Annotated in this window: 57 protein-coding genes (2 of these 57 cut by a window edge); 39 read left to right on the plus strand and 18 right to left on the minus strand. The window is 71.0% G+C overall.

Going from position 1 to position 57671, the window contains the following annotated elements:
- Positions 1-527 carry the final stretch of a ricin-type beta-trefoil lectin domain protein gene (locus tag NIE111_RS29535; RefSeq protein WP_238687529.1) on the plus strand. The gene continues 1075 nt to the left of window position 1, outside the view, so the window shows 527 of its 1602 coding nt (coding positions 1076-1602); its start codon lies off the left edge, out of view; the stop codon is at positions 525-527.
- 39 nt (positions 528-566) lie between these two features.
- On the opposite strand, the gene NIE111_RS29540 is transcribed toward NIE111_RS29535, so the two are convergent.
- The 5 genes from NIE111_RS29540 to NIE111_RS29560 form a co-directional block, all read right to left on the minus strand.
- Complete coding sequence (locus NIE111_RS29540; protein WP_238687530.1) at positions 567-1166, minus strand: hypothetical protein; 600 nt, start codon at positions 1164-1166, stop codon at positions 567-569.
- Between the two features lie 56 nt (positions 1167-1222).
- Positions 1223-2689: a sensor histidine kinase gene (locus NIE111_RS29545; RefSeq protein ID WP_238687531.1), complete on the minus strand. Its 1467-nt coding sequence runs from the start codon at positions 2687-2689 to the stop codon at positions 1223-1225.
- A complete protein-coding gene (locus tag NIE111_RS29550) occupies positions 2682-3374 on the minus strand; it encodes a response regulator transcription factor (protein WP_238687532.1) in 693 nt (230 codons plus the stop codon). Before NIE111_RS29550 ends, NIE111_RS29545 begins: the two co-directional genes overlap by 8 nt.
- Before the next feature lie 88 nt (positions 3375-3462).
- Positions 3463-3969, minus strand: coding sequence for a hypothetical protein (locus NIE111_RS29555; RefSeq protein WP_238687533.1), 507 nt, complete (start codon positions 3967-3969; stop codon positions 3463-3465).
- A gap of 111 nt (positions 3970-4080) precedes the next feature.
- On the minus strand, positions 4081-5088 hold the full coding sequence (locus NIE111_RS29560; protein WP_238687534.1) for a phosphotransferase: 1008 nt from the start codon (positions 5086-5088) through the stop codon (positions 4081-4083).
- A 192-nt stretch (positions 5089-5280) separates the two neighbouring features.
- Here NIE111_RS29560 and NIE111_RS29565 point away from each other — a divergent pair, with 192 nt between their 5' ends.
- Together NIE111_RS29565 and NIE111_RS29570 are read left to right on the plus strand one after the other, a co-directional pair.
- A complete protein-coding gene (locus NIE111_RS29565) occupies positions 5281-6219 on the plus strand; it encodes a hypothetical protein (protein WP_238687535.1) in 939 nt (312 codons plus the stop codon).
- A 74-nt stretch (positions 6220-6293) separates the two neighbouring features.
- On the plus strand, positions 6294-7184 hold the full coding sequence (locus NIE111_RS29570) for a maleylpyruvate isomerase N-terminal domain-containing protein (protein WP_238687536.1): 891 nt from the start codon (positions 6294-6296) through the stop codon (positions 7182-7184).
- Positions 7185-7215: 31 nt separating this feature from the next.
- Here NIE111_RS29570 and NIE111_RS29575 read toward each other — a convergent pair whose 3' ends face one another.
- Positions 7216-8388 carry a thiolase family protein gene (locus NIE111_RS29575; RefSeq protein ID WP_238687537.1) on the minus strand — a complete coding sequence of 391 codons (1173 nt, stop codon included), beginning with the start codon at positions 8386-8388 and terminating at the stop codon, positions 7216-7218.
- A 112-nt stretch (positions 8389-8500) separates the two neighbouring features.
- Here NIE111_RS29575 and NIE111_RS29580 point away from each other — a divergent pair, with 112 nt between their 5' ends.
- Positions 8501-8929, plus strand: a complete 429-nt coding sequence (locus tag NIE111_RS29580) for a PH domain-containing protein (RefSeq protein ID WP_238687538.1) — start codon at positions 8501-8503, stop codon at positions 8927-8929.
- On the opposite strand, the gene NIE111_RS29585 is transcribed toward NIE111_RS29580, so the two are convergent.
- Both NIE111_RS29585 and NIE111_RS29590 read right to left on the minus strand, forming a co-directional pair.
- Positions 8922-9833 (minus strand): rhomboid family intramembrane serine protease, encoded by a 912-nt coding sequence (locus NIE111_RS29585; RefSeq protein WP_238687539.1) that lies wholly within the window; start codon positions 9831-9833, stop codon positions 8922-8924. The genes NIE111_RS29580 and NIE111_RS29585 overlap by 8 nt on opposite strands.
- A 94-nt stretch (positions 9834-9927) precedes the next feature.
- Positions 9928-10458: a peptidylprolyl isomerase gene (locus tag NIE111_RS29590; RefSeq protein WP_238687540.1), complete on the minus strand. Its 531-nt coding sequence runs from the start codon at positions 10456-10458 to the stop codon at positions 9928-9930.
- Between the two features lie 84 nt (positions 10459-10542).
- Between NIE111_RS29590 and NIE111_RS29595 the strand changes: the two genes are divergently transcribed.
- Positions 10543-11319 (plus strand): hypothetical protein, encoded by a 777-nt coding sequence (locus NIE111_RS29595; protein ID WP_238687541.1) that lies wholly within the window; start codon positions 10543-10545, stop codon positions 11317-11319.
- 81 nt (positions 11320-11400) lie between these two features.
- Here NIE111_RS29595 and corA read toward each other — a convergent pair whose 3' ends face one another.
- The 4 genes from corA to NIE111_RS29615 all read right to left on the minus strand — a co-directional run bounded on the left by corA (position 11401) and on the right by NIE111_RS29615 (position 15014).
- Entirely contained in the window at positions 11401-12555 is a 1155-nt protein-coding gene (gene corA / locus NIE111_RS29600; RefSeq protein WP_238687542.1) for a magnesium/cobalt transporter CorA, read from the minus strand.
- A 323-nt stretch (positions 12556-12878) separates the two neighbouring features.
- Positions 12879-13973, minus strand: coding sequence for an aminotransferase-like domain-containing protein (locus tag NIE111_RS29605; RefSeq protein ID WP_238687543.1), 1095 nt, complete (start codon positions 13971-13973; stop codon positions 12879-12881).
- Positions 13974-14079: 106 nt separating this feature from the next.
- On the minus strand, positions 14080-14538 hold the full coding sequence (locus NIE111_RS29610) for an ester cyclase (protein WP_238687544.1): 459 nt from the start codon (positions 14536-14538) through the stop codon (positions 14080-14082).
- Positions 14539-14621: 83 nt separating this feature from the next.
- The gene (locus tag NIE111_RS29615) at positions 14622-15014 is read right to left on the minus strand and encodes a CBS domain-containing protein (protein WP_030487774.1); all 393 of its coding nucleotides are present in this window, start codon (positions 15012-15014) and stop codon (positions 14622-14624) included.
- A gap of 109 nt (positions 15015-15123) precedes the next feature.
- Here NIE111_RS29615 and NIE111_RS29620 point away from each other — a divergent pair, with 109 nt between their 5' ends.
- The 5 genes from NIE111_RS29620 to NIE111_RS29640 all read left to right on the plus strand — a co-directional run bounded on the left by NIE111_RS29620 (position 15124) and on the right by NIE111_RS29640 (position 18902).
- Positions 15124-15576: an NUDIX domain-containing protein gene (locus NIE111_RS29620; protein WP_238687545.1), complete on the plus strand. Its 453-nt coding sequence runs from the start codon at positions 15124-15126 to the stop codon at positions 15574-15576.
- A complete protein-coding gene (locus tag NIE111_RS29625; protein WP_238687546.1) occupies positions 15573-16340 on the plus strand; it encodes a hypothetical protein in 768 nt (255 codons plus the stop codon). The genes NIE111_RS29620 and NIE111_RS29625 overlap by 4 nt, the downstream gene beginning before the upstream one ends.
- Positions 16341-16418: 78 nt before the next feature.
- Positions 16419-17150: a phosphocholine cytidylyltransferase family protein gene (locus tag NIE111_RS29630; protein ID WP_238687547.1), complete on the plus strand. Its 732-nt coding sequence runs from the start codon at positions 16419-16421 to the stop codon at positions 17148-17150.
- Positions 17138-18205 carry an iron-containing alcohol dehydrogenase family protein gene (locus NIE111_RS29635; protein ID WP_196929021.1) on the plus strand — a complete coding sequence of 356 codons (1068 nt, stop codon included), beginning with the start codon at positions 17138-17140 and terminating at the stop codon, positions 18203-18205. The genes NIE111_RS29630 and NIE111_RS29635 overlap by 13 nt, the downstream gene beginning before the upstream one ends.
- Entirely contained in the window at positions 18180-18902 is a 723-nt protein-coding gene (locus tag NIE111_RS29640; protein ID WP_091396866.1) for a CDP-alcohol phosphatidyltransferase family protein, read from the plus strand. The genes NIE111_RS29635 and NIE111_RS29640 overlap by 26 nt, the downstream gene beginning before the upstream one ends.
- Positions 18903-19117: 215 nt before the next feature.
- On the opposite strand, the gene NIE111_RS29645 is transcribed toward NIE111_RS29640, so the two are convergent.
- Positions 19118-20128, minus strand: a complete 1011-nt coding sequence (locus tag NIE111_RS29645; RefSeq protein ID WP_238687548.1) for a tetratricopeptide repeat protein — start codon at positions 20126-20128, stop codon at positions 19118-19120.
- 280 nt (positions 20129-20408) lie between these two features.
- On the opposite strand from NIE111_RS29645, the gene NIE111_RS29650 reads away from it, so the two are divergent.
- The 3 genes from NIE111_RS29650 to NIE111_RS29660 are packed head-to-tail and all read left to right on the plus strand — an operon-like array spanning position 20409 to position 24341.
- Complete coding sequence (locus NIE111_RS29650) at positions 20409-20738, plus strand: effector-associated constant component EACC1 (protein WP_238687549.1); 330 nt, start codon at positions 20409-20411, stop codon at positions 20736-20738.
- Positions 20739-20764: 26 nt separating this feature from the next.
- Positions 20765-23023, plus strand: a complete 2259-nt coding sequence (locus NIE111_RS29655) for a CHAT domain-containing protein (RefSeq protein ID WP_238687550.1) — start codon at positions 20765-20767, stop codon at positions 23021-23023.
- Positions 23013-24341: a tetratricopeptide repeat protein gene (locus tag NIE111_RS29660; RefSeq protein ID WP_238687551.1), complete on the plus strand. Its 1329-nt coding sequence runs from the start codon at positions 23013-23015 to the stop codon at positions 24339-24341. The genes NIE111_RS29655 and NIE111_RS29660 overlap by 11 nt, the downstream gene beginning before the upstream one ends.
- Here NIE111_RS29660 and NIE111_RS29665 read toward each other — a convergent pair.
- A complete protein-coding gene (locus NIE111_RS29665; protein WP_238687552.1) occupies positions 24335-25609 on the minus strand; it encodes a glycosyltransferase in 1275 nt (424 codons plus the stop codon). The two genes, NIE111_RS29660 and NIE111_RS29665, sit on opposite strands and share 7 nt — an antisense overlap.
- Positions 25610-25689: 80 nt before the next feature.
- Between NIE111_RS29665 and NIE111_RS29670 the strand changes: the two genes are divergently transcribed.
- The 11 genes from NIE111_RS29670 (at position 25690) to NIE111_RS29720 (ending at position 39135) form a co-directional block, all read left to right on the plus strand.
- Positions 25690-26550 (plus strand): Fpg/Nei family DNA glycosylase, encoded by an 861-nt coding sequence (locus tag NIE111_RS29670; protein ID WP_238687553.1) that lies wholly within the window; start codon positions 25690-25692, stop codon positions 26548-26550.
- A gap of 264 nt (positions 26551-26814) precedes the next feature.
- Positions 26815-28386 (plus strand): sugar transferase, encoded by a 1572-nt coding sequence (locus tag NIE111_RS29675; protein WP_238687694.1) that lies wholly within the window; start codon positions 26815-26817, stop codon positions 28384-28386.
- A gap of 39 nt (positions 28387-28425) precedes the next feature.
- Positions 28426-29652 (plus strand): sensor histidine kinase, encoded by a 1227-nt coding sequence (locus NIE111_RS29680; protein WP_238687554.1) that lies wholly within the window; start codon positions 28426-28428, stop codon positions 29650-29652.
- Positions 29653-29675: 23 nt separating this feature from the next.
- A complete protein-coding gene (locus NIE111_RS29685; protein ID WP_238687695.1) occupies positions 29676-30437 on the plus strand; it encodes a LytR/AlgR family response regulator transcription factor in 762 nt (253 codons plus the stop codon).
- Positions 30438-30504: 67 nt separating this feature from the next.
- Positions 30505-31167: a DUF5701 family protein gene (locus NIE111_RS29690; RefSeq protein ID WP_238687555.1), complete on the plus strand. Its 663-nt coding sequence runs from the start codon at positions 30505-30507 to the stop codon at positions 31165-31167.
- Positions 31168-31365: 198 nt separating this feature from the next.
- Positions 31366-33396: a carboxypeptidase regulatory-like domain-containing protein gene (locus tag NIE111_RS29695; protein ID WP_238687556.1), complete on the plus strand. Its 2031-nt coding sequence runs from the start codon at positions 31366-31368 to the stop codon at positions 33394-33396.
- 192 nt (positions 33397-33588) lie between these two features.
- Complete coding sequence (locus NIE111_RS29700) at positions 33589-34269, plus strand: response regulator transcription factor (protein ID WP_238687557.1); 681 nt, start codon at positions 33589-33591, stop codon at positions 34267-34269.
- Positions 34266-35348: a sensor histidine kinase gene (locus NIE111_RS29705; RefSeq protein WP_238687558.1), complete on the plus strand. Its 1083-nt coding sequence runs from the start codon at positions 34266-34268 to the stop codon at positions 35346-35348. Before NIE111_RS29700 ends, NIE111_RS29705 begins: the two co-directional genes overlap by 4 nt.
- Before the next feature lie 185 nt (positions 35349-35533).
- Positions 35534-37039, plus strand: a complete 1506-nt coding sequence (locus NIE111_RS29710; RefSeq protein ID WP_238687559.1) for a DUF4153 domain-containing protein — start codon at positions 35534-35536, stop codon at positions 37037-37039.
- A 38-nt stretch (positions 37040-37077) separates the two neighbouring features.
- A complete protein-coding gene (locus NIE111_RS29715; protein ID WP_238687560.1) occupies positions 37078-37491 on the plus strand; it encodes a DUF485 domain-containing protein in 414 nt (137 codons plus the stop codon).
- Entirely contained in the window at positions 37492-39135 is a 1644-nt protein-coding gene (locus NIE111_RS29720) for a sodium/solute symporter (protein ID WP_091396835.1), read from the plus strand.
- Between the two features lie 19 nt (positions 39136-39154).
- Here NIE111_RS29720 and NIE111_RS29725 read toward each other — a convergent pair whose 3' ends face one another.
- On the minus strand, positions 39155-40012 hold the full coding sequence (locus NIE111_RS29725) for a hypothetical protein (protein ID WP_238687561.1): 858 nt from the start codon (positions 40010-40012) through the stop codon (positions 39155-39157).
- Positions 40005-40505, minus strand: a complete 501-nt coding sequence (locus tag NIE111_RS29730) for a SigE family RNA polymerase sigma factor (RefSeq protein ID WP_238687562.1) — start codon at positions 40503-40505, stop codon at positions 40005-40007. The genes NIE111_RS29725 and NIE111_RS29730 overlap by 8 nt, the downstream gene beginning before the upstream one ends.
- Positions 40506-40761: 256 nt before the next feature.
- Here NIE111_RS29730 and NIE111_RS29735 point away from each other — a divergent pair, with 256 nt between their 5' ends.
- Complete coding sequence (locus tag NIE111_RS29735) at positions 40762-41526, plus strand: ABC transporter ATP-binding protein (RefSeq protein ID WP_151497138.1); 765 nt, start codon at positions 40762-40764, stop codon at positions 41524-41526.
- Positions 41511-43214, plus strand: coding sequence for an ABC transporter permease (locus tag NIE111_RS29740; RefSeq protein WP_372488431.1), 1704 nt, complete (start codon positions 41511-41513; stop codon positions 43212-43214). The genes NIE111_RS29735 and NIE111_RS29740 overlap by 16 nt, the downstream gene beginning before the upstream one ends.
- Here the strand turns inward: NIE111_RS29740 and NIE111_RS29745 are convergent.
- Complete coding sequence (locus NIE111_RS29745; RefSeq protein WP_238687563.1) at positions 43211-43417, minus strand: DUF397 domain-containing protein; 207 nt, start codon at positions 43415-43417, stop codon at positions 43211-43213. The two genes, NIE111_RS29740 and NIE111_RS29745, sit on opposite strands and share 4 nt — an antisense overlap.
- A 472-nt stretch (positions 43418-43889) precedes the next feature.
- On the opposite strand from NIE111_RS29745, the gene NIE111_RS29750 reads away from it, so the two are divergent.
- The 12 genes from NIE111_RS29750 to NIE111_RS29805 all read left to right on the plus strand — a co-directional run bounded on the left by NIE111_RS29750 (position 43890) and on the right by NIE111_RS29805 (position 55801).
- Complete coding sequence (locus tag NIE111_RS29750) at positions 43890-44522, plus strand: flavin reductase family protein (protein WP_238687564.1); 633 nt, start codon at positions 43890-43892, stop codon at positions 44520-44522.
- A 175-nt stretch (positions 44523-44697) separates the two neighbouring features.
- Entirely contained in the window at positions 44698-45063 is a 366-nt protein-coding gene (locus NIE111_RS29755; protein WP_088950720.1) for a DUF485 domain-containing protein, read from the plus strand.
- Entirely contained in the window at positions 45041-46732 is a 1692-nt protein-coding gene (locus tag NIE111_RS29760) for a monocarboxylic acid transporter (RefSeq protein WP_238687565.1), read from the plus strand. The genes NIE111_RS29755 and NIE111_RS29760 overlap by 23 nt, the downstream gene beginning before the upstream one ends.
- Positions 46733-46821: 89 nt before the next feature.
- A complete protein-coding gene (locus NIE111_RS29765; RefSeq protein WP_238687566.1) occupies positions 46822-47799 on the plus strand; it encodes an NAD-dependent epimerase/dehydratase family protein in 978 nt (325 codons plus the stop codon).
- A gap of 76 nt (positions 47800-47875) precedes the next feature.
- Positions 47876-49102 (plus strand): LCP family protein, encoded by a 1227-nt coding sequence (locus NIE111_RS29770; RefSeq protein WP_238687567.1) that lies wholly within the window; start codon positions 47876-47878, stop codon positions 49100-49102.
- 399 nt (positions 49103-49501) lie between these two features.
- A complete protein-coding gene (locus tag NIE111_RS29775; protein ID WP_238687697.1) occupies positions 49502-50533 on the plus strand; it encodes an LCP family protein in 1032 nt (343 codons plus the stop codon).
- 220 nt (positions 50534-50753) lie between these two features.
- Entirely contained in the window at positions 50754-51671 is a 918-nt protein-coding gene (locus NIE111_RS29780) for an LCP family protein (RefSeq protein WP_238687568.1), read from the plus strand.
- Between the two features lie 58 nt (positions 51672-51729).
- Entirely contained in the window at positions 51730-52065 is a 336-nt protein-coding gene (locus NIE111_RS29785) for a rhodanese-like domain-containing protein (protein WP_030487745.1), read from the plus strand.
- Between the two features lie 10 nt (positions 52066-52075).
- Complete coding sequence (locus NIE111_RS29790) at positions 52076-52864, plus strand: glycerophosphodiester phosphodiesterase (protein ID WP_238687569.1); 789 nt, start codon at positions 52076-52078, stop codon at positions 52862-52864.
- Positions 52865-52918: 54 nt separating this feature from the next.
- Complete coding sequence (locus NIE111_RS29795) at positions 52919-54373, plus strand: PAS domain-containing sensor histidine kinase (RefSeq protein ID WP_238687570.1); 1455 nt, start codon at positions 52919-52921, stop codon at positions 54371-54373.
- Positions 54374-54434: 61 nt separating this feature from the next.
- Complete coding sequence (locus NIE111_RS29800; RefSeq protein WP_238687571.1) at positions 54435-54854, plus strand: ATP-binding protein; 420 nt, start codon at positions 54435-54437, stop codon at positions 54852-54854.
- Between the two features lie 59 nt (positions 54855-54913).
- Positions 54914-55801 (plus strand): DUF5926 family protein, encoded by an 888-nt coding sequence (locus tag NIE111_RS29805; protein WP_238687572.1) that lies wholly within the window; start codon positions 54914-54916, stop codon positions 55799-55801.
- Positions 55802-55899: 98 nt separating this feature from the next.
- Here NIE111_RS29805 and NIE111_RS29810 read toward each other — a convergent pair whose 3' ends face one another.
- Complete coding sequence (locus NIE111_RS29810) at positions 55900-57117, minus strand: arginine deiminase (RefSeq protein ID WP_238687573.1); 1218 nt, start codon at positions 57115-57117, stop codon at positions 55900-55902.
- Positions 57118-57280: 163 nt separating this feature from the next.
- Here NIE111_RS29810 and NIE111_RS29815 point away from each other — a divergent pair, with 163 nt between their 5' ends.
- On the plus strand, positions 57281-57671 hold the 5' portion of the coding sequence (locus NIE111_RS29815; RefSeq protein WP_112583868.1) for a hypothetical protein. Its footprint extends 347 nt past the window's final position; only the first 391 of its 738 coding nucleotides appear in the window; it begins with the start codon at positions 57281-57283; its stop codon lies beyond the right edge, outside the window.

A 57671-nucleotide genomic window follows, 5' to 3' on the forward strand; every position in this document is an offset into this window, starting at 1 on the left:
CGGGGCAGACGCGGGCCAGTTGCGTCGACCCGGCCAGCACCGGCGGTGGCGTGCTCTACGCGGGTCTGCTGGAGTTCAAGCAACTGCGCAACCTGGCCACCGGCAGCTGTGTCGACGGCAAGGGGTACGACTCCCGCAACGGCACCGCGCAGCAGCCGTACTCCTGCCACGGCGGGCGCAACCAGGGCTTCTGGTACGACTCGGCCCGACGGTCGCTGCACTCGGAGCTGTCCCACGACCGGTGCCTGGACGTCGCCAACAGCTCGATGACCGCCGGCACCGCTGTCAACATCTACGACTGCAACGGCACCGGCGCGCAGCAGTTCGTCTTCGTGGGCAACCAGATCAGGCCGGCGAGCGCCAACAACCTCTGCGTGGCGTTCGACAACCCGCTGCTGGGCAGCTCTCGGCTGCGGTTGGCGAACTGCTCCACCAGCACCCGGCAGCAGTGGTCGTTCGAGGCCCGTACCGCCGCCAACCCGGTCGGCTACGGTCACGACGACTTCATCGGCTCCCGCGTCTACTGAGCAGGGAAGGGGCCCTGGCGTCGGCCAGGGCCCCTTCGCTCACGTGGCGCGGGGAAGGAGGACGAGGCGGGCCACACCCTTGTCGCCGTCCTTCGCGCCGGCGACGCCGACCGTCGCGCCGACAGTCACCTCGCTCGGCTGCACTGTGGCCCGATGCTCGACGACCCGCAGGTCCTCGCCGAAGGTCCAGGTCATGGTGAAGCCGTCGGTGGACTTGACGGTCATCGAGTCGCCGTCGATCGCTGTCACCTCGCCGCGCTGCACGGCGACGGTCTGCGTACCGCCGTCCTTGGTCTTCACCACCGCCTCGCCGTGCAGTGTGTTCTTGCGCAGCAGCACGCGGGCCTGGCGACGTTTGCGCCACTCCTCACCGCGCTTCTCCCGGGCCTTCTCCTGGGCGCTGGGGGACGCACCCGGCGTCGGCGTGGCCGGTGCGGCAACGGTCCGCACGTCCAGGTCGTCGGCGTCGAAGCCCATCGCGGTCAGCGCCTGACCCTCGACGCCCATGGCGGCGGCGACCTCGACGGCGACATCCCGGGCAGGCTGGCTGGCCACCTCGGCCGCGCCGCACCCGCTGACGCCGAGCGCGACCGCCGCGAGCAGTGCCGTGGTGCCGGTGGCGATACCCCAACGTGGCATGACTCTCCCTCTCGTCAGTGGAGCCCCCAGCCTTCCCGGGAACGACGAGCGGAGCGTCAGGCCGATGTTCGGGTCAGGTAAGGATCACCCGGCAGCCGGACGCTGAAGGCGGCACCGCCCTCCGGCGCGTGCCCCGCGGCGATCTCCCCACCCAACCGGCGGACCAGCCCGGCGGCCAGCGCCAACCCCAGTCCGCTGCCCACCTTGCGCACCCCCCGGTAACGCTCGTGCAGCGCACCGCGTTCGAAGGCCACCGCCAGGTCGTCGTCGGTGAAGCCGGGCCCGCCGTCGCGAACCTCCAACACGCCGCCGTGCGCCGGGTCCGCGCCGGCCGGCCGGACCGCGAGCACCACCGGCGACCCCGGGGGTACGACCCGCAGCGCGTTCTCCAGCAGCCCGTCCAGCACCTGCCGGATCCTCCCCGGATCGGTGTACGCGGGCACCGGCTGACCGGGCGTCTCCACCCGGAACGGCACGCCCACCGCCGCGCACCGACCGGACCAGGTCGGTTCCGCGTCCACTGCCAGTTGGGTCAGGTCCACCGGCACCGGTTCCAGGGGGAAGTCGGCAGCCTCCAGCCGGGCCAGTGCCAACAGGTCGCCGATCAGACGGTCCAGGTGTTGGGCCTCGGCCAGCATCGTCCGACCGGTGTCCACCGTGTCGTCCGCGCCGAGCACCCCGTCGGCGAGCGCCTCGGCGTACCCCCGGATCGCTGTCAGCGGGGTGCGCAGCTCGTGCGAGACGGAGAGCAGGAACTCCCGCTGTCGGCCCTCGCTGGTCGCCAGCGCGGTAGCCAGACCGTTCAACGCCTCGGCCAGGTCGGCGACCTCGTCCGGCGACTCGACCGGCACCCGGACGGCGCGGTCACCCGCGCGCAGCCGGGCGGCGGCGGTGGCCGCGACCCGGATCGGCCGGGCCAGCCGACGGGCCAGCAGCAACCCGGCCACCACACCGGCGGTCAACCCGGCCAGCAGCGGTAACCAGAGACTGAGCAGCACCTGGGCCCACAGCCCGTTGGCCAGCGGACGGGAGAGCACCACCCCGTTGCCGCCGGGCAGGGCCCGGCCTTCGACCAGGGCCCGCCCACCGTTTACCGAACGGCGGGCCGACACGTTGCGGCCCTGCCCGATCCGCTGCACCACCCGGGGTGGCAGACCCGCCCGGTCGACAGCCCCACGGCGGATCAGGTACGCGTCGATGCCCTGGTCGCGCAGTTGCTGGATGAGCCGTTCCTCGTCGGCGCTGCGACCCCGGTCGAGGCGGGTCCGCAGCACCTCGGCGGCGAGTCGGGCCTGGGCGGCGAGCGCCTCCTGCTCGCTGCGCTCCGCGCCACGGATCGCCAATGGCACCGCGACGATGGCGGTGACCAGCACCGACACCAGCGCTACCGCGCAGGTGACGAGCACCGCGCGGGCGGTCAGCGTACGGCCGAGTCGCCCTCGTCGGGGTGCGGTGGGTGGGGCGGCGCCGACCACCGGCAGTGCCATGGTCGGCGACTCGACGTGCCCGGGGTGGTCAGGCATCGACCGCGTACCCGACGCCGCGATGCGTCCGGATCACACTCACCGCGCCGAGCTTCGCCCGCACCTGGGCGACGTGCACGTCCACCGTCCGGGTGCCGGCGTGCGCCGCGTAGCCCCAGACTCCGGCCAGCAGCTCCTCCCGGGTGAAGACCCGACCGGGCCGGGCCATCAGGTGGGCCAGCAGGTCGAACTCGGTGGAGGTGAGCTGCACCGGGGCACCGGCGGCGGTGACCGTGCGGCGGGCCGGGTCGAGCGTCACCGGGCCGACGACACGTGGCCGATCAGCGCCCTCCGGGCCACCGGCGGATCGGCGCAGCACCGCCCGGACCCGGGCAACCAGCTCTCTGGGGCTGAACGGCTTGGTGACGTAGTCGTCGGCGCCCAACTCCAGCCCGACGATCCGGTCCACCTCGTCGTCCCGGGCGGTGAGGAAGATGACCGGGGTCCAGTCGCCGGCCTCGCGCAGCCGGCGGCAGATCTCGGTGCCGGGCAGACCCGGCAGCGCGATGTCCAGGACGCAGGCCACCGGGCGCAACCGGCGGGCCGCGCTCAGACCGGCGTCGCCGTCACGTTCCAGGTGGACGCCGAACCCGTCCCGGGTCAGGTAGAGCCGGACCAGGTCGGCGATGGCCGGCTCGTCCTCCACGACGAGGACGAGCCCGCGATGCGGTGGTTCGACTGTCACCGGCCCATGATTGCCGACTGGGAAGGCTCGGCGCGATCGGTGTGTGTTCGAGTTCGGTAAAGGCGGGGCGACGCCGGTCGGGGTCAGCTCACCAGGACGGAGCGAAGATCCCGGGCCGGGCGGCGGCCGGTGCGTCGCCGATGCTGGCGACGACCCGCGCGCCGGGCGGCCGCAGGCGGGTCCGGAACGCCTGGTTGAGCAACGCGTCGAGCTGCCAGACCTGCTTCGGGTGACTGGTCCGGATCAGGAACCGCTCACGGATCCCGTCGATAGCGGTGGCCGCCATCTCCACCGACTGCAGCCGCGGGTCCGGGCTCCAGGTGACGTTGCTCAGCTCGCGCAACTCGGTGTTGAGGTGCAGGCGCAGCCGGTGCAGGAGCCGGGTCTGCTGGGTCACCACCAGGCGGCGGTGGGTGAGTAGCAACAGGTAGTCGCCGGTGACCGGGCGGTCGGGGCGGCTGCAACGGGTGACCAGGATGGTGGCGTCACCGGAGCCGACGCAGCGCCGGAAGACCGGCATGTGCCGGCTCACCGTCTGCACGGCCAGGCCAGCCTCAGCGGCGGCCGGGAGGAACGTTCGGGAGAAGACGTCCATGACCTGCCCAACGACGCCCCCAGCAGGGTGACGTGGGTCACGCGGGATTTTTGGAAGTTCCACGCCGCCTGTCGCACTGCCTGTCCGACTTCCGACTCGGACGGATCATGGTCAGGAGTTCGGCTGAAGTGGACTGGCGGCGAACAGCTCCTCCAGCCAGCCCGGAACCGCCTCGGCGTACTCGGCGCGGGACTCCTCGTGGGTGTCCAGTGCCCGACGCCAGGAGAGCGACCGGCTCACCGGCCCCAGGGCGATCGCGAGGTCGGCCGCCTCCACGAGGGTCCGCCGGTCGTACCGGTCGGTCCACACCTCCAGGTACGCGTCGCGCAACCGCACGAGTTGGGCGTCGTCGGCGGCGAGGTTCCCGGCGTGCCCGATGGAGCGAAGGGTCACCAGCAGCGTGCCGAACGGGTGCGCCACGGAGGCGTCGCCCCAGTCGAAGTACCGGTACCCGGCCGCGCCGGCGAAGACGTTGCCGTCGTGCAGGTCGTCGTGCTGCACGGTGGCCGGGATGCCGAATTCGGCGAGCCGACGGCACCGCTCGGCGTACGACGGCACCTCCGCCCGCAGCCGGTCGTACACCTCGGGGTTGAGCCCGCCCTCGACGCCGATCAGCAGGGCCTCGTGATCGTCGAGCAGCTCGGCGAAGAGACCGGCCAGCACCTCGGGCCGATGGTCCGGTACGCCGGAGGTGACCAGCTCGTCGGCCTGCGCAGCGGTGGCCAACTGGAGGGCGGCGTACCCGGGCAGCGCCCGCTCCCAGTGCGTCAGGTCCGGGTCGCGGGCCAGCAGGTCGCGCAGTGACTCGCCGCCGTCGGGCAGCAACGACCAGCCCCGTTTCGGGTCCACCGCGATCGGGGTCAGCACCCGCTCCGGCGCGAGCCGGGCCAGCGTCGCGATCAGGGCGGCCTCGTGCGTCGTGCCCGGATTGTTGGCCTTGAACCAGACCGGACCATCGTCGGTCGGCACCCGCCACACCAACGACCACGGGCGGACCCGCGGCTCCACCGACCCGGTCACTCGCCGACCCGCGCGAGTCAACTGCTCGTCGACCCAGGACCGGGCCTGCGTCTGCCACTGCTCGCCGGACCAGTCCGGGGCACGCTCGATCGTCGTCACGCTGGGCACCCTAGGCCGTCTTCCCGAACTTGGGGACCGCTTATTCCACCGCCGCCGGGCACGGCACGACGTCCCACGGGAGGCCGTGACATCTGCCGACTGCGCACCCTGGGAGATGCGCCGAGGAGGCTCAGAGCGAAATCATCGCTGCGCACAGTAATTAGTGCTCGAATCGGCTCGGGGAGTAGAGCTATGACGGGAACGCCAACCACAGCCACTCGAAACGTCGCGCGCCCCTCCGTCGCCGATCGTCCACCGCGCAACGGCGTCATCATCGCGGTCAGCGTGGCCGCCGGGGTCCTCCTGGCGGTGCTCTGGTCCTACGAGTTCGTCGACTCGGTCATCGGTGACAGCGTCGCCAGCGGGATCCTCGGTCACGATGCGAAGGCGACGGCGATCTCCGGTACCGCCGCCGGCCTGGTGTTCGCATTCGTGTCCGGCCTCGCCGGCACGTTCACCGCGTGCAACATCGCGATGCTCGCGTCCATCGGGCCGCTCGGCGCGGCAAGCTCTGCCAACGGTGACCGGCTCCGGCTGCTGCTGCGGCCGGTCGGGTACCTCACCCTTGGCATGGTCGCCGTCGCAGCGGTGTACGGGTTCGTCGGGGTCCTGCTGGGTGACCGGCTCCCCCAGCTGTCCACCGACACCGCCGGTGGGGTGCCGGTACGCATCATCCAGTCGTCGGTGGTGTTCGGCGTCATCGGACTGGCCCTCATCTATCTCGGGCTGGCCGCGATCCGGGCGGTGCCGGACGTGTTCGCCGACCGGCCGGTCGCACGGGTGATCACCCTCGGCGCGCTCATCGGCGGCTTCCTCATCGGCCGGCCGTACCCGTTGTTCAACAAGCTGTTCCACTGGGCTGTCGACAGCGGCAACCCGCTGTACGGTTCGGCCGCGTTCGTGCTGCAGTCCCTCGGCAACATCGTCGTGGTCACCGCGCTGTTCGCACTGCTGATCATGCTCACCCGCGGCCGGTTCATCGGCTGGCTCGCCGCCGACGTACGACGCAGCATGGTGATCAGCGGCGCGCTGCTCATCGCCCTGGGCGTCTTCACAGTCGTGTACTGGGACGTCCGGGTGCCCTCGATCTTCGGCTTCGGCTGGTTCCCCACCATGTTCTACAACAACTGACGCCGGTCCTGCCGCTGCGGAAGAAGGGCACGTTCGAAGATGTTCCGGCGCGCTGGATGCTCGAAGCTGTTCGTGTGACTGGCGCGGCAGATCAGGACCGGTGGAGTGTGGCCAACACGGCACTGCGAACGGCCACCGACCGGTTCACCGATCTGGTGGCCGCCGCGCCCTCACCCACAGTCATGGCGACTGCCGACTGGACAGTGGCCGACACCCTCGCGCACGTGGTGTCGATCGCGGTGCTGTACGTGTCGAGGCTGGAGGGCACCGAGGTCCCCATCCGGGTGCCAGGGCTGGAGGACATGCTGGCCAGCACGAATGTGGACACGGTGGCCGACGTCAACACCCAGGTGCTCGCCCACTTCACCGAGCGCGACCCGGAGGTGCTGCTGACGCAGCTGAACAACCTGGTCGGCCGCCTCCTGACGACGTCGGCCGATCCGCGCTCGACGGTGAGTTGGCTGGGCAACGCGCGGGTGACGGTCGCCGGCCTGTTCGCCCATCTGACTAACGAACTGCTCGTGCACGGCTGGGACATCGCGCGGGCGCTCCGCCGGGCGTGGCCGATGCCGGACGAGCACGCCGCGCTCTACTGGGACCTGTTCATGTTCGACATGCTGCGCGACACGTACGGGGTGCTGCTCAACACCGACCTGCCGATGCCCCGGCACCACGTGTCGGTGCAGTTCCGCTCGCGGTACGCGCCGACGACGACGCTGACCCTGGGCGACCGCCGGGTGTGGATCGCGCCACCCGACGCCCCGTTCGACGCGAGCGTGACGTTCCGCCCCGCCCGGTTCAACCTGATGATGTTCGGCCGGATCAGCATCGCGCAGGCGGTGCTGCGGCGCGACGTCGTCATCGGCGGGCCGAGGCCGTGGCGGCTGCCCGCGTTCCTCCGGGTCGTACACATGCCCAACGGACGGCTCGCGCCCCCACCAGCATCCGGGCCCCAACAGAGGTGAGCGCCGCCCGGACCGGCGGGCGGCGGTGTCCTCAGATCAGCTCGACGATGGTGGCGTTGGCCATCCCGCCGCCCTCGCACATGGTTTGCAGGCCGTAGCGGATGCCGTTGTCCCGCATGTGCTGAAGCATGGTGGTCATGATCCGGGCACCGGAGCCGCCGAGCGGGTGGCCGAGGGCGATCGCCCCGCCGCGCGGGTTGAGCCGCTCCGGGTCCGCCTCGGTCTCCGCCAGCCAGGCCAGCGGCACCGGGGCGAACGCCTCGTTCACCTCGTACACGCCGATCTCCTCGATGCCCAGCCCCGCACGGCGCAGCGCCTTCGCTGTGGCCGGGATGGGCGCGGTGAGCATGGCGACCGGATCGTCGGCGGCGACCACTGCGGTGTGGATCCGGGCCAGCGGGCGCAGGCCGTGCCGGCTGGCCCAGTCGGAGGTGGTCACCGCGAGGGCTGCGGCGCCGTCGGAGATCTGGGACGCGGACCCGGCGGTCACCACGCCGTCGGCGCGGAACGGGGTGGCCAGCTCACCCAGCTTTTCCAGGGAGGTCTCCCGGCGGATGCCCTCGTCGGCGGCGAACTTGCCACCGTCGGCGAGCGGCACCGCTGTCAGCTCCGGGTCGAACGCGCCGGCGTCCTGCGCGGCGGCCGCCTTCTCGTGGCTGGCCAGCGCGAACTCGTCCAGTTGGGTACGCGAGAGGCGCCACCGTTGGGCGATCAGCTCGGCCCCGACCCCCTGGTTGAACGGCAGCGGCGCGTCGTCGGCGAAGCCCTCGACGCCCCGGTAACGGGCGCGAAGCTGGTCACTGAACGGCATGCCGCCGGCCACGCTGGAACCCATCGGCACCCTCGTCATCGACTCGACGCCGCCGGCGACCACCAGGTCGGCCTGACCGGAGAGCACCGTCGCGGCGGCGAAGTGCAGGGCCTGCTGGCTGGAGCCGCACTGCCGGTCCAGGGTCGTGCCCGGCACCGTCTCCGGCCAGCCGGCGGCGAGCACGCCGTTGCGGGCGATGTTCCACGACTGCTCGCCGACCTGGGACACACAGCCCCAGAAGACGTCGTCGACCTGGGCCGGGTCGAGCCCGGTGCGCTCGGCGAGGGAGCGCAGCACGTGCGCCGAGAGGTCGACCGGGTGGACGCTGGCGAGGCTGCCCTTGCGCCGCCCGACCGGGGTACGTACCGCGCCGACGATGACCGCGTCACTCATGTTTACTCCCCGGTAACTTGGGCTGCCCCGATCCTACGTCGTCGATCGACCGGTCGTCGGGCCACACCCGCACGAGGTGCCGGAATCCGACGTCCGCTGGCATGCTGGGCGGGTGAATGAGACCTCCCCGGCACAGCAGTGGCGGGTGCCATCGAGCCTGCCGGCGGCGAAGCTGGCCGGCGCCGTCCTGCTCGTCGCGCTCGGGCTGCTCTTCGCCGACGGCGACCCGGTCCGCCTGGCACTGGCCGTCCTGGCCGCCGCCGCGCTGGCCGGCTGGTCGGTACGTGACCTGGTCGCGCCGGTCCGATTGGCGGTGGACCCGGCCGGGCTCACCGTCATCCACGGCTTCGCCAGCCGACGGCTGCTGCCCTGGTCGGCGGTCGAGGCGATCGCCGTCGACCGGCGGCCCCGGCTGGGGCTGACCAGCGAGACCCTGGAGATCGACGCGGGCAACTCGCTGCATCTGTTCGGCCGGTACGACCTGGGGGCCACCCCGGAAGAGGTGGCCTCCGTCCTGCGCGCCGCCCGCCCTGTCAGGTGAGCAGCGCGGCGGTCCGGAAGAGCACCAGCGCGAGCAGGATCAGCAGGATCAGTGCCCCACCGGTGACCTGCACCAGCGTCCGCCGACCGCGCGGCGCGTACGCGAGCACCAACGCCATCAGCGCGCCGACCACGAGCCCGCCCAGGTGCCCGGGGATCGAGATGCCCGGCACGGCCAGCGTGAACACCAGGTTGATCACCAGGATCGGGATGATCCGGGAAATGTCCCGGCCCAACCTGCGCTCGATGATGATCAGCGCGGCGAAGAGACCGAACACGGCGGTCGACGCGCCGACGGTGGCCGCCCGCGGGCTGCTGAACAGGTAGGCGGCCACGTTGCCGCCGAGGCCGGCGATCAGGTAGAGCGCGGCGAACCGCACCCGCCCGAGGTTGGCCTCCAACGACCGGCCGAGCACCCACAGCGCCCACATGTTGAGCAGCAGGTGGAGCACGCCGTAGTGCAGGAACATCGCCGTGACCAGCCGGTACCACTGGCCCTCGGCGATCCCGCCGAGCGTGTAGTCGGAGAGGTAGGCCCGGCCGAGCACCGCACCCCACTCGGTCAGCGGCGTGCTGCCACCCATCAGGCCGCCGAAGCCGGAGCCGCCCACCGCCGCGTCCCCGCCCCGTGCGGAGGCGATGGACACCAGCAGGAACAGCACGTTCACGGCGATCAGCGCCTTTGTGACATAGCCGTGCCGGCCGGCCGTACCGCCGCCGAAGGCGGTACGCGCCGGCCGGACACTGCGACGCCCCTCGTTGACGCATTCCGGGCACTGGTGCCCGACCGCGGCATCCCGCATGCAGTCCGGGCAGATCGGCCGGTCACAGCGGGAGCACCGGACGTAGGTCTCCCGGCCGGGGTGCCGGTAGCAGACCGGGGTGGTCGGCGGAGACTCGCTCACCGGGCCGACCCTCCGTCCAACACCACACGGTCTGCTGGCACCGGCCGTGCTCCGGAGCGCTCAATCATGCGAGCAAAGGTACCTCGCCGGTCGCTCAGGAAGCGGACCGCTCGATCTCGACCCGCTCGATGACGACGTCCTGGAGCGGACGGTCGCTCGGACCGGTCGGGGTGCTCGCGATCGAATCCACGATCTTCACCGACTGCTCGTCGGCGACCTGGCCGAAGATGGTGTGCCGGTTGTTGAGGTGCGGCGTCTGGGACACCGTGATGAAGAACTGCGAACCGTTGGTGCCCGGTCCGGCGTTCGCCATCGCCAGCAGGTACGGACGGTCGAACCGCAGCTCCGGGTGGAACTCGTCGGCGAACTTGTAGCCCGGTCCGCCCCGGCCGGTGCCGGTCGGGTCGCCCATCTGGACCATGAAACCGCTGATCACCCGGTGCGAGATGGTGCCGTCGTAGTACGGACCACTGCCCGGCTGACCGGTGCGCGGGTCGGTGTACTCACGGTTGCCCTCGGCCAGGTCGACGAAGTTGCGGACGGTCTTCGGCGCGTGGTTGGGGAAGAGCTCCAGCCGGATCGGGCCAGCGTTGGTGTGCAGGGTGGCGTAGATAGCCTCGGCCACGGGTACTCCTCACTCGTTGGTCAGTTCCATGCGGATCCTCCCATGTGCCCGATCTGGCATCGCGGAGGCATCCGAAGGTGGAGGATGACGAAGGAACAACTCCCAGGAGGTAGGACCGTGTTTGGATTCGGGCGGCGTAAGTCCCAGGGGCAGCTGGCAAAGGCCGAGCTGAACCAGAGCATCAGCCACCTGATGCTGGCAGCCAACCACGCCGCGAAGGGCGCCGGCGCGACCGTCGGCCCGCGGGTCCAGGTGGCCCGGGGTTACGTCGCACCGACCGCCGCGAAGGTACGCGACCGCGCGTCGACCGGCTGGGGGACGACTCTCACCACGCTGGCACCGCTGGCGGCGGCTGCTCGTGACGGCGCCGCGCAGGCAGGGCCGCTGACCAGGAAGGCCAAGTCGAAGACCATGCGGATCACCGGTAAGAAGAAGCAGCCGCGTCGTCGCGGCTCGATGATGACCGGCCTGTTGGCGGCGGGTGCCATCGCCGGCGTGGCCGGCGCGGTCGCGCTGCGTCGCCGCCGGGAGCAGCAGGAGTGGGCCGAGTACGACCCGACCCGCAGCACCCTGGAGCCGATGCGCGACGAAGTCGACTCGATCGAGGTACGTACGCCCTCCGCCGCCCGCGGGTCCGACGGGTCCGCCATGTCCGGCGCGGCGATGACAGGCGCGGGCAGCTCGGCGGTGGCCGGCGGCTCCAGCGCCAGCACCACCGCCCCGGCCAAGCAGACCGGTGTCCGCCCGACCGACAAGGTCCCGTCGGTCGCCGAGGGCGCCACCGACGTCTCCGGTCGTCCGACCGACGATCTCACCAAGGCGCTGGGCAAGGACACGGCCCGCACCAACGGCCGCCGCTGACGTCAACAGCAGCGCATCGGGCGCCGGCGAGTGGGTGGACCCACTCGTCGGCGCTTCCGTGTGAGCGGCGCTACCGCGAGATCAGAGCCAGCCGTTGCGGCGGAACCAGCGGTAGAGGGCCAGCGAGACGCCGAGCATGAGGGCCAACACCACCGGATAGCCGTAGGTCATCTTCAGCTCGGGCATGTTGTCGAAGTTCATCCCGTAGATGCCGGCGATGGCGGTCCAGACCGCGGCGATACCGGCCCAGGCAGCGATCTTGCGCATGTCGTTGTTCTGGTCGACGGTGACCTGGGCCAGCCGCGCCTGGAGGATCGAGTTCAGCAGGTCGTCGTAGGAGTTCACCTGCTCCACGGTGCGGCTCAGGTGGTCCTGTACGTCCCGGAAGTACTTGCGGATCTCCTTTGGCACGTCCCGGTTGACCTGGGAGGTCAGCGTCATCAGCGGCCGTTGCAACGGCACCACCGCCCGCTTGAACTCCACCAGTTCCCGCTTCATCTGGTAGATCCGCTGGATCCGCCCGTGGCCGTGGCGGTCGAAGACCTCGGCCTCCAGCATGTCCAGGTCGTCCTCGATCTGGTCGGCCACCTCCAGATAGAGGTCGACCACCCGGTCCGTCACCCCGTACGCCACCGCCCACGGGCCGTGCAGCAGCAACTCCTGCTTGGTCTCCAGGTCGGCGCGGATCGGGGCGAGCCGGCAGGCATCCCCGTGCCGGACACTGATCACGAAGTTCGGGCCGATGAAGAGCATCACCTGCCCGGTCTCCACCACCTCGGAGTTCTCGGTCAGCTCGGTGTGCTCGCAGTAGCGAGCGGTGCGCAGCACCAGGAAGACGACGTCGCCGAACCGCTCCAGCTTGGGGCGCTGCTCGGCCTTGACGGCGTCCTCGACGGCCAGCTCGTGCAGGCCGTAGGTCTCCGCGATGGCGGTCATCTCGGCCAGCTCCGGCTGGTGCAGGCCGATCCAGACGAAGCCGTGCTCCTCACGGCGGGCAGCGGCCAACGCCGCCGCGTAGGTCCAGTCGCCGGGCTGCCGCTTGCCGTCGACGTAGAGCGCGCAGTCGACCACAGCGCTGCGACCGGTGCCCGTGCCCGTCGGGGCCGGCACGGGCGGCGAGCCGTCGGCGTTGAGGATCCGGGTCATCGCCCGGACCGGGGAGGGCCACGCCCGAGGTCGTAGCACCCGACCGGTGGTCGACGGTGCCGTCCGGTCCCGCTCTGTCCGATCCGTCATCGCGTCACCTCCCGCGCTCAGCTGCGGCTTGCAGGCTACGCCGATCGCGGTCGAGGACCGGTGTGACGGCGGTCGCCTGGGGGCGGCGCCGGGCGGGCCGGGCCGCATCGGGGGGTGTGCGGGGGAACGACACGGCCCACCCGGCACCTGTGGGGGCGGGAGGTTGTGCTGCCGCGTCAACCCGGCGGGGCCGGCCCGGAGGCCGGGCGGTGTACTCCGCCGCTGGCGGGGTGACGCTCGCAGCATTGTGGGCCAGCCGGCCGCCCGGAGGGGAGCCCCGGGACGGCCGGCATCGTCGTTCTGTCAGGAACCCGACAGTTACGTCAGCTGCGGACGGCCTCGACGGCCGAGGCGAGCCGCCGAACACCCTCGTCGATCTTGTCGGCGGTCACCGCCGAGAAGGCCAGTCGGAGAGCGTGCCGCCCGCCGTCCAGCACGAAGTCACTGCCCTTGACCACGGCGACCCCGCGCTCGGCCGCCGCCGGGGCGAGCCGGTCGACCAGCACGTCCTCCGGGAACTCCACCCAGAGGAAGTAGCCGCCGTCGGGCTCCACGAACCGCGCCTGCGGCAGGTGCCGGCGCAACGACTCGGCGAGCACCTGGGCCCGCTCGCCCAGCGCTGCCCGGACCGTCTCGATCGAGCGGTCGATGTCGCCGGAGACGCAGAACTGGTGAACGATCGCCTGGGACACCATCCCGGGAGAGATGTAGAGGCTTGTCGCGTTCTTCGCGATGGAGGCGATCAGGTCGGCCGGGCCGACCAGGTAACCGACCCGCACACCCGGGCAGACCGTCTTGGTGAAGCTCGACGCGTGCACCACCACGTTGCGGGTGTCCAGCGAGAGCATCGATGGCAACGCCTCGCCACGGAAGCGGATGTCGGCGTACGGGTCGTCCTCGAAGATCGTGAACTCGTACTCGGCGGCCAGGTCGAGCAACTCCCGGCGCTTCTCCAGGGACAGCGTCATGCCGGCCGGGTTCTGGTAGTTCGGGATGACGTGCGCGAGCCGGGGGCGGACCCCGGACTCCAGCAGCTTGCGCAGCTCGGCAGTGTCCAGACCATCCGGTTGGACGGCGATGCTGTGCAGCTCACTGCCCATCCGCTGGAGGTTGAGCAACGTCCGGTCGTACGTCGGGCGCTCCACCACCACCGCGTCGCCGGGGCGGACCAGGTGGTCGAAGAGGAACGCGTCGGCCTGGAGCGACCCATTGGTGACCAGCACCTGGTCGGCCTCGACCCCGTGCTTCTCGGCGATCCACTTTCGCAGCGGAAGGTACCCGACGGAGGTGCCGTACGCCGTCACCCCTGCGGGGTCGGCGTCGAAGGCGCGGACGGCGGCGGCCTTGAGCCCCTCGACATCGACGATGTCCAGCGAGGGAGCCCCACGGGCAAAGGAGATCAACTGCTCGGCGGTCATGGATGTTGAGCGTACGGGCGGCGGCGGGGGACGCGCGGTCGGCACGGCGATGTCCGCATCCTGAGCCACCGGGTCGGGTGACCCGACTCCACCGGTCGGCGGCAGATCAGACCGGAAGGGCGAGCGCGTCGTGCTGCGCGGCCCGGGAAAGTCCCTCCAGCCGCACGCCGAGCGCGTCGAGGAGCTGACTCCAGTCGAAGTAGGAGCGCCAAGCGGTGATCAGACCCTTGCGGGCCCGGACCACGTCGGCCACCTCCCAGCTCACCAGCCGGCCGGTGGGCGCGACGGTGCCGTACGGCGAATGCAGGGTGCCGGTGTGGGTGCCGGTCAGCCGCAGCTCGACAGCGGCCCCACCGCCCGTGCGGACCGCGCCCATCGGGTCGACCCGCAGATCCGGAAAGGCGCCCGTCCAGGTGCGCAGCAGCGCCGGCAGCTCGATCGGACGGACCGTCACGCCCGGCATGGCGTAGAACGCCTCCGGTGCGTAGAGATCCGGCAAACGGGCCACGTCCCGCCGCAGGAGCATCGCGTACTGCTGCTCGACCAGCCGCTCCGCGTCGCGCATCGGGACCTCCCCCACGGGCCACGGCATCTCCGCGCCCGCAAGGGATGTCTACCCATCGATCCGGCCCCGCACACCACAGTCGGTCAGGTAGTGGCGACCGCCTGGCTCTCCGACCAGACCCGCATGATGTCCCGCACGGAGATCACGCCGGCCACCTCCCGGCCGTCCAGCACCACCAGGTGCCGAAATCCACCCCGGGCCATCGCGGCGGCGGCCTCGGCCACCGTCCACTCCGGCCCCGCGTAGACCACGTCCCAGGTCAGGTGGGCGCCGGTGCGTTCCACGTCGCAGTCGAGGCCGGCGCCAATGGCCTTCAACACGTCGCGTTCGGTCATGATCCCCACGCCCTCGGAATCCGGGTCGATCACGACCGCCGACCCGACACCGCGGGCCGACATCATCCGGGCCGCCTGGCGGAGCGTGTGCTCCGGACCGACGACGAGGACCTGGCTGGACATCGCATCCCGTACCTGCATCACACATCACCCCTTTGGGACGGTGGCATTCGGTACGGACATGGTGGTCGGTGGATGTTTCCGGGACAAGAGCGGCATCGCACAAGCTGCGGACCCTGGCTACTGTCGGATGGTGTCCACCGAGCCCCTGCGCTGCGCCGGCGCGCTGATCGTCGACCATGACGGCCGAATCTTCTTTCAGCGCCGCTCACCACACCGACGCCTGTTTCCCAACTGTTGGGACATCGTCGGTGGCCACGTGGAGCCGGGCGAGGACATCGACGAGGCACTGCGCCGGGAGATCACCGAGGAGACCGGCTGGGTCCTCTCCCACGTCCTGGGTCAGGTGGGCGAGTACAGCTACGTCGGCGACGACGGCCTGGCCCGGACCGAGCACGACTTCCTGGTCCGCGTCGACGGTGACCTCGACCGCCCGATGCTCGAGGCCGGCAAGCACACCGAGTACCGCTGGCTGGCCGAGCACGAGGTGACAGTGCTCGACGAGCACCGCGACGTCAACGACGGGCTGATCCGGCGGATCGCGGAGGAGGGCTTCGCCGTCCTGCGGTCGATCGGTCTGTGAACACCGTCGAGCTGGCGCCCCACCGGATCGCCGGACTGCTCGCACCGGCAGTGGACCGGACCTTCCGCGCCGGCATCCTGGCCGGCCGGGACGGTGGTGGCGCCGAGTTGTCCCAGCGCTACGGCGGAATCACCGCCACCGGCTTCCTGGTCGACCTGCGCACCCGACTGGCCGCACCCGGAGGCAGTGTCGACGGGCCCGGGTTCGCGGCGATCACCCGCTACCAGGACCCGGTCGCCTGCCGGCGGACGGTGGACAAGCAGGTGGCCCACGGAATGATCTACCGCGGCCCGGACGGCGCGCTGTCCGCCACCGAGCGGGGCGCCGCCTTCCTCGCCGAGCTGTACCAGGTGCACGCCGAGGTCACCGAGGAGTTGTGGGCCGGCCACGACGACCGGGTGGCGCGGCTGGTGGCCATGCTCGGCCGACTGCTGTCGTACGCCCTGGTGCTGGCCGACGAGGAGGCGAACCCGGCCGCCTCGGCCTTCGCCGCGCTGGCGCCCCCGTACGAGCCGGACGGCACCCCGTCGGGCGTACTGCTGCTCAACCGGCTCGGCACGCTGCGACACCACCGGGCCGACGCGCACGCCGCCGCCTGGACCGCCGCCGGGCACACCGCGTCGAGCATCGCCGCCCTGCCGGCCGGCCCCGAGCGACTCGCCATCGAACTGGAAACCGACCGGCGGGCCGCCGGCCCGTACGCCGTACTCAGCGCGGAGGAGCGCCTGACCATGCTCGCCGACCTGGCGGCATTGCCCGGCTGACCCGGTTGGCCGGAGCGGCGCACCCGGCCGGCGCTATCCTCCACCGGTGACGGGAGCAGGACTAGGGAGGATGTCGCGATGATCGGAATGGTGCTCGCGGCCGGAGCGGGACGACGGCTGCGCCCGTACACCGACACCCTGCCCAAGGCGTTGGTGCCGGTGGACGGCGAGACGACGATCCTGGACATCGCGCTGGGCAACCTCGCCGAGGTCGGGCTCACCGACATCGTGATCGTCGTCGGCTACGCGGCGGACGCGGTCCGCGAGCGGCAGGCCGACCTGGAGAAGCGGTACGGGGTCACGCTCACCCTGGTGCACAACGACAAGGCCGAGGAGTGGAACAACGCCTACTCGCTCTGGCTCGCCCGGCAGTACTTCGCGCGCGGGGTGCTGCTTGTCAACGGGGACACCGTGCACCCGGTGAGCGTGGAGAAGACCCTGCTCGCCGAGCGTGGCCCCGGCATCCTGCTGGCGGTGGACACCCTCAAGCCGCTGGCCGAGGAGGAGATGAAGACCACCTTCGACGCCGCCGGCCAGCTCACCCGGATCACCAAGATCATGGACCCGGGCGAGGCGTACGGGGAGTACATCGGCGCGACGCTGATCGAGCCGCAGGTCGCCGACGCCCTCGCCGACGCGCTGGAGGCGACCTGGCGACGGGACCCGAACCTCTACTACGAGGACGGCTACCAGGAGTTCTCCGACCGGGGCGGGGAGGTGCGGGCGGCGCCGATCGGTGACGTCCCCTGGGTCGAGGTCGACAACCACGCCGACCTGGCCCGCGCGCGGGAGATCGCGTGCCTCTACTAGCTCGGAGCGTCCTCACCCCACTGCACATCGACGTGCGACGCGGGGCGGTCGCCGACCTGGGCGCGATCCTGGCCGACGGGCGGATCTCCTCCGGGGGCGACGTCGCGGTGGTGGTCGGCCCGGGTCAGGGTGCCCAGATCGCGGAGCTGATCCGACCGTCGCTGCGCTCGGCGGACGTGTTCACCGTCTCCGGCGGGACGCTGGACGCCGCCGACGACCTGGGCGGCAAACTCCGCGCCCGGTCCTACGACGCGGTGGTCGGCATCGGCGGCGGCAAGACCATCGACGTGGCCAAGTACGCGGCGACCCGCCGAGGGCTGCCGATGGTGTCGGTGGCGACAAGCCTCGCCAACGACGGGATCGCCTCTCCGGTGGCCAGCCTGATCACCGACGGGATCAAGGGCTCCTACGGCGTCCACATCCCGATCGGGGTGATCGTCGACCTGGACTTCGTGGAGAGCGGCCCGGACCGGCACAACCGGGCCGGCATCGGCGACGTGATCAGCAACATCAGCGCGCTGGCCGACTGGGAGCTGTCCCGACAGGTACGCGGTGAGCCAGTCGACGGGCTGGCCGCGTCGCTCTCGCGGGCGGGCGCCGAAGCGGTGCTCAACCACCCCGGCGACATGAGCGACGACGCCTTCGTGATCGTCCTCGCCGAGGCGTTGATCTCCAGCGGTCTGGCGATGGCTGTCGACGGCACCAGCCGTCCGTGCAGCGGCGGCTGCCACGAGATCATGCACGCTGTCGACTCGCTCTTTCCGGGGACCGCCTCGCACGGCGAGCTGGCCGGGCTGGGTGCGCTGTTCTGCACCTGGCTGCGCGGAGATCTCCGCCGCTTCCGGGAGATGTCGGCCTGCCTCGCCCGGCACGGCCTGCCCCGGCTCCCCGCCGAGGTGGCGCTCACCGACGACCAGTTCATCGAGGCGGTGCAGTTCGCGCCGCGTACCCGGCCGGACCGCTACACCATCCTCGAACACCTGGCCCTGTCGCCTACCGAGACCCGGGAGCGGCTGGCAGACTACGCCGGTGCAATCCGCGACCAGCTTGGCTGACCCCCGTCCCACCGTCGCCGACTTCCACCGGGTGAACCGGGGCGGCGGCCTGTTCAGCGAGTCGATCAGCCAGTGGCTGGGGGCCGTCTTCGCGCTCGTCGCCCAGCGGCTCGGGCTGCGACCGACAGCGTTGACAATCACCAACCTGGTGCTCGGGCTGGCCACCTCGGTCACCGTGGTGGCGCTCGCCGGCCCGGTCGCCGCCGGGGACGTACCGGCCTGGGTGGTCGGCCTGCTCGCCCTGGTCGGCTGGCAGGTGGCGTACTCCCTGGACTGCGCGGACGGGCAGCTGGCCCGGGTGACCGGCCAGGGCAGCGCGGCCGGTGCGCGTGTCGACGTGCTCTGCGACGTGGCCGCGCAGATCGCCCTGGTGGCGGCCCTGGCCGCCACCGCCGTGGCCCAGGAGCCGGGCACGCCGACCTGGCTGGTGGCGACCTTCGCGGGCACCTGGATGGTCAACCTGGTGACGTCGGTGATGCAGGCCGGCCCGAACGCGGCCAGCATGGTCACCTCGACCTCGCTGCCGGTGCGCCTGGTGAAGCTGGTCCGCGACTACGGCGCTGTGGTCTTCGTGGCCGCCGTCGTGCTCGCGGTGGCCCCCGCTCTGGTCCTCTGGGTGATGGTCGCCTTCACGATCGTCAACGGCGGCTTCCTACTGGCGAGCATCGCCTTCTCCGCCCGAGCCTCGCTGCGCTGAGCCCGCCCACGCGCCGCGCCGCCCACCCCCCAGGATCGCGCCGTCGGCACGCCGCGCCACCGCAAGATCGCGCTCGATCCAGGAAATAGGGCTAACCGGTTTGCTTCGAGGCCACTACAACCAGGATCGAGCGCGATCATGCCGATCAGGGCAGGGCGCGTCGACGGAACGCCACCCGTTGGCGTCAGGACATTTCGTCGTCGGCAGCGCTGCCCTCACGGTCCCGCAGGCGGTTCAGAACCGCGGTGTTCCGCGCGTTGTTGGCGGAGTTGTTCGAGGACGGCGGTGTCGGCTTCGAGGTCGGGGTGGTCGACCTGCCGGTCGAGGTCAACGACGTGTTCAAGTTCCCGGATCGCCTGGTCGAGGTCACCGGCCGCCTGGTGGACCATCGCGATGTTGTACCGGGTGACGGCTTCGCCGGCCCGGTCACCGACCTCCCGCCGGATGGGCAGGGCCTGGTGGTAGTAACCCAGGGCCCGCCGCCGATCCCCCAATGCGTCGTAGACGTGGCCGATGTTGTTGAGGCTGGTGGCTTCGCCAGCCCGGTCACCGACCTCCCGCCGGATGGGCAGGGCCTGGTGGTAGTAACCCAGGGCCCGCCGCCGATCCCCCAACCGGTTGTACACGCCGCCGATGTTGTTGAGGGTGGTGGCTTCGCCAGCCCGGTCACCGACCTCCCTCCCGATGGAGAGGGCCTGGTGGTAATGGTCGATGGCCCGCTGCCGATCCCCCAAACCGGCGTACACGTGGCCGATGTTGTTGAGGGTGCCGGCTTCGCCAGCCCGGTCACCGACCTCCCTCAGGATGGGCAGGGCCCGGTGGAAGTGATCCAGGGCCCGCTGCCGATCCCCCAACCGGTCGTACACGTGGCCGATGTTGTTGAGGGTGGCGGCTTCGCCGGCCCGGTTGCCGGCCTGCTGGTACAAGGTCAGGGCCTGCTGGTAGTCGTCCAGCGCCGGCCAGGGCCGACCGGTCGACGACCGCGCCCAGCCACGCTGATAGAGGGCGCCAGCGTCCGGGCCGAGGGTCAGAGTCGCGGTGGCCATGGCCTCGACCGCGGCGAACCGCGAGGTATCCAGCCACACCCGACACACCCGGTCACCAACACCCCGGGCGATCAGCGGCTGCCGACCGGCGACAGCAAGCCGATGCACCTCCACGTGTCGGGTGACGGTGGTCGCCGCAGCGGTGGCGACGGGGCGTGGTCTCGACGTTTCCCGATTCACCTCGCTCCTCCCGCTACTCCCGGTTGCCCACGCGGCGGTTGCCGAGGGTCGGACCCGGCGTGCAGCGGTGGCATGGGCCGTCATTGTTCTTCCCACGATGGCCGGGATGCGGTCAGCGAGTCGGAAACCCGTCACCTGGGTCGGACTCACCAAGCGGTCCCGGGACGCGAATGAAACGTACAGTAGCCGCCAAGGTCCACCCGTTGATCGCCTGGCATGGGCCAGAGATCGGCGCTCCTGGGCCGGCTTGACCAGGCGCATCAGGGGGAGGGGTGCGGCGATGGGAAACGCCACGGTGGAGGTGTCCGGGGCGCAAGCCGCGAGTTGGGCGGCGGAGCTGCGGGCCGCGCTGATCGGGGCCGTGGGGCCGGACGACAGCGTGTCGCCGGTACAGGTGAGGCGGTCGGCCGAGATGGTGATCGCGGTGATCGGGCTGGTGTTCTCCGGGGTCGAGGTGGCCAAGACGATCACCGAGTGGTGGAGTGCCCGCCGCCGGGACGGTGCTGCGGTGACCGTGCTGCTGCCGGACGGCACCCGGATCGAGCTGGCCGAGGGCAGCCAGGCGCGGCTGGAGATCGCCATGCGGACGGACGACACCGGGCCGCACTGAACTGACCGCCACGACGGGATGGGCAGATGGGCACCTTCGAATTGGAGGTCTTCGCGCAGACCTCGAACTACTACGAGCTGCGGCTGTCCGCCGACGGCGAGCCGCCCCGGACCCGCCGCCTGGACCGGGCCGCGGTCGATGAGCTGGTCGCGCTGGTTCGGCGTGACTACAGCCCCGACGCCACCGCACAGAAGGTGTACGGCGCGGTCCGGCTGGCTGAGCTGGGGGCGCGGCTGGCGGAGTTCCTCGACGGCGACCAGCGGTGGCTGACCCCGATCCTGGCCCGTCCCGCCGGGGCGGTGTTGCGGGTCACCGCCGAGCAGCGGCTGCGGCACCTGCCCTGGGAACTGCTCGCGCGGGAGGGCGCGTTCCTGACCGTGGCCGGGCGGGCGCCGCTGCTGCCGGTCCGTGCGGTCGGCACCCACGCGGCGCTGACCGGCCCGGTCACGCCGGGCAACCGGCCGTTGCGGGTGTTGTTCATGGCAGCTTCGCCCGAAGGCGTCGAGCCGGTGCTCAACTTCGAGGCCGAGGAGGCCGCGATCCTGGCCGCGACGCGACGGACCGGCACCGATCTGGTGGTCGAGGAGAGCGGCACCCTGAAGGGGCTCCGATTCCTCAGCCGCGACTATGGGCCCCGCCACTTCGACGTGCTGCATCTGAGCGGGCACGCCACCACCGACGGCGGAAAGCCGGTCTTCGTGGTGGAGGACGAGTTCGGTGCGCCCGCGAGTGCGACGGCCGACCAGATCGTCGAGGCGATGCAGGGGCACTGGCCGAGGCTGGTGTTCGTCTCCGGTTGCCTGACCGCTGACGCCCCCGACGGTGGGGTGTTCCCGTCGATGAGTGAGAGCCTGGTCGATGCTGGTGCCCCTGTGGTGCTGGGCTGGGCGCTGCCGGTCGGGGACGTCTCCGCCACCGATTTCGCCGCCGCGCTCTACCAGGCCCTGGCCGACGGCCAATCGTTGGACGGGGCCGTCATCGAGGCCCGCCGTCACCTATTCCACGACAGGAAGAGCAGCTACTGGCATCTGCTCCGGGTCTACGCCGACCGGTCCCCACTGACGCCCCTGGTCACACCGTTGAACACCAAAGGCCGCAAACGGTCGCAGGTACGCGCCGCCGACCAGCAGTTCCTGGACCCGCAGACCCAACTGTCCCGGGTCGCCTCCCGCGCCGAGTTCGTCGGCCGACGACGGATCATCCAGCGCTGCCTGCGCGCCCTCCGGCAACCCGCCGACACCTCCGGCGCGGCGCAGGGCCTGCTGCTGGCCGGCATGGGTGGGCTCGGCAAGAGCAGCCTCGCCTCCCGGCTCCTGGAACGCATGCCCAACCATCAACATGTCGTCTGGTACGGCCGGGTCGACGCCATCAAGTTCCGCGAAGTTACCAGCAAGATTCGCTTCGACAGCGTCGACCAGACCATTGAGGCCGGCACACTCCTCGACAACGAACAGGTTCCCCTTCTGACCCGGCTGCGGCACCTGCTCGACGCCGACGGGCCACTCGGCGGGACACCCTGCCTGTTCGTGTTCGACGACTTCGAAACCGGCAACCTCGACACCCGTGACGACGGCAGCCGGGTGCTCTCCCCGGCGATGGCCGAGATCCTGCCCGCCCTGCTCACCGCTATCCGCGACACCGGCAGCCCGAGCCGCGTGATCATCACCAGCCGCTACCGCTTCCCCACCCCGGCCGGCACCAGCGTCGCCGTCGAGGCTCTGGAGACCCTCAGCCCCGTCGAGCAGACCAAGAAGATCGCCATTCTGACCAACCTGCGCCCCGAATCCACCATCGACCCGGCCATCCGGGACCGGGCGATCGAGGCCGCAGCGGGCAATCCCCGCCTGCTCGACTGGCTCAACCGGATCGTCGACGATCTTGCCCTCGACATCGATGGCCTGCTCACCGCCATCGAGAACGAGACCGACAGGTTCCGCCGCGAGACGGTGCTGGCCGACAACCTGCTCGACTCCCAGCCCCTCGAACTCCGCCGCATGCTCGCCAGGATCAACGTCGTCGAACTACCCGTACCCGCCGCCACCGTCCACGCGATGCACCAACACGCCGACGCCGATCGGCACCTCCAGCGGGCCGTCCAACTCGGCCTGCTCGAAGAGGGCATCGACCCCGAAACCCGCCAGCCCCGCTACTACGTCTCCAACGTCCTGCACCCCCTCGTTCGCCCTTTGATCACCGACGACGAGTACATCGAGGCATGCGGCGCCGCCGCCCAGTCCCTCTATCAACTCTGGGTCCTCGACCCCGCCGGTTCCGATGGCCGCTGACCCGAGGAACCTCGCCCGCTGGGTCGAGGTGCATCGGCTTGCCGTCGCCGGTCGGCAGCCGGTGATCGCCCGCGATGCCGGTGTCCGGGTGTGTTGGGTGTGGTTGCGTACCTCGCGATTCGCGGCGGTCGAGGCCGTGGCCACCGCGACCCTGACCCTCGGCCCGGATGCCCGCGCCCTCTACCAACGTGGCTGGGCGCAGTTGGCGACCGGTCGGCCCCGGCCGGCACTGGAGGACTTTCAGCAGGCCCTGACCATGTGCCAGCAGGACGGCGACCGGGGCAGCGAAGCAGCCACCCTCAACAACATCGGCCTCGTGTACGACGGGTTGGGGGATCGGCAGCGGGCCCTCGACCACTACCACCAGGCCCTGCCCATCCGGCGGCAGGTCGGTGACCTGGCCGGCGAAGCCGCGACCCTCAACAACATCGGCCACGTGTACGCCAAGTTGGGGGATCGGCAGCGGGCCCTCGACCACTACCACCAGGCCCTGCCCATCGAGCGGGAGGTCGGTGACCGAACCGGCGAGGCCGTCACCCTGAACAACATTGGCCACGCGTATCACGGGTTGGGGGATCGGCAGCGGGCTCTGGATCACTTCCACCAGGCCCTGCCCATCCGGCGGGAGGTCGGTGACCGAGCCGGCGAAGCCGTCACCCTGAACAACATCGGCGGCGCGTACAACAGGTCAGGGGATCGACAGCGGGCCCTCGACCACTACCACCAGGCCCTGCCCATCCAGCGGGAAGTCGGCGACCGAACCGGCGAAGCCACCACCCTCAACAACATCGGCCACGCGTACGACGGGTTGGGGGATCGACAGCGGGCCCTCGACCACTACCACCAAGCCCTGCCCATCCGGCGGGAGGTCGGTGACCGAACCGGCGAAGCCGTCACCCTCAACAACATCGGCGGCGCGTACAACAGGTCAGGGGATCAGCAGCGGGCCCTCGACCACTACCACCAGGCCCTGCCCATCCAGCGGGAAGTCGGCGACCGAGCCGGCGAAGCCACCACCCTCAACAACATCGGCCACGCGTACGACGGGTTGGGGGATCGACAGCGGGCCCTCGACCACTACCACCAGGCCCTGCCCATCCTGCGGAAAGTCGGCGACCGAACCGGCGAAGCCACCACCCGCTACAACATCGCGATGATCCACCAAGCAGATGGTGACCTGGACCAGGCGATCCGGGAACTCGAACACGTCGTCGACCTCGACCGGCAGGTCGAGCACCCCGACCTCGAAGCCGACACCGCCCTCCTCGAACAACTCCGCCAACAACGCTCCCTGGCCGACCCGACCAGGGGTCAGTGAGGGCGGGTCAGGCTCGCGTAGATGTCCAGGTGTCGCTTGATGACCACGTCGGGGTGGAACGTCTGCTCGTACCGCAGCCGTGCCGACGCGGAGAGCGCGGCGGCACCGGCCCGCGCGACCGGGAGCGCGGCGGACAACGCGGCCGCTTCCGGCGGGACCACCCAGCCGGCGCTGCCGGTGACCAGGCCGGCCGGCACCGCCGGCGGACCCGCCGGTGGCGGGGCATGACCGGCGACTGCGGAGGCGTTCTCGGCGGGCCCGGTGCCGGCGGGCTCGTGCGGGGCGTCGGCCCCGACCAGGTACGGAATACCGCCCAACGCCGTACCGAGCACCGGCCGGCCGTTCGCCAACGCCTCGATGATCACGGTGGGCAGCACGTCGTGCCACATCGCGGCGGCGATCACCACAGCGCTCGCCTCGACCGCCGCCTGCACGCCGGCCCGGTCGAGCTGACCGAGGTAGACCACGTCGGGTCGCTCGGCGGCGGCTGCCTCCACGAGCGGGCGCAGCTCGCCGTCACCGGCCACCCGCAGCGTGCCCAACGAACCCACCGGGTGCCGACGCCAGGCGTCCAGCAGCAGGTCGACGCCCTTCTCTGGGGAGAGCCGGGCCATGTAGAGGAACCCGTCACCCAGCGGCGCCGGCCGACCCGGGTCGGGGACGGAGTTCGGCTTCACCACGATGCGTTCGTCCGAAATGCCGTAGTCGCGGAGGTGATCGGCGATCGCCGAGGTGAGCGCGATGTACCGGTCCACCGAGCGCCAGGTGCCCCGGTGCACGGCCAGGGTGGTCGCCATCAGCGCGCTCTGCACGGCCGAGTCGCGGTAGCAGCGGTGCTTGATCGCCGGCACACCCAACGCCCGACCCTTGCAGTCCTGACAGATCACGCCGTCGCGGAAGTAGATCCCCGACGAGCAGACCTGCCGGTAGTTGTGCACCGTCTGCACCACCGGCACGCCGTGCCGGTGCGCGGTCCGCACCACCCACGGCGAGATCAGGGGGTACGGGTTGTGCAGGTGCAGAACGTCCGGTCGGTGCTCGGTGAGCAGCCGGCTCAGGTCGTGTTGGGCGCGCGGCGCCCAGATCGGCGAGATCGGCAGCAGCGCCTTCGCCGCCTTCGACATCGACGGGATCTCGTCCGAGCTGCGAATGAAGGGCAGCACCTCCACGCCGGCGGCGGTGAGCTGCGCGATCTCCGAGTCGACGATCGTGTTCTCACCGGAAGGCTGGGCTTCCCGGTACCGGTTGTGTGCCACCACGATTCTCACGGAGCTTGCCTCTCGTTCGCGATTGCGGGACTCGCAAGCTCATTCCTCACGCTCACGGGAAAGAAGGCTACCGTTGTGTCGTGCCCGAACTACCGGAGGTTGAGGCGCTCGCGGGTTACCTGCGTCAGCGCGCGGTGGGGCGGCGCGTCGATCGGCTGGAGATCGCCGCGATCAGCGCCCTGAAGACGTACGAGCCGGCACCGACCGAGGTCGCCGGCCGGGCGGTGGTCGACGCCAGTCGGCACGGAAAGTTCCTCGACGTCCTCTTCGAGGGCGGCCTGCACCTGGTGGTGCATTTGGCGCGAGCAGGCTGGCTGCACTACCGGGAGGCGTTCCCCGCCACCACCCCGCTGCGTCCGGGCAAGGGCCCGATCGCGGTGCGGGTACGCCTGGACGACGGTTCCGGCTTCGACCTCACCGAGGCCGGCACCCAGAAGAAGCTGGCCGCGTATCTGGTCACCGACCTCGCGACGGTCCCAGGGGTGGCCAAGCTGGGCCCGGACGCGCTCGCCGCGGATCTGCCTCTCTTCGCCGAGCGGCTGCGGAGCAGGCGGGGGCAGGTCAAGGGGGTGCTGACCGACCAGTCGGTGCTGTCCGGGGTGGGCAACGCGTACTCCGACGAGATCCTGCACGCCGCGAAGCTGTCCCCGTTCGCGATCACCGATCGGCTCACCGACGCCCAGATCGCCACACTGCACGCCGCCACCCGACAGGTCCTCGGCGACGCGGTAGAGCGGTCCCTCGGTCAGAGGGCCGCGGAGCTCAAGGGCGAGAAGCGCTCCGGGCTGAAGGTGCACGCCCGCACCGGGCTGCCCTGCCCGGTCTGTGGGGACACCGTGCGCGAGGTGTCGTTCGCCGACTCCAGCCTCCAGTACTGCCCCACCTGTCAGACCGGCGGCAAGCCACTCGCTGACCGTCGGTTGTCTCGCCTCGTACGGTGAGTAATTGCACTTCAGGACTACGGAGCGGAATCGCCCTCAGTGAGCGGAAGCTCCGGTCCGCCCTTCTCGCCACGCGCGCATCCATCGGTATAGTGGCCCGGTCCCCGGCTTCTGAAATGGTGCGGAGCCGGCCAGATCCCGCCAGCACCGGCGGTCGCCAATCTCCTTCGGGGCGACGACCGGTCGGAGGCCGCGTGGGAGACTGGGACGGTGGGCGACCCGGGCCTTCACGCCGAGTGAGCGGCCCGTGTCATGCGGGAGGACATGGGTGAGGTGACGGCAAGCCTCCAGCGCCCGGTAACCAACGAAGGCCGGAGCAGACTCGTGCGGCACGTCGACAGCTTCGAGATCCAGCCGCCGACGCCGCCGTCCCACAACGGCGTCCCTCGGTCGGCTTGGACGAGGGCGCGACGCCGTGTCTCCCGCTGGCACCGCCCCTACATCGCGATCCTGCTGCTTCTCGACTTCGGCGCGGCGGCGTTCGCCAGTTGGATCGCGATCCAGCTGTTCGACCAGGCCGCCTCCGGGTTCTCCGGCACCCAGCAGGACCCGACGTGGTTCCACACCGTCTCCTACCTGCTGCTCCCGCTCGGCTGGGTGGTCATCCTCTGGAGCAACCGGGCCTACGACAGGCGCTATCTGGGGCTCGGCCCGGACGAGTTCAAGCGGGTCATCCGGGCCGGGGTGACGGTCGCCGCGAGCGTCTCGTTCCTCGCGTTCGCCACCAAGACCGAGTTGTCCCGCTGGACGGTCGGCACGGCCCTGCTCGGCGCGCTGCTGTTGATCCTGTGGGGCCGTTTCGTGGCCCGCTGGGCGCTGCACTACATCCGGCGGCGGGCCGGCCAGGCTGCTCACCGGATGGTGCTTGTCGGCACCCTGCCCGAGTGCCTGGAGGTCTACGCGGCGGTCACCCGCAGCCCGGCCGCCGGGCTGATGCCCGTCGCCATCCACATCACCGACGGGTACGCGGCGGCCAGAGGCATGCCGACCCCGGTTCCGGTGTACGCCGGACGCGACGTCCTGGCCCTGGTCCGTGAGGTCGGCGGGGACACGATCGCCGTCTGCGGGTCGGCGAGCGCCGAGCCGGGCGAGTTGCGCCGGCTGGCCTGGCAGTTGGAAGGCTCCGGCGTCGACCTGGTGGTCGCCCCGCAGCTCACCGACATCGCCGGCCCTCGGGTGCACATCCGGCCGATCGAGGGTCTGCCGCTGCTGCACGTCGAGGAGCCGACCCTCTCCGGGCCGGCGCTGCTGGCCAAGAACCTGATGGACCGGGTCGCTGCCGGTCTCGGCCTGCTGCTGCTGGTCCCGCTCTTCCTGGCCATCGGCGTGGCGATCCGGATCTCCGACCCAGGGTCGGTCTTCTTCCGCCAGCCCCGGGTGGGGCACGAGGGGCGCACGTTCCGGGTGTGGAAGTTCCGGACCATGTACGTCAACGCCGAGGACCGGCTGGCCAGCCTGGTCGATCGGAACGAGACCGACGGCATGCTGTTCAAAATGAAGGAGGACCCTCGGGTCTTCCCGGTCGGTCGCTTCCTGCGGGCCACGTCGCTGGACGAGCTACCGCAGCTGATCAACGTGCTGTGGGGCGAGATGTCGCTGGTCGGGCCCCGGCCGCTACCGGCCGACGACGGTGACTTCCTCGGTGACGTGCGGCGCCGACTGCTGGTCCGCCCCGGCATGACCGGGCTGTGGCAGGTCTCTGGCCGCTCCGACCTGTCCTGGGACGAGTCGGTCCGACTGGACCTCTACTACGTCGACAACTGGTCGCTCGCGTACGACCTGAGCATCCTGTGGCGGACCGTCGGGGTGGTTCTCGCCCGCAAGGGCGCGTACTAGAGGGTTGGCGCTTCGGCTCGTAGGGGCGAGGATCGCTGCGTGGCTGCCAACCTCTCCGCCGTGGTCGGCGTCGTCTCACTCGTCACCGCGCTGACCGCAGCCCTGCTGGCGGTGCTGCGGTTGCGGGCCCGCCGTGGCATCGCGACGGCCACCCAGCGGGCCACCTACGAGGTGCTGCACACCGCCGGGCTGGCCGCCGAACCGCTGCGAGCGGGGTTGAGCGAGGCGGGCGCGGCGAAGGCCGTACGGCATCTGCGGGCGCTGGTGGGCGCGGTCGGGCTGGCGCTCACCGACGCCGACCGGCTGCTGGCCCTCGACGGGCGCGGCACGCACCACGGAGATCAACTGCTCGCGGCGGCCCAGGGGACGGTGGACAGCGGCCGCTCGACGGTGCTGGGTGAGCAGGAACTGCACTGCGACCGGGTCGACTGCCCGGTCCGCGGGGCGGTGGTCGCGCCGTTGTTGGCGGCGGACGGCCGGGTGGTGGGCGCGCTGGTGGCGGTCGCCGACAGCCCGCCGCCTCCGGGGTTGGTGCAGGCCACCCTGGAGACGGCGCACTGGGCTGGCAACCAGCTCGCCCTGGCCGAGCTGGACTCGTCGCGGGAGCGGCTGGCCCGCGCCGAGATCCGTGCGTTGCGGGCGCAGATCAGCCCGCACTTCATCTACAACGCGCTGACCGCGATCGGCTCGTTCGTCCGCACCGACCCGGAGCGGGCCCGGGAGCTGATCCTGGAGTTCGCGGAGTTCACCCGCTACTCGTTCCGGGCGCACGGGGAGTTCACCACGCTGGCCGAGGAGCTGCGGTCGATCGACCGCTACCTGACCATCGAGCGAGCCCGGTTCGGCGACCGGTTGCAGGTGCGGTTGCAGATCGCCCCGGAGGTGCTGCCGGTGACGCTGCCGTTCCTCTGCCTCCAACCGCTCGTGGAGAACGCGGTTCGCCACGGGTTGTCCCGCAAGCCGGGCACGGGCATGGTGAGCATCGAGGCCCGGGACGCGGGAGCCGAATGCCACATCACGGTGGAGGACGACGGAGTGGGAATGGATCCGACGACGCTGACCGCCGGCATCGCCGAGCTGGCCCGCGGCACCGGCGACCCGGGCGACGACACGGGCCAGCACGTCGGCCTCTCCAACGTCGACGAGCGGTTGCGCTCGGTCTTCGGGGACCGGTTCGGCCTGGTCGTGGAGACCGGGTTGGGCTCGGGCACGAAGGTGAGCATGCGGGTGCCGAAGTTCCACCCCGGCGTGCGGGCAGGCTCGTGAGCGAGCGGACCGGGACGGGTGCGGTGAACGCGTCCGGTTTCCTGCGCGTCCTCGCGGTGGACGACGAGCCGCCCGCGCTCGACGAGCTGGCGTACCACCTGCGGGCCGACCCCCGGGTGGCCCGGCTGCACACGGCCGGCGACGCCACCGAGGCCCTGCGGCTGCTGCGCGACGGCGACGTGGACGTGGTCTTCCTGGACATCCGAATGCCCGGTCTGGACGGCATGGAGCTGGCCCGGGTGTTGCGCCGCTTCGCCCGGCCACCGGCGATCGTGTTCGTCACCGCGTACGACGACGGCGCGGTGGACGCCTTCGATCTGGGCGCCACCGACTACGTACGGAAGCCGGTGCGCGCCGATCGTCTGGCCGAGTCGCTGCGCCGGGTGATCGGCTCGCGGGTGGTGCCGTCGCACCCGGCGGCGCTGGCCCGCGCGGAGGAGGACCCGACCATCCCCATCGAGTTGGCCGGCACCACCCGGATGCTGCCCCGTTCGGCGGTGCGTTGGGTGGAGGCGCAGGGCGACTACGCCCGGTTGCACACCGCGGAGGGGTCGCACCTGGTTCGGGTCTCGCTGGCCACGCTGGCGGAGCGCTGGGCCGATGCCGGTTTCGTCAGGGTGCACCGGTCGTACCTCGTGCAGTTGAAGTTGATCGCGGAGTTGCGGCTGGTCAACTCCGGCTACGTGGTGGTGATCGACTCGACCGAGCTGCCGGTGAGCCGGCGGCACACCCGGGAGCTGAAGGACAAGCTGGTCAGGGCCGCGAAGCAGGATTGGAATCGCTGAGCTGGGAATGGATGCAGCCCTACCGTACGTTGTACGCTAGTCCGTACGACTTCCGGGAGGCCCTGCCGTGACCGAGACACCGTTCGACGCCGAATCCGAGTTCGACAGCCAACTCGACCGACTGGTGCAGCTCGGCTACCCCGCCCTCGCCGGGATGACCGAGAGCACTTTCCGCGACCTGGTCGCGCCACTGCGGGCCAGGGCGGTCGAGGGCACCGCCGGGCTGCCCGCCCCCACCGACGCCCGGGTGCCGTTCCTGCTGGTCACCACCCGTGACCTGATCGGTGTGCCGGAACGGGTGGAGCTGGCCACCCTGGCCGGCAAGAGCAAGCCCGGCGTCGTCGACCGGAACTACGCCGAGGACGACCTGCCCCGCTTCGACCCGATCAAGGAACTGGAGGTGCCGGCCGGTCCGGCGTACCTGCTCTTCGACGTCGACCGCGGCGAGGAGTACCGCAATCTGGCACCCGCCACGGCCATGGAGGGGATCACCACTCAGGGCCGGTTGCCGCTGAGCATCGACGAGGGGCTCGCCTTCATCACGCTGCACCCGGCCGCGCTGGCCAGCAACCGGTGCTTCTCGCTGGTCGGCTCCCGGTGCGGCGACAAGCGGGTGCCGGCGCTGTGGATCAGCCAGGGCGCACCCAAGCTGGGCTGGTGCTGGTACGGCAACCCGCACACCTGGCTCGGCTCCGCCTCGGCCCGGCCGGAGCGCATCGGCCTGGAGTAACACAAACGGTCCACATCGGAGGTCCGACCACCCGGGCAGTTCCACAGCCATAGCCGGTGACCTATTCTCCGGGTGCCGATCCGTACGGGGCGCCGGGCCGGTGCGGGCGGAGCCTGCTCAGGCCGCCCCACCCGCCTTCACATTGGGACATCAATGCAATTATTCCGAGCCCGCCGCACTTTGCTGGCCGGTGCCGTCGTGGCAGCACTTGTGCTGCCCGGCGCCACCCCGGCCCAGGCCGCGGAGACAGGCGCGGTCAACGGACGAGTGACCCTCAGCTCCGGCACCGCCGCCGGCGACGTCTTCGTGCAGGTATATCCCGCGGGCGACTACGAGAGCGTCGGCTCCACCACCACCGACGCCGACGGCAACTACAGCATCGCGGACTTGGCTGCCGGCTCGTACACCGTAGGTTTCGTCCCGTGGCCCCGACCCGAGCAGTACCACCACCAGAAGACGCAGTTGTCGGACGCCGACCCGGTGACCGTCTCCGCCGGAGCCACCACCACCGTCGACGAGGAACTCTTCGCCACCGGCGCTATCACCGGCCGGATCGTCGACAGCGCCGGCGACCCGGTGCCCGACCTGAGCATCAATGCCAATGAGGTCGACACCTACAGCTGGGCCGGTGGTCGCACCGACGGGGACGGCCAGTTCACCATCTACGCGTTGCCAGGCCGCTACCGGGTGAGCTTCAACCCGATCGAGGGCTCCTACCAGAGCCAGTACGTCCCGGGGCAGCTCGACGAGGTGGGCGCGACCGTCTTCGAGGTGAAGGTGGACACGACGACCGAGGTGAACGAAACGGTGCTGCCGGTGGGCGGGCTCACCGGTCGGTTCACCACCGCCACCGGCGCGCCGCTCGCCAACGCTCAGGTCGACATCACCACCGCGAACATGTACGGCGGAGCGTGGACGGAGACCGACGCCGAGGGCGAGTTCAGCGTCCAGGTGCTCCAGGGCTCGTACAAGGTCGGCGTGATCGCCGGTGAGCGGCAGCAGTACTACAAGGGCAAGCTGACCGCCGAGGACGCGAACGTGGTCCAGGTCCGTGGCGGGCGGCAGACAACCATCGCGGACAGCCTCGTCGGCACCGGGTCTGTCGCCATCTCTGCCGTCGATTCGGTGACCGGCGCGCCCGTCGCCAACTTCTGCATCGACGCGAGGTGCAACAACGGCAGCGGCACGGTGACCGTCACCGGCCTGCCCCAGGGTCGCCACGACCTCTACCTGTACGCGCCGGACAAGTTGTACTTCTCCCGCGACCTGACCCGCGTGCGCGTGGAGGCGAACGGCACCACCAAGCTCACCGTGAAGATGCGACCGGGTGCGGTCATCACCTCCACAATCGTCGACAGGCAGACCGGCGCACCAGTGCGGGACGTCTGCCTGGACGCGTTCCTGCCCAAGCAGGCCGCGCTCAAGGACGGCTACGGCGAGTGCAGCGACCGCAACGGCCGGATCACGGTGGGCCCGCTGATCGGTGGTGACTACAAGCTCTTCGCGGTGCCTCAGGAGGATGTCTACGGTCGCCAGTGGGTGGGCGCCGACGGCGGGACCGGCGACGAACGGCAGGCCGTCTCCGTCGTCGCCACCGTGGGACAGGTGACAACCGGCCCCCAGGTCAGGATGGATCGGGCCGGCAAGGTCACCGGCACGGTCACCGACACGAACGGCAAGCCGCTCACCACGGTCGACATCTCGGTGCTCACCGGTCACCCCGGGGTCGGAGCCCAGGACGCCAGCACCGACGAGCGCGGCGTCTACACCATCGAGCGGCTCGGTCCGTACGCCTGGCCCCTGGTGTTCAGCAGCTACTCGTATGCCAGCCAGTGGTCCGGCAACAAGACGAGCCGCTTCAGCGCCACCCCGGTGACCGTCACCGCCGGTACGACCGCCACCCAGGACGCCCAGCTCGACCAGGGCGTCGCGCTGACGGGCACCTTCCGCACACCCGACGGCACCCCGTTCACCGGTGGGTGGGTCATTGCTCGCAGCGTCGACACCGGCGACATCGCGGGCAGCGGCTCGATCACCGACGGCCGGTTCACCATGCGACTCAAGGGGCCGCAGCGGGTCTTCTTCACCTACAACGCCTACCTCGGCGAGGACCACCAGGTCGACGGTCGCTACCTGGTGACGCAGCCGGACGGCACCCGCGTGTTGGAGAGGTTCACCGTTCCGGCCAGCGGCAGCATGTCCGTGGACCTGGTCGTACCGACCAGCTGACGGATCGACACGGCGGGGCCGGTGGCACTGTGCCACCGGCCCCGCTGAGTCGGTTGTCCACAACGAGCCTCCGGAGTTCCCCCACGCCAGCCGGCATGATCACCGAGTTATCCACAGCCGTGGCCGGTTCTCCACAGGTTATTCACAACGCAAACCACTGATCTCCACGGCCGCTCCCTACAGTCAGGACCCATGAGCGCACGCCGGGTACTGGTGGTCGAGGACGAACGGACCATCGCCGAGTCCATCGCCGCCCGACTACGGGCCGAGGGTTTCACAGTGGAGATCGCGGCGGACGGGCCCAGCGCGGTCGCCCAGTTCCACGCCGCACAGCCGGATCTCGTCGTCCTCGACGTGATGCTGCCGGGCTTCGACGGCCTGGAGGTGTGCCGCCGGATCCAGGCCGACCGGCCGGTGCCGGTGCTGATGCTCACCGCCCGCGACGACGAGACCGACCTGCTCGTGGGGCTGGCGGTCGGCGCGGACGACTACCTCACCAAGCCGTTCTCGATGCGGGAACTCACCGCCCGGGTGCACGTCCTGCTGCGTCGGATGGAGCGGGCCGCCGCCACTCCCGCGCCGCCAGCCATCCGCCTCGGCGACATCGAGATCAACGAGGCGGAGCGACGGGTCCGCCGGGCCGGGGCGGACGTGCACCTCACCCCGACCGAGTTCGACCTGCTGGTCCACCTCGCGGGTCGACCCCGCACGGTGCTCCCCCGGGAACGGCTGCTCGCCGACGTCTGGGGATGGGGCGACGGGAGCGGCACCCGCACGGTGGACAGCCACATCAAGGCTCTGCGCCGCAAGCTGGGTGCCGACCTCATCCGCACTGTGCACGGGGTCGGCTACGCCCTGGAGCTGCCGTCATGACGACGACAGTGCTCACCCGGCTGGACCGGGTGCTGGAGCTGCTGCCCCGACCGCTGGACCCGGTGCGCTCGATCAAGCTGAAGCTGGGTGTGCTGCTGGTCGCCTCCGGGGCGGCCGGGCTCGCCTACTTCTCGTACGGCATCGGCTGGCCGCCGCCGATCACCTCGGCCACCGCCATCGCCGTCGCCCTGCTCACCTCGCAGGTGCTCGCGCACGGCATGACCTCGCCGTTGCGGGACATGACGGCGGCCGCCGGCGCGATGGCCCGCGGCGACTACACGCGTCGGGTGCGCGCCACCTCCCGCGACGAGGTCGGCGAGCTGGCCCAGGCGTTCAACAAGATGGCCGAGGATCTGCACGCCGCCGACCAGCGCCGACGTGAGCTGATCGCCAACGTCTCGCACGAGCTGCGTACGCCGATCACCGCTTTGCAGGGCGTGCTGGAGAACATGGTCGACGGGGTCGCCGATCCCGAACCCGCGGCGCTGCGTTCGGCGTTGGCCCAGACCGAACGGCTCGGGCACCTCGTCGCCGACCTGCTCGACCTGTCCCGACTCGACGCCGGGGTGGTGCCGCTGCGGCGCGTACGCATCGACGTGGGGGACTTCCTCGACGAGGCCGTGGAGCATGCCACGGCCAGCGCGTCCGGCGCCGGCCTGGACGTGCGCTTTGAGCTCCGCGACCTGCCGACACCGCTGACGGTCCACGCGGACCCGTGGCGGCTGCACCAGGTCTTCGCGAACCTCCTGGACAACGCGGCCCGCCACAGCCCACCCGGCGGCGCGGTACGGGTGTGCGCCGAGGAACACGGCGACCAGCTCCGCTTCGAGGTGAGCGACGAGGGCCCGGGCATACCGCCGGACGAGCGTTCCCGGGTGTTCGAGCGGTTCACCCGCGGCGACCGGTCGGCCGGCGGTGGGACCGGGCTCGGCCTGGCCATCGCCCGGTGGGTCGTCGAACTGCACGGCGGCCGGATCGGTGTCCTCGATCCCGCCGGACCAGATCGGGGTGACCGGCCCGGCTGCCGCATCCAGGTCACCATCCCGTGCGACGGGCCATACCGAGAAGAGGCCGCATGACCAGCCCCGGCAGCACCCCCCTCCCGGCCACCGGGCCGACCGGGCCAACGCAGGTCGCCCCAACCGTCAGGCCCGGTCCGGGCGCATCGCCGGCCCCCGGTCGGCCCCAGGCCGCACCGCTCCTGCCCCGGCCACCATCGATGATCGCGCGGCGCTGGCCGGGGCCATCCGGCGACGCGGGTCCGATGGTGCTGGTGGCGTCGACGGCGGCGGCGGTCGTCGGCGCCTCGGCGCTCACGACGGTTCGTCCGGGCCTCGGCTGGCTGGTCGCCGCGTTGGCCGGCACGGCCGCCCTCACCACAGCCGCCGTCGTCAGGCCCCTGACGTCCTCCCCGTTCGCGGCCCGCACCGAGCCGACCGAGCCCGGCACCGCAACCGGCGCCGAACCCGCCCGTCCCGGTGCCACGGGGGCACCGGGACGGGTGGCGCAGGTCGCCTGGGCTGCCGCGACGGTCGCCTTGATCGCCGTCGGCACGTTCCGGGCCGCCGGTTGGCTCTTCGCGCTCTGCCTGATCGCAGCGGTGGGGGCCGGGACGCTCGCGGTGACCGGCGGGCGAAGCCCACTCGGAATGCTTGTCGCCGTGACCCTGCCACCCGCCGCGACGGTACGGGCGCTTCCGTGGGCGATACGCGGAGTGCGCACCAACCGCTCGGCGGGGTCGGGGGTCGGGTTCGGACGCATCGTGACCAGCCTGGCGGTCTCCGCCGTCCTGCTGACGCTGTTCGGGCTGCTCTTCGCCTCCGCCGACGCGGTCTTCGCCAACCTGGTCGGCGGGCTGCTGCCCGACATCGGCCCGGCCGGTGTGATCGGCTGGTTGCTGCGGCTGACCCTGATCGGCGGTGGCCTGCTCGGCGGCGCGTACCTGGTCACCCGCCCACCCGACCTGGAGGGCCTGCGACCGGCGTCGTCACGGCCGGCCCACCGGCTGGAGTGGACCCTCCCGCTGGTGTTGCTCGACGCCCTCTTCGCCGCGTTCGTGCTGGTCCAGCTGACAGTGTTGTTCGGCGGGGCGGGGCACGTGCTGCGGACGGCGGGGCTCACCTACGCCCAGTACGCCCGCGGCGGGTTCTGGCAACTGCTCGCCGTCACCGCACTCACCCTGCTGGTGATCGCGATCGCCGCCCGCCGAGCGCCGAAGGCCACCCGGAGGGACCGCCTGCTGGTCCGCGTACTGCTCGGCACACTCACCGCGCTCAGTCTGGTGATCGTCGCCTCGGCGCTCTACCGAATGCAGGTCTACGCCGACGCGTACGGAGCCACCCGGCTGCGGCTCGTCGTGTCGACTGTCGAGATCTGGCTCGGGCTGCTCTTCGTCCTGGTCGGGGTTGCCGTGGTGCGGCTGCGGGCCGAATGGCTCCCTCGGCTGGTGGTCGGCACCGCGGTACTGGCGCTGCTCGGGTTGGCCCTTCTGAACCCGGATCGCCTGATCGCCGAACGGAACGTCGCCCGGTATCTGGAGACCGGCCGGTTGGACGTCAGCTACCTGTCCGGGCTGTCGGCCGACGCCGTACCGGCTCTGGACCGGCTGCCCGAGCCGATGCGCTCCTGCGCGCTGGGGCAGATCGCCTCCGAGCTGCCCCGGGACGGGTTCTGGGCGGTGAACCTCGGCAGGGAACGCGCCAGGCGGGTTCTCGACACGACCCCGGTGAGCGCCAGCCTGACCGACTGCCTCGGGTTGCAACGCTGGTGAGCGCTTGACAATCGCGTACGGCGGGCGAGACTGCCGGGGTGGCCAAGCAACTCCCCGACGTGGGGTCGAGCGGTGCGGTACCGCCGCCCCGGCGGTCCCGGATCGTGCTGGCCGAGATCACCAGGCAGGACACCCGCGCCGAGCGGACCCGCGCCGAGCTGGCCCAGCAGACCCAGGTCGGCGAAGCGCTGGTCCGGGGCCTGGTCCGGGCCCAACTCGCGCTGGCGCTGCGGCTGTCCCTGGTGGTGGCCATCGGTTTGGGTGGGCTGCCCTGGCTGTTCGCGATCGCGCCCTCGCTCGGCCGGACCACAGTCGCCGGCGTCAACCTGCCGTGGCTGCTGCTCGGGGTGGCCTCCTTTCCGTTCCTGATCGGCGTGGGCTGGGCGTACGTGCGGCTGGCCGAGCGCAACGAGCAGGACTTCACCGACCTGGTGCAACGGCCGGAGCGCTGAGTGGGCAACGACTTCGTGGTCCCGGCCATCGTGGCGGTCACCCTGGTCACAGTCGGGATCGGCTTCTACGGGCTGCGGTTGGCCCGAACCACTTCCGACTTCCTGGTGGCGTCCAGGGCCATCAGTCCCACCTGGAACGCCGCCGCCATCGGCGGGGAGTACCTGTCAGCGGCGAGCTTCCTCGGCATCGCGGGGCTGGTCCTCAAGTACGGCGTGGACGTGCTCTGGTACCCGGTCGGGTTCGCCGCCGGCTACCTGGCCCTGCTGCTCTTCGTGGCCGCGCCACTGCGCCGCTCCGGGGCGTTCACCCTGCCCGACTTCTGCGAGTTGCGGTTGGGCTCGCGGCGGCTCCGCATCCTCGCCACCGCCTTCGTGATCTTCATCGGTTGGCTGTACCTGGTGCCGCAACTCCAGGGCGCCGGGCTGACCCTGGCCACTGTGGCCGGCTCCCCGTACCCCCTCGGCGCCCTGCTGGTGGCGGCAGTGGTCACCGCGAACGTGGCACTGGGCGGCATGCGCGCGATCACCTTCGTGCAGGCGTTCCAGTACTGGCTCAAGCTGACCGCCCTCGCCGTACCGGTGATCTTCCTGGCCCTGCAGTGGCAGGCCGACGGCCGGCCGGCGGTGACCCCGCCCGACGGGCCGACGTTCCGGGCCGCGACCACCGTCGTGGTCGAGCACCGCGCGACCCTCACCCTGCCCGACGGTGACATCCGGGAGGTACGCCCCGGCGACGAGTTGACCTTCGCTGCCGGTGATCCGGTGCCGGACGTCTCCGGAGTGGCCACCGATGCCAACGACTGGTTGCTGCCCAGCGCCGCCGGTGACGACGACCGCGGCCTGTTCGCCACGTACTCGCTGATCCTGGCCACCTTCCTGGGCACCATGGGCCTGCCGCACGTGCTGGTGCGCTTCTACACCAATCCGGACGGCGCGGCGGCCCGTCGGACCACGCTGGTGGTGCTGGCCTTGGTCGGCGCGTTCTACCTGCTGCCCACCCTGTACGGGGTCCTCGGCCGGATCTACACCCCGCAGTTGCTGCTCAGCGGCCAGACCGACGCGGTGGTGGTGCTGCTACCCGAAGCGGCCCTGGGTGACGGCCTGGCCGGGCGGCTACTCGCCGCGCTGGTCGCCGCGGGCGCCTTCGCGGCGTTCCTCTCCACCTCGTCCGGCCTGCTGACCAGCGTCGCCGGGGTGATCTCGACGGACGTGCTCGGTCGAGGGTCGGTACGCGGGTTCCGGCTGGCCACCGTCATCGCCGGTGGTGTGCCAGCGGTGCTGGCGCTGCACGTCTCCGGGCTGGACGTCTCGCAGGTCGTCGGGCTGGCCTTCGCGGTCGCCGCGTCGAGCTTCTGCCCGCTGCTGGTGCTCGGCATCTGGTGGCGCGGGCTGACCGACGTGGGCGCCACCGCCGGCGTGGTGGCCGGCGGCGGCGCGGCGATCGGCGCGGTGCTGGTCACAGTGCTCGGGCCACCGCTGTCCGGCTGGCCGGCCACGCTCATCGCGCAGCCGGCCGCCTGGACGGTGCCACTGGCCTTCACGGTGATGGTCGCCGTGTCGATGGCGACCCGCCGGCGGGCCCCGGCCGACGTCGCCGCCACCATGCTCCGCCTACACACCCCGGAAGCCCTCCGCATGCAGTGATCACCGCTGCGACATGCCCTCAGCAGGTGTCAGTGCCGGCGCAGAGCCGCTGCGCCACCGGGCGGGCGTACCGCAGCGCCTCCTTCGGGGTGGTGTCCATGTCCAACGCCACCTGTGCCACCAGGTCACCCTGCCGTACGACGAGCCAGCGGCTCCGCACGCCCTCGATGTCCGAGCCCACCAGCAGAGACTCGTCACCGGCCCCCAGCCCATCGGCCAGGACCGACATCGAACTGGTCGCCCCCCTGGGTTTGCAGTCGGTGAAAAGTGCCCGGACCGCGTCCATCTCACGGGCGGCATCGCGAATCGAGAAACGGACGACGCGTTGGATCATCCTGTCGGTCGGCGAGTCGAACGACACGGTTCGCTGGGCGAGCCTGCCGTTGGACGTTCCCGTCGGCGCTTCTCGACAGTAGATCGACACTGACTCCAGGCTCCAATCGCCGTCGATGTCGTCCTCTGCCATCGTGAAGCCGGCGGGCAGATCCGAGAGCCGCAGCATGGCTGCGGCCGGAATCGCCGGGTTGGTGGAACCGGCCGACGGCGTACGTGACGGGCTCGATGGCGGTGCGGCGGGAGTGGTGCTGGTCGTCGACGACCGAGGTGCGGCCGAGGTGGCCGACGGCGTGGGTGTCGGGGTGGGTGTCGGTGTGGGTGATCCGGTCGCCGGCAGCACCGGCGTCGGCGCGCCCTCCCGGCCACCGGCCAGCGCCACCGCGCCGGTGGCCACCAGGGCCACCGCCACCACTGCGGCGAGCGCCGCCGCGATCCTCGTCTGACGGGTCCGCCGCCGGCCGCGCTCCCGCACCTGTGCGGTCGGGGGCCAGCTCAGGTGCTCGGTGTCCCGGAACAGGTCAACGAAGGGCTGATCAGGCATTGCTGACCTCCTCGGGGAGGGTGGTGCCGAGCAGAGGTGCGAGGGCCTTACGCCCTCGGGCGAGTCGGGCCTTGACCGTGCCGACCGGAACAGCAGTCCGGGTCGCGATGTCCGCGACCGAGAGATCCGCGAGGTGGTGCAGGACGATCGCCTCGCGTTGGTCAGTCGGCAACTGGCGTAACGCGGAGACCAGCGCGACGGTGTTCTCCGACGGTGGTCCGACAGCGTTCACCGGACCATTCCGCCGATGGGCGGTGATCCCGTTCCGGATCTTCCGCCAACGGTTCTGAAGCAGGCGGTGTCCCACGTGGTGCACCCACGCCTCCGGATCGTCGTACTCGCTGATGCGCCGCCAGCGCTGCCAGGCCCGCACGTACGCCTCCTGTGCGGCGTCCTGCGCCTCGTGGAGGTCGCCACCGAGCGCGTACAGCACTGTGACGACCCGGTGCCTGCTGGCTCGATAGAACTCCTCGAAGCCGTCATCTCTGTCCAATGTCTCTCCCCGTTTCGCTCCTGCCCCTGTCACCCGCGAGCGCGGTGTCCGGTTGCACAGCTGGCCGCGCTGGATCGACCTGCTCCGCGATCTTGCACTTTCTGTCGCGACAGAGGACGCATATCCCCCCATGTCGACAACAGAGACCGCAAGATCGGCGGGTCTGTTGCCCGGAACCTTCGTCCGCCTCGGGGATGATCGCGGGTCCGCCCGTCGCCGGACGGCGGAACTGGCGATCGACGGATAACGTCGGCGCATGACTGTTGAGCACCCCGCGCTCGCACTGCGTGGCCTGGCCAAGCGGTTCGACGGCACGATCGCGGTGGCCGGCGTCGACCTGGACGTCCCCGCCGGCTCCTTCTACGGCCTGCTCGGCCCGAACGGCGCCGGCAAGACGACCACCCTGTCGATGGCGGTCGGGCTGTTGCGACCGGACGCCGGCTCGGCCTGGGTGCTCGGGCACGACGTCTGGCAGGACCCGGTCACCGCCAAGCGGCTGCTCGGTGTGATGCCCGACGGGGTCCGGTTGTTCGACCGGCTGACCGGCGCGGAGCTGCTGGCGTACAACGGGTTGTTGCGGGGGATGGACCCGACGGTGGTCGACCAACGGGCTGCCGAGCTGCTGGACGTGCTGGCGCTCGGTGACGCCGGTCGGACGCTGGTGGTGGACTACTCGGCGGGCATGAAGAAGAAGATCGGCCTGGCCTGCGCGCTGCTGCACGGCCCCCGGGTGTTGGTGTTGGACGAGCCGTTCGAGGCGGTCGACCCGGTCTCCGCGGCGCTGATCCGGGACATCCTCACCCGGTACGCGGCCGGCGGCGGCACCGTGGTCTTCTCCAGCCACGTCATGGAGGTCGTCGAGCGGCTCTGCTCGCACGTGGCGATCCTGGCCGGCGGCACCATCAAGCGGGTCGGGACCATCGACGAGGTCCGCGGCGGTCGCTCGTTGGAGCAGGTCTTCGTCGAGGTGGTCGGCGGGCGCACCGCGACCGGCGAGGAGCTGTCGTGGCTCTCCCAGTGAGCGCGGACGCCACCCCCGCCGCACCCGTACGCGCTGTCTCCGCTCGCCACTTCGTGCGGCTCAAGCTGCGGGTGATGGGCAACAACTTTCGGGGCCAGGGTTGGCGGATCGCCCTGTTCGTCGGCGGCGCGTTGCTCGGGCTCTGGTTCGCCGCCGCCGGGTTCTTCCTCTTCGCCGCGCCGGGCCTGACCGACGACGGCCGGTACGCGGTGCTGATCGCGGCGGCCGGTGGCGGGCTGCTGGTGCTGGGTTGGCTCCTTCTCCCGCTCGTCTTCTTCGGCGTGGACGAGACACTGGACCCGGCCCGGTTCGCGCTGCTGCCGCTTCCCCGGCGCACGTTGGTGACCGGCCTGTTCGTGGCGGCCCTCATCAGCGTGCCGGTGCTGGCGGTGCTCATTGCGTCGTCCGGGCTGGTGCTGACCTCCTGGTCGTTGGGCGGCTGGTCAGCGGGGTTGGTCGCCGTCGTGGGTGTGCTCGCCGGGTTGCTGCTGTGTGTGGCGGCCAGCCGGGCGGTGACCAGCGCCTTCGCCACGATGTTGCGGTCCCGACGGGTCCGCGACCTGGCGGCCGTGCTGCTGGCGGTGACGGCCGCGCTGCTCGGCCCGTTGCAGGTCTTCGGCCTCGCCGCGCTGCGCGAGGCGGACTGGACCCGGTTGACCGGCGTGGCGACCGTGATCGGTTGGACGCCCTTGGGAGCTCCGTGGACCGTCGGCATCGACGTGGCCCAGGGGCGGGTGTGGGCGGCACCGGTCAAGTTGCTGATCACCGTGGTGGCGCTCGGTGCCCTGCTGGCCTGGTGGTCCCGGTCGATCGAGTCGGCGATGGTGGGTGCGGCGAGCGCCGGTAAGGCCCCGGTGCGGCGTGGGGTCACCGGCGGCGCGGTCGCCCAACTGTTTCCCCGGGTCGCCACCTGGGCCGGCCGGGACCGGTTCGGTGCCCTGGTCGCTCGGGAGGCCCGCTACTGGTGGCGGGACGCGCGCCGCCGGGCCAACCTGATCACGATCGCTGTGGTCGGCATCTTCGTACCGGTGTTGATCAACGTTACGGGCGGGGACTTCGCGTTCGAGGACGGCGCCGGGCTCACGGCGGCTGCCAGCGACAGCTCACCGGTGGTGGTCACCATCTCCATGCTCCTCGTGGGCGTGCTCGCCGCCGTCACCCTGGCCAACCAGTTCGGCTTCGACGGCAGCGCGTACGCGGCGAACGTGGTGGCCGGGGTGCCCGGCCGGGTCGAGTTGCGGGCCCGGATGACGGCTTTCTCGCTGTACGTGCTGCCCATGTTGGGCGTCGTCGCTGTGGTGTTGTCGTTTCTGCTCAGTCGACCGGAGTGGATCGGGCTCACCATCGGCGGCCTGGTCGCCACCTACGGCGCCGGGCTGGCGGTGAACAGCCTGATCTCGGTGCTCGGGGCGTACTCACTGCCGGAGACGAGCAACCCGTTCGCCATGAACAGCGGTGCGGGCCTGGCGAAGGGCCTGCTCACCCTGCTGGCCATGCTCGCCTCGGTGGTCGCCGCGGTGCCGATGGTGGTGGCCGCCGCGCTGCTCGGTGACGCGTGGCTCTGGCTGGCCCTGCCGGTCGGCGCCGCGTACGGGCTGGGCGCGGCGCTGCTGGGCGCGTACCTGGCCGGCGACGTCCTGGACCGGCGCCAGCCGGAGCTGCTGGCCACTGTCACCCCGCGCCGCTAGTCAGCGCGTCGGCTGGGGTCCTGGGCGGCGCCGGCGATGAAGCCACGCCAAGCGGCCGGCGCGAAGCTGAGGGTCGGGCCGGAGCGATCCTTGCTGTCCCGGACCAGAACGACGCCGGGCAGATTGTCCGCCACCTCGACACAGGCACCACCCGTGTCGCCGGACCTGGTCGACGTCCGCCAGTGGGGTTGAGGAACGGTCATGGCCGTCAGCGTGGCCAGAGCCTCCTGGGACACCTCGGCACCGGCTCGGGCGGCCTTCAACGCCCGCACTCACATCTCGACGTTCATCCTTACCTCTCCGGTAAGTACGTGACTGCGCTGTGTAGTAAGTTGCGGCACCAGCGGCCGTGCCGGGCGCGACCGGATCGGAGCGGTCGGTAGGCCCGCCGAATCAACCACCCGCGTGGGCGAACGGGCCGACGGTGGCCCTGCCGCGACCAGGCCGGGCCGGTTGGCTGACCCCGGCGCAAACCTGGCGCGCGAACGGTGGCCGCTGGTGAGCTGCGCCGGCCGGGAGCGCCACGCCACCACAAGCGATATACCTCTGAGTCATATTTATGCCTCAGAGGTATATCGCTCAAACCGGAGAGACCCTTCGACCACCGTACGGGGTCGGCCGATCGCGAAGGCCGGGCCCGGCTGGTGAGCCGGGCTGCTGGTCTACCTGGCCACGATGATGGCGGAGGCCGGTGATCAGCTCGCCCGGCTCGGCGGACGACCCGCCGATCTGCACGAGCGCTTCCTTGGTTGGGCGAGGGGTCGGGGCGGCACAATGTTTCACGTGAATCATGAGCCGGGTGCCGAGATCCACCACACCGATCCGTTCGCGGTGCCGACCGGGCAACGGTCGCCGGTACGCCGGCTGCGTGGTCGCCTCGCCGCACCGGTGACCCTCTGGACGGCGCCCGGCCCGGCCGGGCTGACCGTCTCGTCCACCCTGGTGGCCGAGGGGGAACCGGACCGGCTGCTCGGGCTGATCGACCCGGAGTCCGACCTCTGGGCGGCCGTCGAGGAGTCGGGGCGGTTCGCTGTCACGCCGCTCGGCCCGCCGCACCGGCAACTCGCCGACCGGTTCGCCGGCCTCTTCCCCGCCCCGGGCGGGCTCTTCGCCACCGGCGGATGGAACGAGACGCCGTACGGACCGGTTCCGACGGATGCCGGCGGCTGGGCCGGGTGCCGGCTGGACACCGCCCGGGAGTACGGCTGGGGCCTGCTGGTCGAGGCCACGATCGAGGCGGTCGACCTGGCCGACGAGGCCACTCCGCTCCTGCACTACCGAGGTCGCTACCACGAGCTGCCGAGCTGAACGGACGCCCCGCCAGGGGCGACCGATCACCGCAGTGACCTGAGTCACTTGGCGCAGCCAGTCAACCGCTCGGCGCACTCGCCGACCGGCGTCGATCTCAGCCTTCCCTGGCGGGGAGTGCGCTCTTTACGGTGCGCGAAACTCCTCTGACGCCTGTGAAGGTGGTGATCCACAGATGTCCACGGACACACCCGCTCCGGCCGCTTCCCAGTCGGACAAGTACCTGGCCGTACAACGGTCGGACGAGTTCGCCGGGCTGCGGCGTGCGCTGCGCGGCTTCGTCTTCCCGATGACCGTCGCGTTCTTCCTGTGGTATGCGCTCTACGTCATTCTCTCCGCGTACGCCCGGGACTTCATGGGCACGAAGCTGTTCGGCAGCAACATCAACGTCGCACTGGTCTTCGGCCTGCTCCAGTTCGTCTCCACGTTCCTGATCGCCTGGCTCTACTCCCGGTACGCGGACCGGAAGATCGACCCCATCGCGGACCGGATCCGCGCCGAGATCGGGGAGGTGACCCGTGAAGACGGTTCACGCGGTTGAGACGTTCCTCGCGGCTGAGGCGGGCGATCACACCGCCCGCAACCTGACCATCACGCTCTTCCTGGTCTTCGTGGCGGTGACCCTGGGCATCACCATCTGGGCCAGCCGGCAGACCAAGACGGCGACGGACTTCTACGCGGGCGGCCGATCCTTCTCCGGCTTCCAGAACGGCATGGCGATCGGCGGCGACTACATGTCGGCCGCCTCGTTCCTCGGCATCGCCGGCATCATCGCGCTGTACGGCTACGACGGCTTCCTCTACTCGATCGGCTTCCTGGTCGCCTGGCTGGTGGCCCTGCTGCTGGTCGCGGAGCTGCTGCGGAACTCGGGCCGGTACACGATGGCGGACGTGCTGGCCTTCCGGATGCGTCAGCGTCCGGTGCGTACGGCGGCGGCGGTCTCCACCATCACGGTGTCGATCTTCTACCTGCTCGCCCAGATGGTTGGCGCGGGCGCGCTGGTCGCGCTGCTGCTCGGCATCCGGCCGGGGACGACCTTCCTCGGCATGGACGCGGACACCGCCAAGGTGGCCACCATCATCATGGTCGGCACGCTGATGATCATCTACGTGACCGTGGGTGGCATGAAGGGCACCACCTACGTGCAGATCGTCAAGGCGTTCCTGCTCATGGGCGGCGCGCTGTTGATGACCATCCTGGTGCTGGCGAAGTTCAACTTCAACCTGTCGGAGCTGCTCGGCCAGGCGGCCGCCGCGTCCGGCAAGGGCAGCGCGTTCCTCGAACCCGGGCTGAGGTACGGCGTCGAGGTCGCCGGCAACTCGACGCAGACGTTCTACAACAAGGTCGACCTGCTGTCCCTGGGCATCGCCCTGGTGCTCGGCACCGCCGGTCTGCCGCACATCCTGATCCGCTTCTACACGGTGCCGACCGCGAAGGCGGCCCGTAAGAGCGTGCTCTGGGCGATCGGCATCATCGGCACCTTCTACCTGCTCACCCTGGCCCTCGGCTTCGGTGCGGCGGCGCTGGTCGGCAGCCAGGCGATCACGGCGCAGGACAAGGCCGGCAACACCGCCGCGCCGCAGTTGGCCGAGGCGCTCGGCATCGACTTCTTCGGCGGTGAACTGGGCGGGGCAGCTCTGCTGGCGATCATCGCGGCGGTCGCCTTCGCCACCATCCTCGCGGTGGTCGCCGGGTTGACGTTGGCCTCGTCGTCCAGCCTGGCGCACGACTTCTACGCGAACGTGCTGAAGAAGGGTGAGGCGTCGGAGCGGCAGGAAGTGCGGGTCGCCCGGATCTCCGCCCTGGGGATCGGCGCGGTGTCGATCGCCCTGTCGATCTACGCGCAGAACCTCAACGTGGCGTTCCTGGTGGCGCTGGCCTTCGCGGTCGCCGCCTCGGGCAACCTGCCCGCGATCCTCTACAGCCTCTTCTGGCGGCGGTTCAACACCTCCGGCGCGGTGTGGGCGATCTACGGCGGGCTGATCTCGGCCGTGCTGCTGGTGTTCTTCTCGCCGGTGGTCTCCGGTGCGGCGACCTCGATGTTCCCGGACCACGACTGGCAGTGGTTCCCGCTGTCCAACCCGGGCATCCTCTCCATCCCGTTCGGTTTCCTCTGCGGATGGATCGGCACCGTCATCTCCAAGGAGCACGACGAGGAGAAGTACGCGGAGCTGGAGGTGCGCGCCCTCACCGGCTCTGGCGCCCACTGATCGCGGCACCTGTCGAGGGGTCCCCGGTTGACGGACGACGTCAACAGGGGACCCCTTCCGCTAATTGGGCGGTCGGTAGGCTGAGCCGCATGAAGGTTGCTGAGCGCTTTGGGTCCGGTCACCGCGTCCTCGTCACCGGCGGAGCTGGCTTCGTCCCGTCGCACCTGGTGGACTCGCTGATCGCCCGAGGCTGCACTGTGGTGGCGCTGGACAACTTCGTGACCGGCTCCAAGGAGAACGTCGCCCACCTGCTGGACCGACCGACCTTCACCCTCGTCGAAGCGGACATCTCCGACGGTCTGCCGACCCACCACCCGGCGCTGGCCGAGCGGTTCGACGCGATCCTGCACATGGCCTCGCCGGCCAGCCCCACCGACTTCGCCCAGTTGCCTGTGGAGATCCTCCGGGTCGGCTCGGTCGGCACCCTGCACCTGCTGGAGCGCGCGGCCGCCGACGGCGCCCGGTTCCTGATGGCGTCCACCTCCGAGGCGTACGGAGACCCGAAGGAGCACCCGCAGCGGGAAACGTACTGGGGCAACGTCAACCCGATCGGGGTCCGCAGCGTCTACGACGAGGCCAAGCGCTTCTCCGAGGCCGCCACGATGGCGTACCACCGCTACCGCGGGCTCGACGCGGCGATCGTCCGGATCTTCAACACGTACGGCCCGCGGATGCGCCCGGACGACGGCCGCGCCATCCCCACCTTCATCTCCCAGGCGCTGCGCGGCGAGCCGATCACCGTGCACGGCACTGGCAACCAGACCCGGTCCATCTGCTTCGTCGAGGATCTGGTGCGCGGCATCCTGCTGCTGCTCGACTCGACCGAGACCGGCCCGGTCAACTGTGGCACCGAGCACGAGCTGACCATGCGGCAACTCGCCGAGTTGATCGTGTCGCTCTCCGACAGCACCTCGAAGGTGACCTATGTCACCCGCAGCTCGGATGACCCGGAGATGCGCCGACCGGATCTCACGCTCGCTCGTGAACTGCTCGGATACGAGCCGTCGGTAGCGCCCGAAGATGGCCTGCGACGCACGATCGAGTACTTCCGGTCGCGGCTAGGGTAACCAGATCTTCGCGTACCGCCTGCCGCTGAGTGTCGCCTGAAGGCGGCAGTGGCTCCCGCTACGTACCCTGAGTTACATGTCCGCGACCTCGTCAGCCGGCGTCCCGCATCCGTACCTGCACCGCAGCGCCGGGCGCGCGTCGGTGCCCGGCCCCGATCGGGGCGCCTCCGGGCGTGCCCGTCCGACCGAGGCGCGCTTCTACCCGTCGTACGACGAGGAGCAGCCTCGCTCCGGCGGCCCGGCGGGGCCCACCGGGCCCGGCGGCCCGGGTGGCACCGGCGGATCGGGGCGGCGCGGCCCGCGACCGCGCTGGGGTCGGATCGCCCTGGTGGCCGGGGCCGCGGTGCTGGTGTTGGCGCTGCTCGGCAGCGTCGGCGCCTGGTTGTACGCGCGCAACCTCAACAGTGACCTGGCTCGCACCGACCCGTTCGCGGAGATCACCGGTGGCCGGCCCGCCAAGACCGTCGATGGCGCGCTGAACATCCTGCTGGTGGGCAGCGACTCACGGGACCCGGACGCGCCTGTCGACAGCAAGAGTCAGTGGCGCGCCGACACGATCATCGTCATGCACATCCCGGCCGACCACCAGGAGGCCTACCTGGTCTCCATCCCCCGGGACCTGTACGTGCCGATCCCGCAGAGCGCCGGCGCGGACTGCGGCTCCGGTTCGCGCGCGAAGATCAACGCAGCGTTCGCGTTCGGTGGGCTTCCGCTGGCGGTACGCACCGTGGAGTGCTTCACCGACGTGCGGATCGACCACGTGATGGCGATCGACTTCGGCGGTTTCAAGGAGGTCACCGACGCTCTCGGCGGGGTGGATCTGAAGGTGGAGCGCACCATCACCTCGATCCACAAGCCGTACCGGACCTTCACCAAGGGCACCAACCACATGGACGGCGCGGAGGCGCTGGACTGGATCCGGCAGCGCAAGCAGTTCCCGGACGGGGACTTCGCCCGGATGCGGCACCAGCAGGAGTTCCTTCGGGCACTGATGGACAAGGCGGCCAGCACCGGCACGCTGGCGAACCCGAAGAAGCTCAATGATTTCCTCAAGTCGGTGACCGCGGCCGTAACCGTCGACCAGACTTTCTCGGTTACAGACATGGCGCTGCAGTTCCGTAACCTGCGCGGCCAGAACCTCACCTTTGTGACCAGCCCGAACTCGGGCAGCGACACCATCAACGGCGAGTCGGTGGTGGTGTCGGACCGGGAGAAGGCACTCGCGATGTACAAGGCCATGTCCGCGGACACGATGGCCGACTGGGTCAAGGCGAACCCGCCGAAGAGCAACGACGGCGGCTGACCGCGGCCCGGCTGGCACCAGCCGTTCGGGTCATCGAGCAACGACGATCGACCGAGTCTGCGAAATTCGACGTCCAGATTGACCCGGGATGAACTCGCCAAGTCGATTTGATGTACGTACAGTGGTGCCGCCCCCTCCTGATCACGAGCTGGAGCACGCATGCCGGTTCAGGCCAGTCGTCGCCCTTCTTCCTCCGGGTCCGCCGCCCCCAGCGGTCGAGTCGCTGCGGCCATACCCGCGCAGGCACGCCCCTCGGGGGGCGGGCCGGGCTCGCGTCCGCCCGGCAGCGGCGGTGGCGGCGGTGGCGGCGACCGCCCGGGTGGCGGTGGGTCGAAGAAGCGGACCAAGCGCAAGGACCCACTCTGGGCCAGGCTGACAGTTGTCTTCGGTGCCGTGCTGATGCTGAGCAGCGGGGTGGCCATCGTCGGCAGCAAGGCGTTGATCGGGCAGGCGACCGGCGGCATCGCGAAGGGCAACCTGCTGGGTGATGCCGGCAAGTCCGACGCCGAGGGCGGTGCGAGCCTGGACGGCCCGATCGACATGCTGCTGCTCGGCGTGGACGCGCGGGAGCGCTGGGCCGCCGACGACGTCCGCTCGGACAGCATCATCATCCTGCACATTCCGGCCACGCACGACCAGGCGTACCTGATCTCGATCCCCCGGGACACCGAGGCGCAGATCCCCGCGTTCAAGAAGAACGGCTACGGCGGCGGCTCCGGAAAGATCAACGCCGCGTTCCAGGCCGGTGCCGCAAATGGTGGCGGCTGGGAGGGTGGCGCCCAGCTGATGGCCCAGACGATCAAGCGGCTCACCGGGATCAGCTTCGACGGCGCGGCGATCATCAACTTCGGCGGCTTCAAGAACGTCATCGACACCCTGGGCACTGTGCGGATCTGTGTCAGCCAGGAGGTCAAGTCGCTGCACATGTCGTACGTCGACGGCAAGCCGATGTGGAACGCGGACGCCAAGAAGACCGGCAAGCAGCGGACCCCTGTGGTGCACAAGAAGGGCTGCCAGGAGATGGAGGGTTGGGCTGCGCTCGACTACTCCCGGCAGCGCAAGTCCCTCAAGAACGGCGACTACGACCGGCAGGCCAACCAGCAGCAGCTGATCAAGGCGATGGCGAAGAAGGCCACCGAGGGCGGGATGTTGTCCAACCCGGCCAAGATGAACAACCTGATCAAGGCGGCGGGCAAGGCGTTCGTGCTGGACACCGGCGGCGTGCCGATCGAGGACTTCATCTTCACCATGCGCGGGGTCACCGGCAACGAGCTGACCATGCTCAAGACCAACAACGGCACCTTCCACGCCAACAACAACAACACCGAGGGCTTGAGCGAAGAGACGATGGCGATGTTCCAGGCCGTCAAGCAGGACAAACTCGCCGAGTTCGTCTTCACCCACCCCGAGGTGATCTCCAGCCGCAAGTGAGGCCGGGAGTCGCGGAAAGTCAGCGACGGCCCCCTCACCGCCCGTAGTCTGACGTGAACAGGTTTCACGTATCGGCTGCGGGGAGGCGGTCACGTCCAGGTGGGGACGGAACGCAGCGGACCGGGCCGGGGCGGCCCCGTCCGACCGGTCGCCTCGCGCCCGTTGGCCGCGGATCCTGCTCGGCATCGGCCTGGCTCTCGTCCTGCTGGCGGGGCTCGCCGTGGCCGGGCTCAAGACGCTCAGCCACCGCTACGACCGCACGGTGACCAAGGAGCAACTGCTCGACGCCGACGCCCGCACCGAGCGCACCGACCTGGACGGGCCGCTCAACTACCTCCTGGTCGGCTCCGACCGGCGTCCGGGCGGCAGCGGCCCCGACCAACGCTCGGACTCCATCCTCATCGTGCACGTCCCCGCCGGGCAGCGGGAGGCGTACCTGGTCTCCATCCCCCGGGACCTGCTGGTCGCCATCCCGCCCGCAAACGGCTTCGGCGGCGGTCAAGACAAGATCAATGCCGCGTACGAACACGGCGGCGGCGGGCAGGCCGGCGCCCAACTGCTCTCCGCCACCCTGCACCGGCTCACCGGCATCCGGTTCGACGGCGCCGCGCTGATCGACTTCTCCGGCTTCCGGAAGGTCATCGACCTGCTCGGCGGGGTGGAGATGTGCGTGGACACCGAGGTCCGCTCGATCCACACCAACCGGGTCTTCCCCACCGGCTGCCACCAGATGGACGGCGCGCAGGCGCTTGACTACGTCCGACAGCGCTACGACCTGCCCGGCGGCGACTACGACCGGCAGCACCACCAGCAGCAGCTGCTCCGGGCGATGTTGGACAGCGCCGGCAGGGCGGACCTGCGGAGCAACCCCGTCAAACTCGACCAGGTGCTCCGGGCGGTCGGCGGCTCGTTGACCGTCGACACCAACGGCGTACCCCTGGAGGACCTACTCCTCGCGCTGCGCGCGCTGCCGCCCGACGGGATGCGTGGCGTCCAGGTGCCTTCCTCGCCGCAGACCATCGACGAGGTCTCGTACGTGGTGCTGGACAACGGCGGCAACGGGCTCTTCGAGGCGCTCCGCGGTACCCGGGTGCCGGCCTGGGCGCAGGCCAACCCTCGCTGGGTGACCCGGTTGTGACGGTGCCGACGGCCCGGTCGGTGCCGAACCGGGCCATGAGGATCTAGTGTTGCTTCCTGTGTTCGGACCCCAGGTTCCCACCGTGCCCGTGACCGAGATCGCCGACGAGACCTACCTGCTGGACGTGCGGGAGGACGACGAGTGGGCGGCCGGCCACGCGCCCACCGCCCACCACCTGCCAATGATGGAGTTGCCGGCCCGGCTGGCCGAGGTGCCCACCGACCGGGAGGTGGCTGTCGTCTGCCGTTCCGGCGGGCGTTCCGCCCAGGTCGTCGCCTACCTGATCAACAACGGTTGGGAGCAGGTGCGCAACGCCGACGGCGGGATGCGTCAGTGGGCTGCGGTCGGCCGACCGGTGGTCGACGCGAACGGGCAGCCCGGCCAGGTCATCTGAGGCCGGCGCAATGGGCGGGCCACTGGTCTTCGCGCACCGCGGCGCCTCGTTCGACCTACCCGAGCACACCCTCGCCGCGTACCTGCGCGCCCTCGACGAGGGTGCCGACGGCCTGGAGTGCGACGTCCGGCTGACCCGGGACGGGCACCTGGTCTGCGTGCACGACCGACGACTCGACCGCACCAGCAACGGTCGCGGTCTGGTCAGCGCGCGTACCCTCGCCGAACTGGACGCCCTGGACTTCGGCTCGTGGCACCCGGGCAGCGCCCCGGACGGCGACCTGCCACCGGACGAGTCACACACCCGGCTGCTGACCCTGGCCCGGCTCCTGGACGCGGTGCTCGCCGCCGGGCGACCGGTCCGACTGCTGGTGGAGACGAAGCACCCGTCCCGCTACGGCTCGAACGTGGAACGGCGACTGGTCAACCTGCTGCGCCGGTACGGGCTGGCCGACCCCGCGCCGGACGACAGGGTGCAGGTCACCGTCATGTCGTTCTCCCCGCTGGCGGTCCGTCGGGTGCGCGAGCTGGCACCGACGCTGCCCACCGTGCTGTTGCTGGAGGTGCTGCCGCGCTGGCTGCGGTTGGGTCGGCTGCCGTTCGGCACCCGGATCGCCGGGCCGGGCGTCGGCCTGGTCCGGGCCCGCCCGCAGTTGCTGCCCGCACTGCGCGCTGCCGGCAACCAGGTGTACGTCTGGACGGTCAACGAGCCGACCGACCTGGAGCTGGTGCTGGCCGCCGGGGTGGACGGGATCATCACCGACCGGCCCGCGTACGCCCTCGCCCGGCTGGACCGCTGACCCATCGACCGGGCGGGGGTGCCCAAAACCGGGTCGGCGGGGCAGACTCGGCACATGCCGGAGCGTATCGATTTCCCCGCTCTCCTCGCCGGCCACACCGTCGTGATCGAGATGATCAACTCTGGGGACGCGGGCCTGCCCGTCCTCACCCAACTGCTTCGGGTGGCCCAGCCGGCGCTCGGCGCGACCGGGATGGCATTCGTCGAGTTCGGTCCTACCGGCGGTCGCGTCATCGCCGCGACCGGCGCGGCGGAGTGGGCCCTCGGACGACCACTGGCGGCCGACGACCCGGACACCGTCTGCCTGCTCTCCGGGCCACGGGTACGCGAGGCGCGGGTGAGTGACCTCAACGGCAAGTTGGCCGGCGAACTGGCCGGCAGCGGCCTGCGCTGGATGGTCGTCTCCCGGGCCGAGATCGGCGGTCACACCGTCGGCAGCCTGCACGCGCTCTACCCGGGTGACGACGAGCCGGGCGCCGAGCAGCAGGGGGTGATCGCCTACCTCGCCTCCTGCGTCGGGCACATGTACGGCGACCAGAGTGGCCTGCCGGTGCACGGCGACGGCCCGGTGGTGGCGGCACTCGCCGACGGGCTGGCCGTCGTCGACCGCGACGGGCACGTCCGGCTCTGGAACCCGGCCGCCGCCCAGGTCACCGGCCGGACGGTCGAGCAGGCGCTGAGCCGTCCGCTGCCGTTCCCGCTGCCGCCCTCCGGGCAGGTTCGGGACCACCGGATGCCGGACGGCCGCTGGCTGCGGATCACCTCCGGCGACCTGCCCGGCCCGGGAACGTTACGGGTGGTCACCTTCCGCGACATCACCGACCAGCAGCGCCGCGACCACGACCGCGAGCTTTTCGTCGCGGTGACCAGCCACGAGCTGCGCACCCCGGTCACCGTCATCAAGGGGTACGCGGACACCCTCACCGACCACTGGGAGTCGCTGACCGACGTCGACCGACGGCAGGCGGCCCGGGTGATCGGGCAACGTGCCAACGAGCTGGCCCGGCTGGTCGACCGTCTGCTCAGCTCGGCGGCCGAGGTGGGGCCGGGCGACGACCCTCCCACCCCGTTCGACCTCGGCGAGGCGCTGCGCTCCGCCGTCGTCGACCTGCCGGCGGAACTGCGCCGCCGGCTGGTGCTCCGCCTCCCGAGCGATCTGCCCAAGGCGCTCGGTCACCGGCCCAGCCTGGCCACCGTGCTGACCGAGTTGACGACCAACGCCGGTAAATACTCGGCGCCTGGTTCTCCCATCGAGATCACCGCCTCGGGCGACGGCCATCTGGTGGCGTTCCGGGTCAGCGACCAGGGCATCGGCATCCGACCCGAGCACGTGGAACGGGCGTTCGACCGGTTCTGGCAGGGCGAGTCCGGCGACCGTCGCGGCTACCCGGGGGCCGGGCTCGGCCTCTATCTCGTCCGCCGGATCGTTGAACAGCAGAATGGATGGGTATCCCTACGTCCGAGGACCGGCGGCGGTACGGTCGCAGAGGTGCGGCTACCACGCGGTTGACCAGGGGTGGCGCGACGTGGAGGCGACGGTGGCAGCGGCAACGAGGGATCGAGCGTGGTGCGTGGTGGTTCCCCACCACCCGGGCGGGGCACGGCTGGCCCGACACCGGCTCGCCGCCGAACTGACCGACGTCGTACCCCCGACGCTCCTCGCGGACCTGATCGCGGTGCTCGCTGAACTGGTGGGCAACGCGGTGCGGCACGCCAGACCGCTGCCCGGCGGCGTGATCCGGGTTGCCTGGCAGCTGCGGCCCTCGGCCGAGGGCGCCCTGATCCAGCTGCGGGTCACCGACGGCGGCAGCGCGAGCACCGGGCCACGGCTGCGGACGGCCAACCCGGACGCGGCGGACGGGCGCGGGCTGCACATCGTTGCCGGCCTGGCCACCCGTTGGGGCGTCGAGCAGGACGGCATGGGCCAGCGCGTCTGGGCGGAGTTCGACCCGACGCCGACATCTCGACCCGACCTGGTGTCGGCGAGCTGAGGACGGCTCGGGCGGGTCCCGGTCACGGCGAGCCGCCCGGGGCTCTAGGCTGTGACGCCGTGAGTAAGCGTCGAAAGAGCCAGCGCGCCGCCGCCGACACCACCCCCCGTCGCGACAAGGTGCGAGACGTCTTCGTGCCGCGTCCGTTCGACGGGCTGGTCGACGAGTCCGAGTGGATCGCGCTGCGCGAGTTGGTGCCCGCCGCCTCCGCCCCGCTGCGCCTCGCGCCCGCCCTGGTCGAGGAATTCGGCGACCGGACGGCGACGCTCGCCACGGTGCTGCCCATGGCCGCCCCGGCGATCACCAAGCCGGACGGCCGCGTGCTCATCGGTCTCCAGCGCCACCAACAGTCCGGTGACGTGTCGCGGGACCTGGCCGACGCGCTGCTCAGCGCGCTGCGTGCCGAGCCGGGTGGCCAGGTGAGCGTGCCGCCACTGCCCGGCCCCGGGCCCCGGCTGCAGGACATCCTCGTGGACGGTCCGCTGGACATCACCATGCACGACGGTTTCGACTTCTGGCTCGACCCCGGAGCCGCCGACGATCCGACCGTCCAGGCGTCGCTGGAGCGGGCCAACGCGGCCATCTACCCGACGGTCCGGCTGACCGCGGCCAAGGCCGCCTACTGGTGTCAGGTCCCGGAGAAGGCCCACGTGCGCTGGGTGCTGCCGGACGACGAGGACGCCGCCCTGGACGCGCTGGCCCGACTCGGCGCGGCCGGCACGTTGACGCTCGGCGAGCAGACCAAGTTCGCCGGCATGTTCCGCGCGCACGGTCGACTCGTACCGGTCTGGGACCTGCCGGAGGAGACCCCGGCCGCCGAGTGGGAGGAGCCGGTGGCGCAGTTCGCCAAGCGGTACGCCGAGGCGCTCACCGTCACCGACCCACTCGACGCCGCCGGCCGCCGGGCCCGTCAGGGGCTGCTCGGCCGCCAGCTCACCCTGCGCTGAGCCGGGGCGGTCGTCTCGCTCAGCCCTGGGCGGGCTCAGGCGGCGTCTCGCTCAGCCGGGGTCGTCCCGCTCAGCAGGGTGACGGGCCGGTCGCGTGCTCAGCCGGCGACGGGTAGCGGGTCGCGGGTGATGGGGCAGGACATGCAGCGCGGTCCGCCCCGACCGGAGCCCAACTCGGAGCCGGCGATCGGGATCACCTCGATGCCGGCCCGCTCCAGTTGGGCGTTGGTCTCCGTGTTGCGCTCGTAGCCGACGCAGAGCCGGGGGGCCAGCGCGAGGGTGTTGTTGCCGTCGTCCCACTGCTCGCGTTCCGCGGTGACCGGATCCAGCCCGGTGTCGATGACCCGGAGCAGGTCGAGGTCCATCGCGTCGGCGGCGGCCCGCAGGAACGGCGCCGGCCCGTCCACCCGCGGGTCCTCGCCGTCCCCGCCGGCGATCACCGTGTACGCCGACAACGTGCTCGCGATGTTGGGGTACATCAGGACGGCGTCCACGTCGACCATCGTGCACACCGTGTCCAGGTGCATGGTGGCGCGCTTCTGGGCGATCGGCACCACAAGGATGGTGTGGGCCAGGCCGGCGGCGAAGACCTGCCGACCGAGGCGTTCCGCGCCGGCCGGGGTCGTCCGCTCGCCCACCCCGACCGCCAGCACCCCGGGCGCGAGCAGCAGCACGTCCCCACCCTCCAGGTGCTCGAGGCTGGGACGGTAGACGAATTCGGTGCCGACGAACCGGGGGTGGTGGCGGTAGATGGCGTCGGTCAGGGTGGTCTCGCGGCGGCGGGCCGGCATGGCCAGGCTGGTGACACCGACCCGGTCGCCGATCCACAGCGACGAGTCGCGGGTGAAGAGCAGGTTGGGCAACGGGTCGATGACGAAGTCGTGTCGGTCCATCAGCGTGTAGACCAGCCCACCCGGTCGCTCGGAGCTGATCCGCAACTCCTCGTGGGCCAGCCCGGCGGTGAGCACGTCGGCCAGCGCGGCCGGGTCCAGGTAGGAGAGGTGGTCGGCGACGCGGGCGCGCAGCGTGTCACCGAGCCGCCGGGAGCGCAGCACCTGCTCGGTGAGTTCGGCCCGGGCGTCAGCGACGGCTAGCGTCTCGGCCAGCAGGGTGGCCAGGTAGAGCACCTCGACGCCGCGCTCGCGCAGGGCGGCGGCGAACGCGTCGTGCTCCTCCTGGGCGCGCCCCACCCAGGGGATCGCGTCGAACAGGAGCGAGTCGTTGTTGCGCGGGGTGAGCCGGGCCAGTTCGGGGCCGGGCCGGTGCAGCAGTACGGTGCCGAGCCGCCCGACTTCACTGTCGACGTAGTGGGTCACTCCCGCAGCGTAGGGCAGGGTTTAGCGGCATCCGAGAAAAGAACTGTGGATGAATATGGCATTCATCCACAGTCACTCCGGCGCTCCGGCTTGCAGAACACCGGTAGTGGCGACGTAGGGTAGTGAGGACATAACTTCGAGGGACCTTTTGCCGGAGGTCGCGATGACTGTCTTTCCCGCACGACGAGCCGTACCGTCCGCTCGGGCACTGCCGCCCGTCGCGGTGCCACACCCCCGCGTCGAGGCGCCGGGGGTTCTCGAACCGGTCCGTCCGACACCGCTCGAATGGGCCCGCCGCCGTCGGGCCGAGCGGGGTGCACGCCGCCTGGAGGCGGCCGGGGCACGGGCGTTGGGCCAGCTCGACCACCTCGGGCCTGCCTGGCACGTGATCGAGTGGCCGCGCACCGACGTGACAGACGTCCTCGACCGCGGTCAGGACGAACGAGCCGGGTTCCTCGCCATCGGGCCGAGTGGCCTGTTTGCCGTGACCATCGCCGACCACGGCCGAGCAAGGGTGCTCGTCGCCGGAGACGTGGTGCAGATCAACGGCAAGC

Origin of the sequence: Micromonospora hortensis (genome assembly GCF_022230935.1) — a bacterium.
GTDB lineage: Bacteria > Actinomycetota > Actinomycetes > Mycobacteriales > Micromonosporaceae > Micromonospora > Micromonospora hortensis.

Bases quoted from the DNA above. Each gene is read 5' to 3' on its own strand.
- corA (WP_238687542.1), bottom strand. From the start codon at position 12,555: ATGACGGATCGGACAGAGCGGGACCGGACGGCACCGTCGACCACCGGT.
- NIE111_RS29795 (WP_238687570.1), top strand. From the start codon at position 52,919: ATGCCGGAGCGTATCGATTTCCCCGCTCTCCTCGCCGGCCACACCGTC.
- NIE111_RS29750 (WP_238687564.1), top strand. From the start codon at position 43,890: ATGATGGCGGAGGCCGGTGATCAGCTCGCCCGGCTCGGCGGACGACCC.
- NIE111_RS29775 (WP_238687697.1), top strand. From the start codon at position 49,502: ATGCTGAGCAGCGGGGTGGCCATCGTCGGCAGCAAGGCGTTGATCGGG.
- NIE111_RS29555 (WP_238687533.1), bottom strand. From the start codon at position 3,969: ATGGACGTCTTCTCCCGAACGTTCCTCCCGGCCGCCGCTGAGGCTGGC.
- NIE111_RS29765 (WP_238687566.1), top strand. From the start codon at position 46,822: ATGAAGGTTGCTGAGCGCTTTGGGTCCGGTCACCGCGTCCTCGTCACC.
- NIE111_RS29660 (WP_238687551.1), top strand. From the start codon at position 23,013: ATGGCCGCTGACCCGAGGAACCTCGCCCGCTGGGTCGAGGTGCATCGG.
- NIE111_RS29540 (WP_238687530.1), bottom strand. From the start codon at position 1,166: ATGCCACGTTGGGGTATCGCCACCGGCACCACGGCACTGCTCGCGGCG.
- NIE111_RS29745 (WP_238687563.1), bottom strand. From the start codon at position 43,417: ATGACCGTTCCTCAACCCCACTGGCGGACGTCGACCAGGTCCGGCGAC.
- NIE111_RS29655 (WP_238687550.1), top strand. From the start codon at position 20,765: ATGGGCACCTTCGAATTGGAGGTCTTCGCGCAGACCTCGAACTACTAC.
- NIE111_RS29605 (WP_238687543.1), bottom strand. From the start codon at position 13,973: ATGACCGCCGAGCAGTTGATCTCCTTTGCCCGTGGGGCTCCCTCGCTG.
- NIE111_RS29545 (WP_238687531.1), bottom strand. From the start codon at position 2,689: ATGCCTGACCACCCCGGGCACGTCGAGTCGCCGACCATGGCACTGCCG.
- NIE111_RS29650 (WP_238687549.1), top strand. From the start codon at position 20,409: ATGGGAAACGCCACGGTGGAGGTGTCCGGGGCGCAAGCCGCGAGTTGG.
- NIE111_RS29610 (WP_238687544.1), bottom strand. From the start codon at position 14,538: ATGCGCGACGCGGAGCGGCTGGTCGAGCAGCAGTACGCGATGCTCCTG.
- NIE111_RS29710 (WP_238687559.1), top strand. From the start codon at position 35,534: ATGGTGCTGGTGGCGTCGACGGCGGCGGCGGTCGTCGGCGCCTCGGCG.
- NIE111_RS29630 (WP_238687547.1), top strand. From the start codon at position 16,419: ATGATCGGAATGGTGCTCGCGGCCGGAGCGGGACGACGGCTGCGCCCG.
- NIE111_RS29700 (WP_238687557.1), top strand. From the start codon at position 33,589: ATGAGCGCACGCCGGGTACTGGTGGTCGAGGACGAACGGACCATCGCC.
- NIE111_RS29615 (WP_030487774.1), bottom strand. From the start codon at position 15,014: ATGCAGGTACGGGATGCGATGTCCAGCCAGGTCCTCGTCGTCGGTCCG.
- NIE111_RS29675 (WP_238687694.1), top strand. From the start codon at position 26,815: ATGGGTGAGGTGACGGCAAGCCTCCAGCGCCCGGTAACCAACGAAGGC.
- NIE111_RS29790 (WP_238687569.1), top strand. From the start codon at position 52,076: ATGGGCGGGCCACTGGTCTTCGCGCACCGCGGCGCCTCGTTCGACCTA.
- NIE111_RS29755 (WP_088950720.1), top strand. From the start codon at position 44,698: ATGTCCACGGACACACCCGCTCCGGCCGCTTCCCAGTCGGACAAGTAC.
- NIE111_RS29595 (WP_238687541.1), top strand. From the start codon at position 10,543: ATGACGAAGGAACAACTCCCAGGAGGTAGGACCGTGTTTGGATTCGGG.
- NIE111_RS29575 (WP_238687537.1), bottom strand. From the start codon at position 8,388: ATGAGTGACGCGGTCATCGTCGGCGCGGTACGTACCCCGGTCGGGCGG.
- NIE111_RS29735 (WP_151497138.1), top strand. From the start codon at position 40,762: ATGACTGTTGAGCACCCCGCGCTCGCACTGCGTGGCCTGGCCAAGCGG.
- NIE111_RS29565 (WP_238687535.1), top strand. From the start codon at position 5,281: ATGACGGGAACGCCAACCACAGCCACTCGAAACGTCGCGCGCCCCTCC.
- NIE111_RS29620 (WP_238687545.1), top strand. From the start codon at position 15,124: ATGGTGTCCACCGAGCCCCTGCGCTGCGCCGGCGCGCTGATCGTCGAC.
- NIE111_RS29770 (WP_238687567.1), top strand. From the start codon at position 47,876: ATGTCCGCGACCTCGTCAGCCGGCGTCCCGCATCCGTACCTGCACCGC.
- NIE111_RS29705 (WP_238687558.1), top strand. From the start codon at position 34,266: ATGACGACGACAGTGCTCACCCGGCTGGACCGGGTGCTGGAGCTGCTG.
- NIE111_RS29725 (WP_238687561.1), bottom strand. From the start codon at position 40,012: ATGCCTGATCAGCCCTTCGTTGACCTGTTCCGGGACACCGAGCACCTG.